General features: G+C 68.2%; 51 protein-coding genes and 1 other RNA gene (1 of these 52 only partly in view). 27 read left to right on the plus strand and 25 right to left on the minus strand.

The features are described 5' to 3' along the window. Positions 1-419 precede the first annotated feature (419 nt). Positions 420-1,043 (minus strand): ribonuclease T2 family protein, encoded by a 624-nt coding sequence (locus AVJ23_RS17840; protein WP_058863583.1) that lies wholly within the window; start codon positions 1,041-1,043, stop codon positions 420-422. 154 nt (positions 1,044-1,197) lie between these two features. Between AVJ23_RS17840 and AVJ23_RS17845 the strand changes: the two genes are divergently transcribed. From AVJ23_RS17845 to AVJ23_RS17855, 3 genes are all read left to right on the plus strand, one after another. Then, complete coding sequence (locus AVJ23_RS17845) at positions 1,198-1,968, plus strand: DUF1013 domain-containing protein (protein WP_058863584.1); 771 nt, start codon at positions 1,198-1,200, stop codon at positions 1,966-1,968. 90 nt (positions 1,969-2,058) lie between these two features. After that, positions 2,059-2,601, plus strand: a complete 543-nt coding sequence (locus tag AVJ23_RS17850) for a methanogen output domain 1-containing protein (protein ID WP_240484713.1) — start codon at positions 2,059-2,061, stop codon at positions 2,599-2,601. A gap of 2 nt (positions 2,602-2,603) precedes the next feature. After that, complete coding sequence (locus AVJ23_RS17855; protein WP_058863586.1) at positions 2,604-3,695, plus strand: sensor histidine kinase; 1,092 nt, start codon at positions 2,604-2,606, stop codon at positions 3,693-3,695. Between the two features lie 5 nt (positions 3,696-3,700). Here the strand turns inward: AVJ23_RS17855 and recR are convergent, their stop codons facing one another. Both recR and AVJ23_RS17865 read right to left on the minus strand, forming a co-directional pair. Further along, positions 3,701-4,297 carry a recombination mediator RecR gene (recR, locus tag AVJ23_RS17860; protein WP_058863587.1) on the minus strand — a complete coding sequence of 199 codons (597 nt, stop codon included), beginning with the start codon at positions 4,295-4,297 and terminating at the stop codon, positions 3,701-3,703. Positions 4,298-4,349: 52 nt separating this feature from the next. After that, positions 4,350-4,694: a YbaB/EbfC family nucleoid-associated protein gene (locus AVJ23_RS17865; protein ID WP_058863588.1), complete on the minus strand. Its 345-nt coding sequence runs from the start codon at positions 4,692-4,694 to the stop codon at positions 4,350-4,352. A gap of 172 nt (positions 4,695-4,866) precedes the next feature. On the opposite strand from AVJ23_RS17865, the gene AVJ23_RS17870 reads away from it, so the two are divergent. Further along, positions 4,867-5,709: an urea carboxylase-associated family protein gene (locus tag AVJ23_RS17870; RefSeq protein ID WP_058863589.1), complete on the plus strand. Its 843-nt coding sequence runs from the start codon at positions 4,867-4,869 to the stop codon at positions 5,707-5,709. Positions 5,710-5,725: 16 nt separating this feature from the next. Here AVJ23_RS17870 and deoD read toward each other — a convergent pair whose 3' ends face one another. The 3 genes from deoD to AVJ23_RS17885 all read right to left on the minus strand — a co-directional run bounded on the left by deoD (position 5,726) and on the right by AVJ23_RS17885 (position 8,950). After that, positions 5,726-6,436, minus strand: coding sequence for a purine-nucleoside phosphorylase (gene deoD / locus AVJ23_RS17875; protein ID WP_058863590.1), 711 nt, complete (start codon positions 6,434-6,436; stop codon positions 5,726-5,728). A 1-nt stretch (position 6,437) separates the two neighbouring features. Beyond that, entirely contained in the window at positions 6,438-6,746 is a 309-nt protein-coding gene (locus AVJ23_RS17880; protein WP_058863591.1) for an H-NS histone family protein, read from the minus strand. Positions 6,747-6,916: 170 nt separating this feature from the next. Then, positions 6,917-8,950, minus strand: a complete 2,034-nt coding sequence (locus tag AVJ23_RS17885) for a protein meaA (RefSeq protein ID WP_084794741.1) — start codon at positions 8,948-8,950, stop codon at positions 6,917-6,919. A 252-nt stretch (positions 8,951-9,202) separates the two neighbouring features. Here AVJ23_RS17885 and AVJ23_RS17890 point away from each other — a divergent pair, with 252 nt between their 5' ends. From AVJ23_RS17890 to AVJ23_RS17905, 4 genes are all read left to right on the plus strand, one after another. After that, positions 9,203-10,546 carry a 1-acyl-sn-glycerol-3-phosphate acyltransferase gene (locus AVJ23_RS17890; protein ID WP_058863592.1) on the plus strand — a complete coding sequence of 448 codons (1,344 nt, stop codon included), beginning with the start codon at positions 9,203-9,205 and terminating at the stop codon, positions 10,544-10,546. Between the two features lie 261 nt (positions 10,547-10,807). Continuing rightward, positions 10,808-12,094, plus strand: a complete 1,287-nt coding sequence (gene ccrA, locus AVJ23_RS17895; protein WP_058863593.1) for a crotonyl-CoA carboxylase/reductase — start codon at positions 10,808-10,810, stop codon at positions 12,092-12,094. Positions 12,095-12,477: 383 nt separating this feature from the next. Next, positions 12,478-13,197: a helix-turn-helix transcriptional regulator gene (locus AVJ23_RS17900; RefSeq protein WP_058863671.1), complete on the plus strand. Its 720-nt coding sequence runs from the start codon at positions 12,478-12,480 to the stop codon at positions 13,195-13,197. A gap of 104 nt (positions 13,198-13,301) precedes the next feature. After that, complete coding sequence (locus AVJ23_RS17905; protein WP_058863594.1) at positions 13,302-13,940, plus strand: acyl-homoserine-lactone synthase; 639 nt, start codon at positions 13,302-13,304, stop codon at positions 13,938-13,940. A gap of 63 nt (positions 13,941-14,003) precedes the next feature. Here the strand turns inward: AVJ23_RS17905 and AVJ23_RS17910 are convergent, their stop codons facing one another. After that, positions 14,004-15,791: a DNA polymerase III subunit gamma/tau gene (locus AVJ23_RS17910; RefSeq protein ID WP_058863595.1), complete on the minus strand. Its 1,788-nt coding sequence runs from the start codon at positions 15,789-15,791 to the stop codon at positions 14,004-14,006. Positions 15,792-16,020: 229 nt separating this feature from the next. On the opposite strand from AVJ23_RS17910, the gene AVJ23_RS17915 reads away from it, so the two are divergent. Both AVJ23_RS17915 and AVJ23_RS17920 read left to right on the plus strand, forming a co-directional pair. Continuing rightward, positions 16,021-17,550: an ankyrin repeat domain-containing protein gene (locus AVJ23_RS17915; protein WP_058863596.1), complete on the plus strand. Its 1,530-nt coding sequence runs from the start codon at positions 16,021-16,023 to the stop codon at positions 17,548-17,550. A 245-nt stretch (positions 17,551-17,795) separates the two neighbouring features. After that, on the plus strand, positions 17,796-18,344 hold the full coding sequence (locus AVJ23_RS17920) for a phosphatase domain-containing protein (RefSeq protein WP_058863597.1): 549 nt from the start codon (positions 17,796-17,798) through the stop codon (positions 18,342-18,344). Positions 18,345-18,368: 24 nt separating this feature from the next. Here the strand turns inward: AVJ23_RS17920 and ffs are convergent. Next, an RNA gene (ffs, locus tag AVJ23_RS22340) (signal recognition particle sRNA small type) lies at positions 18,369-18,468 on the minus strand. 112 nt (positions 18,469-18,580) lie between these two features. On the opposite strand from ffs, the gene AVJ23_RS17925 reads away from it, so the two are divergent. Then, entirely contained in the window at positions 18,581-19,684 is a 1,104-nt protein-coding gene (locus tag AVJ23_RS17925; RefSeq protein ID WP_058863598.1) for a THUMP domain-containing class I SAM-dependent RNA methyltransferase, read from the plus strand. 206 nt (positions 19,685-19,890) lie between these two features. On the opposite strand, the gene AVJ23_RS17930 is transcribed toward AVJ23_RS17925, so the two are convergent. Together AVJ23_RS17930 and AVJ23_RS17935 are read right to left on the minus strand one after the other, a co-directional pair. After that, the gene (locus AVJ23_RS17930; RefSeq protein WP_058863599.1) at positions 19,891-20,232 is read right to left on the minus strand and encodes a hypothetical protein; all 342 of its coding nucleotides are present in this window, start codon (positions 20,230-20,232) and stop codon (positions 19,891-19,893) included. A gap of 85 nt (positions 20,233-20,317) precedes the next feature. Then, entirely contained in the window at positions 20,318-22,297 is a 1,980-nt protein-coding gene (locus AVJ23_RS17935) for a bifunctional 2',3'-cyclic-nucleotide 2'-phosphodiesterase/3'-nucleotidase (protein WP_058863600.1), read from the minus strand. Between the two features lie 138 nt (positions 22,298-22,435). Here AVJ23_RS17935 and nudC point away from each other — a divergent pair, with 138 nt between their 5' ends. From nudC to AVJ23_RS17955, 4 genes are all read left to right on the plus strand, one after another. After that, positions 22,436-23,404 (plus strand): NAD(+) diphosphatase, encoded by a 969-nt coding sequence (gene nudC / locus AVJ23_RS17940; RefSeq protein ID WP_058863601.1) that lies wholly within the window; start codon positions 22,436-22,438, stop codon positions 23,402-23,404. Positions 23,405-23,498: 94 nt separating this feature from the next. Then, positions 23,499-23,966, plus strand: coding sequence for an SRPBCC family protein (locus AVJ23_RS17945; protein ID WP_058863602.1), 468 nt, complete (start codon positions 23,499-23,501; stop codon positions 23,964-23,966). 80 nt (positions 23,967-24,046) lie between these two features. Continuing rightward, positions 24,047-24,841, plus strand: coding sequence for a DUF4198 domain-containing protein (locus AVJ23_RS17950; RefSeq protein ID WP_058863603.1), 795 nt, complete (start codon positions 24,047-24,049; stop codon positions 24,839-24,841). After that, positions 24,838-26,244: an FAD-binding oxidoreductase gene (locus AVJ23_RS17955; protein ID WP_058863604.1), complete on the plus strand. Its 1,407-nt coding sequence runs from the start codon at positions 24,838-24,840 to the stop codon at positions 26,242-26,244. Before AVJ23_RS17950 ends, AVJ23_RS17955 begins: the two co-directional genes overlap by 4 nt. Positions 26,245-26,385: 141 nt before the next feature. On the opposite strand, the gene AVJ23_RS17960 is transcribed toward AVJ23_RS17955, so the two are convergent. The 9 genes from AVJ23_RS17960 to AVJ23_RS18000 form a co-directional block, all read right to left on the minus strand. Beyond that, positions 26,386-26,589, minus strand: coding sequence for a hypothetical protein (locus AVJ23_RS17960; RefSeq protein WP_058863605.1), 204 nt, complete (start codon positions 26,587-26,589; stop codon positions 26,386-26,388). Positions 26,590-26,619: 30 nt separating this feature from the next. Beyond that, positions 26,620-27,090, minus strand: coding sequence for a MarR family winged helix-turn-helix transcriptional regulator (locus AVJ23_RS17965; RefSeq protein WP_058863606.1), 471 nt, complete (start codon positions 27,088-27,090; stop codon positions 26,620-26,622). 180 nt (positions 27,091-27,270) lie between these two features. Further along, entirely contained in the window at positions 27,271-28,080 is an 810-nt protein-coding gene (locus AVJ23_RS23190; RefSeq protein WP_276203221.1) for an OmpA family protein, read from the minus strand. Between the two features lie 13 nt (positions 28,081-28,093). Further along, positions 28,094-30,514, minus strand: coding sequence for a DUF4384 domain-containing protein (locus tag AVJ23_RS17975; protein ID WP_058863608.1), 2,421 nt, complete (start codon positions 30,512-30,514; stop codon positions 28,094-28,096). A 31-nt stretch (positions 30,515-30,545) separates the two neighbouring features. Beyond that, positions 30,546-32,768 (minus strand): SH3 domain-containing protein, encoded by a 2,223-nt coding sequence (locus tag AVJ23_RS17980; RefSeq protein WP_058863609.1) that lies wholly within the window; start codon positions 32,766-32,768, stop codon positions 30,546-30,548. Between the two features lie 155 nt (positions 32,769-32,923). Further along, the gene (locus tag AVJ23_RS17985) at positions 32,924-33,652 is read right to left on the minus strand and encodes an amino acid ABC transporter ATP-binding protein (protein ID WP_058863610.1); all 729 of its coding nucleotides are present in this window, start codon (positions 33,650-33,652) and stop codon (positions 32,924-32,926) included. Continuing rightward, a complete protein-coding gene (locus tag AVJ23_RS17990) occupies positions 33,652-34,464 on the minus strand; it encodes an amino acid ABC transporter permease (RefSeq protein WP_058863611.1) in 813 nt (270 codons plus the stop codon). Before AVJ23_RS17990 ends, AVJ23_RS17985 begins: the two co-directional genes overlap by 1 nt. A 69-nt stretch (positions 34,465-34,533) precedes the next feature. After that, positions 34,534-35,352 (minus strand): ABC transporter substrate-binding protein, encoded by an 819-nt coding sequence (locus tag AVJ23_RS17995; RefSeq protein ID WP_058863612.1) that lies wholly within the window; start codon positions 35,350-35,352, stop codon positions 34,534-34,536. An 81-nt stretch (positions 35,353-35,433) separates the two neighbouring features. Beyond that, the gene (locus AVJ23_RS18000; protein ID WP_058863613.1) at positions 35,434-36,348 is read right to left on the minus strand and encodes a LysR family transcriptional regulator; all 915 of its coding nucleotides are present in this window, start codon (positions 36,346-36,348) and stop codon (positions 35,434-35,436) included. A 105-nt stretch (positions 36,349-36,453) separates the two neighbouring features. Here AVJ23_RS18000 and araD point away from each other — a divergent pair, with 105 nt between their 5' ends. From araD to AVJ23_RS18020, 4 genes are read left to right on the plus strand one after another with little or no spacing between them, the layout of a single operon-like run. After that, complete coding sequence (gene araD / locus AVJ23_RS18005) at positions 36,454-38,196, plus strand: L-arabinonate dehydratase (protein WP_058863614.1); 1,743 nt, start codon at positions 36,454-36,456, stop codon at positions 38,194-38,196. Beyond that, positions 38,196-39,110, plus strand: coding sequence for a Gfo/Idh/MocA family protein (locus AVJ23_RS18010; protein ID WP_058863615.1), 915 nt, complete (start codon positions 38,196-38,198; stop codon positions 39,108-39,110). Before araD ends, AVJ23_RS18010 begins: the two co-directional genes overlap by 1 nt. Positions 39,111-39,120: 10 nt before the next feature. Then, complete coding sequence (locus AVJ23_RS18015; RefSeq protein ID WP_058863616.1) at positions 39,121-40,038, plus strand: dihydrodipicolinate synthase family protein; 918 nt, start codon at positions 39,121-39,123, stop codon at positions 40,036-40,038. Positions 40,039-40,053: 15 nt separating this feature from the next. Continuing rightward, a complete protein-coding gene (locus AVJ23_RS18020; RefSeq protein ID WP_058863617.1) occupies positions 40,054-41,568 on the plus strand; it encodes an aldehyde dehydrogenase (NADP(+)) in 1,515 nt (504 codons plus the stop codon). A 106-nt stretch (positions 41,569-41,674) separates the two neighbouring features. Here the strand turns inward: AVJ23_RS18020 and AVJ23_RS18025 are convergent, their stop codons facing one another. The 6 genes from AVJ23_RS18025 to AVJ23_RS18050 all read right to left on the minus strand — a co-directional run bounded on the left by AVJ23_RS18025 (position 41,675) and on the right by AVJ23_RS18050 (position 47,635). Next, positions 41,675-42,637: an aldo/keto reductase gene (locus tag AVJ23_RS18025; RefSeq protein ID WP_058863618.1), complete on the minus strand. Its 963-nt coding sequence runs from the start codon at positions 42,635-42,637 to the stop codon at positions 41,675-41,677. Between the two features lie 12 nt (positions 42,638-42,649). Next, the gene (locus AVJ23_RS18030; protein ID WP_058863619.1) at positions 42,650-43,486 is read right to left on the minus strand and encodes an amidohydrolase family protein; all 837 of its coding nucleotides are present in this window, start codon (positions 43,484-43,486) and stop codon (positions 42,650-42,652) included. 97 nt (positions 43,487-43,583) lie between these two features. Next, positions 43,584-44,576 carry a sugar-binding protein gene (locus tag AVJ23_RS18035; protein ID WP_058863620.1) on the minus strand — a complete coding sequence of 331 codons (993 nt, stop codon included), beginning with the start codon at positions 44,574-44,576 and terminating at the stop codon, positions 43,584-43,586. Between the two features lie 48 nt (positions 44,577-44,624). Continuing rightward, the gene (locus AVJ23_RS18040) at positions 44,625-45,698 is read right to left on the minus strand and encodes an ABC transporter permease (RefSeq protein WP_084794731.1); all 1,074 of its coding nucleotides are present in this window, start codon (positions 45,696-45,698) and stop codon (positions 44,625-44,627) included. Continuing rightward, complete coding sequence (locus AVJ23_RS18045; protein WP_058863621.1) at positions 45,695-46,435, minus strand: ATP-binding cassette domain-containing protein; 741 nt, start codon at positions 46,433-46,435, stop codon at positions 45,695-45,697. Before AVJ23_RS18045 ends, AVJ23_RS18040 begins: the two co-directional genes overlap by 4 nt. Before the next feature lie 171 nt (positions 46,436-46,606). Further along, on the minus strand, positions 46,607-47,635 hold the full coding sequence (locus tag AVJ23_RS18050) for a LacI family DNA-binding transcriptional regulator (RefSeq protein WP_058863622.1): 1,029 nt from the start codon (positions 47,633-47,635) through the stop codon (positions 46,607-46,609). Positions 47,636-47,849: 214 nt separating this feature from the next. Here AVJ23_RS18050 and AVJ23_RS18055 point away from each other — a divergent pair, with 214 nt between their 5' ends. From AVJ23_RS18055 to AVJ23_RS18090, 8 genes are all read left to right on the plus strand, one after another. Continuing rightward, positions 47,850-49,082 (plus strand): ABC transporter substrate-binding protein, encoded by a 1,233-nt coding sequence (locus tag AVJ23_RS18055; RefSeq protein WP_058863623.1) that lies wholly within the window; start codon positions 47,850-47,852, stop codon positions 49,080-49,082. 81 nt (positions 49,083-49,163) lie between these two features. After that, positions 49,164-50,054 (plus strand): carbohydrate ABC transporter permease, encoded by an 891-nt coding sequence (locus AVJ23_RS18060; RefSeq protein WP_058863624.1) that lies wholly within the window; start codon positions 49,164-49,166, stop codon positions 50,052-50,054. A gap of 40 nt (positions 50,055-50,094) precedes the next feature. Next, a complete protein-coding gene (locus AVJ23_RS18065; RefSeq protein ID WP_240484718.1) occupies positions 50,095-50,988 on the plus strand; it encodes a carbohydrate ABC transporter permease in 894 nt (297 codons plus the stop codon). A gap of 101 nt (positions 50,989-51,089) precedes the next feature. Next, positions 51,090-52,175 carry an ABC transporter ATP-binding protein gene (locus AVJ23_RS18070; RefSeq protein ID WP_058863626.1) on the plus strand — a complete coding sequence of 362 codons (1,086 nt, stop codon included), beginning with the start codon at positions 51,090-51,092 and terminating at the stop codon, positions 52,173-52,175. Between the two features lie 24 nt (positions 52,176-52,199). Further along, the gene (locus tag AVJ23_RS18075) at positions 52,200-52,937 is read left to right on the plus strand and encodes a sugar phosphate isomerase/epimerase family protein (protein ID WP_058863627.1); all 738 of its coding nucleotides are present in this window, start codon (positions 52,200-52,202) and stop codon (positions 52,935-52,937) included. 2 nt (positions 52,938-52,939) lie between these two features. After that, positions 52,940-54,070, plus strand: a complete 1,131-nt coding sequence (locus AVJ23_RS18080) for a Gfo/Idh/MocA family protein (RefSeq protein ID WP_058863628.1) — start codon at positions 52,940-52,942, stop codon at positions 54,068-54,070. A 13-nt stretch (positions 54,071-54,083) separates the two neighbouring features. Next, entirely contained in the window at positions 54,084-55,127 is a 1,044-nt protein-coding gene (gene mgrA, locus AVJ23_RS18085) for an L-glyceraldehyde 3-phosphate reductase (RefSeq protein ID WP_058863629.1), read from the plus strand. Between the two features lie 79 nt (positions 55,128-55,206). After that, positions 55,207-56,115, plus strand: the 5' portion of a protein-coding gene (locus AVJ23_RS18090) for a glycoside hydrolase family 43 protein (protein WP_058863630.1). It continues 714 nt past the right edge of the window; the window shows 909 of its 1,623 coding nt (coding positions 1-909); the start codon lies at positions 55,207-55,209; its stop codon lies beyond the right edge, outside the window.

Below are 56,115 nucleotides of genomic sequence, written 5' to 3' on the forward strand. Positions count from 1 at the left end.
CTCCTCCGGCTTGTGTCTCTTCTGTCCCATTCGTTCGTCCTCCATCTGGCTCGAAAGCCTACCTCAGGAAGGACCACTTTTCTGGGGGCAGACCATCCACCCGCGCCCGAAAGCATCGTGCCAATGGACCAGAGGCCGACGATGCACCACCACTCAAAGCGGACCACCCGATGGGGGCAGACCAGCGCGTGTGCCCTCGGTCGCAGGAGTTAGGCGACACCACAGCCGTAGTACCAACCGTAGTACAGGCGGCACCTGTTGACCCGGTCTCACGGCCTCTGCTATCCAACAATTGCTGGATGCAGGGCTGCCGTGGGTGCCTGTAACGGGAGCACAACCGCCACCTGCCGCAGTGTGGGGGCACCTCTTCCCGCAAATCTCATCCCCGCGCGAGACCATGGAAGAAGTCCCAGCCCCTCCTACCGCACAGGCGTGAACAGGGCGTCGTCGAGGGTACAGTCGCGGATGACGTCGGCGCCGCAGGGGACGGGGGCGAGGTCGCGCGAGAGGCAGATTCGGGCTTCCTGGATCATGCCGTCGCGGCAGGTGATGGTCAGCATGTCGGCCTCGAGATCGGGGTTCTCCTTCAGGAAGGCCTCTTCGATCACGCTTGCGGGCAGGGTGACGGGCTTGTCCAGCCGGCGCAGCAGGGCCGGGCGCGTCACGGCGTCATAGGCCTCGCGCGAGAGGTCGAAATAGGCCCGCGCCGAAAGCCCCGAGCAGGTGCCGTGCTTCTTCCACTGGTGCCAGGCCAGCCCGCCCGAGCCCATGATGTCGGCCATCGCCCCGGTCATCCCGCGCGAGGGCGGGCGCTCCACCGTCGGGCAATAGGCGGGCCAACCGCGATGGTATTGCGGCCAGAGCCCGTGCAGCACCCAGCCGGCATCGGTCTCGCATTGCTCGGACTGGCGCGCATCGCCCTCCCGCGCGCACCAGTTGGGCGACCAGCTGAGCGCCATCACGTAGTAGTCGAACTCGCCCGCGGGCTCGCCCTCGGCCGCCGCAAGGCCGGCACTCAGCATCAGAACTGCCAGGAATCGCATTTTCTCTTCCCCTTCGCACGCCGCGCCACTATATACCGCCCGAGTTTCCCGACAACGGTGACCCGCTCCGCCCCCGGAGCCGCCCGAGGCGAAAGCCCCCGGGCCGCGCAGATCCCGTAGCCGTCGGACCCGAAAACGACCAAGGAGAAGTACCATGGCCAAGCTGCTGCACCCCAAGGCGACCGCCGTCTGGCTGGTCGACAACACCACGCTGAGCTTCCAGCAGATCGCCGATTTCACCGGCTTTCACGAGCTGGAGATCCAGGGCATCGCCGATGGCGACGTGGCGGCCGGGGTCAAGGGCTTCGATCCGGTGGCCAACAACCAGCTGGAGCAGGTCGAGATCGACCGGGCCGAGAAGAACGGCAGCTACCGCATGAAGCTCAAGCACAACCCCGCTGCGCGCGACGAGGACAAGCGCCGGGGCCCGCGCTACACGCCGCTCTCCAAGCGGCAGGACCGCCCGAACGCCATCCTGTGGCTGGTCAAGTTCCACCCCGAGCTGGCCGACAGCCAGATCTCCAAGCTGGTGGGCACCACCAAGCCGACCATCCAGTCGATCCGCGAGCGCACCCACTGGAACATCCAGAACATGCAGCCGATCGACCCGGTGGCGCTGGGGCTGTGCAAGCAGACCGAGCTGGACGCCGCAGTGGCCAAGGCCGCCAAGGCGATGGAAGCGGTGATGACCGATGACGAGCGGCGCAAGCTGGTCTCGACCGAGCAGAGCCTCGAGATGCAGTCCGAAGAGCCGCGCCTGCCCTCGGCGATCGAGGGGCTCGAGACCTTCAGCCTGTCCGACCCGCGCGGCGAGGATGACGAAGAGGACAAGAAGTCCGACGACGATTACCTGGACGCCGAGAGCTTCTTCAACCTGCCGGGCGACAAGGGCGATGACGACGAGGATGACGACACGCGCGGCTGAACGCAGCATGCCGGTCCCGCGGGACTGGCATCGTCGCGCGATTTGGGGCAATGTTTCGGCATGTCACGATTGAGCGGTGAACCAGGGCCTGTGGAGCATCCCTCCGAGGCGGATCTCGACCTCGACGCGGACCTGTTCATGCGCAAGATGCTGCGCGACCTGACGGGGCTGCTGCAGGATGTCGTCGGCCTTGACGAGGCCGAGGGCTACATCAACTCGGTGGGCACCTCGGTCGGGCGCTGGATCGAGGACAAGTACCGCGCCGAGATGGGGGGGCAGGATCTCGACCCCACTCGCATCGCCGAGGTCTTCGTCGATCTCAAGCGCCGCATCGGCGGGGATTTCTACGTGATCTCGGTCACGGATGACTGCATCACGCTGGGCAACCGGGCCTGTCCCTTCGGCGACATGGCGCAGGGGCGCGACGCGCTCTGCATGATGACCTCGAATGTCTTCGGCCGGATCGCGGCGGATCACACCGGCTATGCCCGTGTCGAGCTGCACGAGACCATCGCGCGCGGTGACGCGGGCTGCCGCATCGCGATCCACCTGTCGCCCGACGGGGCCGGCCCGTCGGATGGCGCGCGCGAGTATTTCCGGCTCGATCCCGACCTGCGGGAGAACGGGGGCTGAGCATGCAGGCGGCAGAGCAGTCCCGGCTTTTCGAATCGGTTTTCGCCCATGCGCCGACGCCGACCTGCCTTGCGCGGGTCGACGGGGCGTTGATCCGGCTGAACACGGCGGCACGCCGCCAGCTGGGCATCGAGGCCGGGCAGGATGCTGGGCTGGGCCTGTCGGATCTCTTCCAGCGCAGCGAGGGCCGGGTCTGGTCCGACCTGCCAAATGCCGCCGGCACCGCCGGCTGGGTCCGCTCCAGCGCCGTGCTGGCGCGCGGCGACCTTGCCGGGCTGCGCCAAACCCTTCGGCTGCGCAGCCTGCGCGACCATCCCGCCGCCGCGCCGGTCCTGATGATCTGCATCGATCCCGATGGCGCCGCGCCCTTCCGCGAACACACCCGCCTGATCGCCAGCCTCAACCGCGAGCTGACCCGCGCGCGGGCGTTGCAGGCGCAGCTGGAACAGGCGGTCGAGCGCGAGCAATACCTGCATGGCGAGCTGATCCACCGGGTCAAGAACAACCTCGCGGTGCTGTCCTCGCTGGTCCGCGCCCGCATCGGCGAGGCGCAGCATGACGAGACGCGCGAGGCGCTGCGCACCATCGCGCTGCGCACCCGCTCCATCGCGCTGGTGCATGACCTGCTGGACCAGAGCAACGCGGTCGAGGTGATCGACGCCAGCGACCTGATCCAGGAGCTTTGCCGCCTGCTCTCCGGCGCGCTGGTGCCCGAGAACGTGACGCTGAACTGCGAGGTCGAGGCGCTGCGGCTGCACAATGCCGATGCCACGGCGCTCTGCATCCTGATCAACGAGCTGGTCACCAACGCGCTGAAATACGCCTTCACCGGCAAGGCCGAGGGGCGCATCGACCTGGTCTTCCGCCAGAACGGCGTCGACCGGATGGAGCTGCGGGTGCGCGATGATGGCCGCGGCATGGCCGAGCAGCCGCAGCCCGCCACGGACAGCGCCGGTGGCGGCGGGCAGGGCACGCGGATCCTGCATGCGTTGGCCGAGCAGCTGCGCGGCGAGCTGACACAGGACAGCGGTGCCGGAACCGAGTGGACACTGGTCTTCGACCCGCGCCCCGCGCTCGAGACCGCCGCCGAGTAGGCGCGCTACAGCCGCTTGCGCGCGTTCAGCGCCGCGGTGATCGTGCCGTCGTCAAGATAGTCCAGCTCGCCCCCGATGGGCACGCCCTGCGCCAGCGAGGACAGGGCCACCCGGTCCTCCAGCTGGTCGGCGATGTAATGCGCCGTGGTCTGGCCATCGACCGTGGCGTTCAGCGCAAGGATCACCTCGCTCACGCCCTCGGCCTCGATCCGCGACAGCAGCTGCGGGATGCGCAGCTCGTCCGGGCCGACCCCGTCCAGTGCCGACAGGGTGCCGCCCAGCACGTGGTAGCGGCCGCGGAAGACGCCCGAGCGCTCCATCGCCCAGAGATCGGCCACGTCCTCGACCACGCAGAGCAGCCCGTTGCCGCGCGCCTCGCTCTGGCAGATCTCGCAGATATCCGAGGTGCCGACATTGCCGCAGTTCAGGCAGGGCCGCGCGCTGTCGGCCACCGCCTGCATCGCGGCCGCCAGCGGCACCAGCAGCGCGGCGCGCTTGCGGATCAGGTACAGCACCGCCCGCCGGGCCGAGCGCGGCCCGAGCCCCGGCAGGCGCGCCATCAGCTCGATCAGCGCCTCGATCGGGTCGTTGCGCCGGCTCACGGGCGGCGGCCGCCGCCCGGGCGCGGAAGGGATCCCCGGTGCACCACCTGGCTCAGAAGGGCAGCTTCATGTCGGCGGGCAGGCCCATTTCCTCGGTCAGCTTGCGCATCTCCTGCTCGGCCCGCTCGCTGGCGCGCGACTGCGCATCCTTGATCGCGGCGAGGATCAGGTCCTCGACCACTTCCTTCTCGTTGGGATCGAAGATCGACGGGTCGATGTCCAGCGCCTTCAGCTCGCCCTTTGCGGTGGCGGTGGCCTTGACCAGCCCGGCCCCGGATTCGCCCACCACCGTGATCGATTTCAGGTCGTCCTGAAGCTGGGTCATCTTGCCCTGCATTTCCTGCGCCTGCTTCATCATCTTGGCCATGTCGCCAAGCCCGCCTAGACCCTTGAGCATTCCCGTCTCTCCTGTGTGCTGGGGCCGCGCGTGTCCCGCCCGGACCATTCGCCCGGTTATCGCAAGCCCGTGGCCGCGCCACAAGAGGGGCAGGGGCCGGGCGGCGCTGCGTCGCGGCCTCTGGACAGTCGGCCCGGGCGCGGGTTCACTCGCCCCCGAAAGGAGCCCGCCCATGACCCAGCCGCCCGATGCCGAGGCCCGCCGCGCCGTTGCGCCGGTGATCTGCTACCCGACCGACACGCTGCCGCGCCCGGACCTTTCGCGCTATGCCGCGGCGCTGGAGGGGGCGCAGGTGACCGACACGGTCACCGCCCCGCCGCGCGAGGCCTGCCATTTCCGCGTCGGCGCCGCGCAGTTCTTCCGCATCACCAGCGTCGAGGGCCCGCAGGTGGGCGACCTGAACCTCTGGAATGCCGAGGACCTGTCCGAGCGCTTCTATTCCGGCAAGACCCGCGCGCTGCACGGCACCCATGTGAGCACGGGCGACCGGCTCTGGTCGTGTTTCCCGTTCCTGCGGCCCATGGCGACCATCGTGGCCGACAGCCTCGACTGGTACGGCATCGACGCTTTCGGCGGGTCGGTGCATGACGTGATCGGCACGCGCTGCGATCCCTATACGGGCATGCTGCTGTCGGGGCAGCCCTATCACCATTGCTGCCATTCCAACCTGACCCGCGCGCTGGCCGATGCGCTGGACGTGCCGCTGGCCGAGGCCGAGCGCCATGTGCATGACGTGCTGAACGTCTTCATGTGCACGGGCTTCACCCGCGACACCGGCCAGTATTTCATGAAGGCCAGCCCGGTGCGCCCCGGCGACCAGCTGACCTTCTTCGCCGAGATCGACCTGCTGGGCGCGCTCAGCGCCTGCCCGGGGGGCGACTGCTCGGCCGAGCATACCTCGGACGCGGCCGCCTGTTTCCCGCTGCGGGTCGAGATCCTGACCCCGCCGCCGGGCGCGCTGGAGGGCTGGCAGCCCCCCGCCCGCAACGGCTATGACCGCAGCCACGGCCGCTAGGGCCGCGGTGCGTGGATCAGGCGTCGGGAAAGGCCGCGTGCAGCGCGATCTCGACCATGTCGCCAAAGCTCTGCTCGCGCTCCTGCGCGGGCAGCGCCTCATGCGTCAGCAGGTGGTCCGAGACAGTCAGCACCGCCAGCGCCCGCACCCCGTGACGCGCCGCCAGCGTGTAGAGCTCGGCCGCCTCCATCTCGACGCCCAGGATCCCGTGCCGGACCATCTGGTCATTGAGGTCGGGCCGCTCGTCGTAGAACACGTCCGAGGAGTAGATCCCGCCGGCATGGAACGGCACGCCCTTGGCCTCGGCCGCCGCCACCGCCGCGCGCAGCAGGCCGAAATCGGCACAGGGCGCGAAGTTCAGCTCGCGGAAGATCCCGCGCGAGGGCGTCGAGAGCGTGGTGGCCGTCATCGCGAGGATCAGGTCGCGCATCGCCACGCGCTCCTGCATCGCCCCGCAGGAGCCGATGCGGATCAGTGTCCTGGCGCCGAAATCGCGGATCAGCTCGTTGGCATAGATCGACAGGCTCGGCATCCCCATGCCCGAGCCGTGGATCGTCACCCGCTGGCCGCGCCAGGTTCCGGTATAGCCCAGCATGCCGCGCACCCGGTTCACGCAGGTGGCGTCGTCCAGAAAGGTCTGTGCCGCCCATTCCGCGCGCAGCGGATCGCCGGGCATCAGCACGGTTTCGGAAATCTGTCCGGGCTCTGCCCCGATATGGATCGACATTTCAGATCGCGAGATCTTCGACCGACTTGCCGGAATTCAGCGCGTCGATCACCCATTGCGGCTTGCGCCCGCGGCCGGTCCAGGTCTGCGTGGGATCGGCCGGGTTGGCATAGCGCGGCACGCCTTTCGAGGCTTTGCCGTCCCCGGTCACGATTTCATCCAGCGAGAAGCCGAATTCCTTCGCGGCCTTTTCGGCGGCCAGTTTCGCCTCGGCCTTGCGGCGGGCATCCACCGTCTTGAGCGCCTTTTCGGCATCGGTGATCAATTGCTTGAGCTCATCGCGCGAGAGCTCTTCGAGTTTCAAGTCCATGAGTGTGTCCTTCCAGGTGACAGGTCAACCTGTATCCAATTCACGACTTTTATCACGATGAACAAGCATCATTCTGTGTCAATCGCGCAAAATGGTCAATTCCCGCGAAAAACCGCCCGCCAATCTGGCGAGCGGTTGCATATTGTTTCAATTAGAGGGGTGAATCGACGCTATTCAGCGGCAACCGATTTCGGATCGGCCAGTGTCACGATATCGTGCATGATGGCATTCAATTCGAAATCCTTGGGCGTATAGACCCGGTCCACGCCCATCGCCTTCAGCCGTGCGGCGTCCTCGTCGGGGATGATTCCGCCCACGATCACCGGCACCTCGCCCAGCCCCGCCTCGCGCAGGCGGCGCATCACCTCCTCGACCAGCGGGATATGGCTGCCCGACAGGATCGACAGGCCCAGCACATGGGCGCCGTTCTCGGCCGCCGCCACGATCTGCTCGGGCGTCAGGCGGATGCCTTCATAGTCGATCTCCATGCCGCAATCGCGCGCGCGAAAGGCGATCTGCTCGGCGCCGTTGGAATGCCCGTCCAGCCCCGGCTTGCCCACGAGGAAGCGCAGCCGCCGGCCCAGCCGGTCGCTGACCGCGTCCACGGCGGCGCGCAATTCGTCCAGCCCCTCTGTCTTGTTCGAGCGCGCGGCCGAAACGCCGGTGGGCGCGCGGTACTCGCCATGCACGGCGCGCATCTCGCCGGCCCATTCGCCGGTGGTGACCCCGGCCTTCGCACAGGCGATCGAGGCGGGCATCACGTTGCGCCCCTCGCACGCGGCGGCGCGCAGGACCGCCAGCGCCGCCTTGACCGCCCCGGCATCGCGCGCGGCGCGCCACGCCTCCAGCCGCGCGACCTGGTCCGCCTCGACGCCCGGATCGACGGTCATGATGCCGCCATCCTCGCCCACAAGCGGCGAGGGCTCGCCCTCGGTCCAGCGATTGACGCCCACGACCACGGTCTCGCCCCGCTCGACCTTGTTCAGCCGGTCGGCATTGCTGTCCACCAGCCGGCCCTTCATGTAGGCGATCGCGCCGATCGCGCCCCCCATGCTCTCGATATTGGCCAGCTCGGCGCGTGCGCCGTCCTTCAGCGTCTCCACCTTGGCATCCACCGCCGGGTTGCCTTCGAACAAATCGTCGAATTCCAGCAGGTCGGTCTCGTAGGCCAGGATCTGCTGCATCCGCATCGACCATTGCTGGTCCCAGGGCCGGGGCAGGCCGAGGGCCTCGTTCCAGGCCGGCAATTGCACGGCGCGCGCGCGGGCCTTTTTCGAAAGCGTCACCGCCAGCATTTCAATCAGGATCCGGTAGACATTGTTTTCCGGCTGCTGCTCGGTCAATCCGAGGCTGTTCACCTGAACACCATAGCGGAAACGGCGATATTTCGGATTTTCCACCCCGTAGCGGCTTTGCAGGATCTCATCCCAGAGATCCACGAATGCGCGCATCTTGCACATCTCGGTCACGAAGCGAATGCCGGCATTCACGAAGAAGGAAATGCGCCCTGCCAAAGCCGGAAAATCCTCTTCGGCCACGCGCGGGCGCAATTCGTCCAGAACCGCGATGGCGGTGGTCAGGGCAAAGGCCAGCTCCTGCTCCGGCGTCGCCCCGGCCTCTTGCAGATGATAGGAACACACGTTCATCGGGTTCCATTTGGGCACGTTCCGGTAACAATATTCCGCAACGTCACCGATCATTTTCAACGAGGGTTCCGGCGGGCAGATATAGGTACCGCGGCTGAGATATTCCTTGATCAGGTCGTTCTGCACCGTGCCCTGCAGCTTGGCGACGTCCGCCCCCTGTTCCTCGGCCACCGCGATATAAAGCGCCAGCAACCAGGGCGCCGTCGCGTTGATCGTCATCGAGGTGTTCATCTGCTCCAGCGGGATCTGGTCGAACAGCGTGCGCATGTCGCCCAGGTGGCAGACGGGCACGCCGACCTTGCCCACCTCGCCGCGGCTGAGCACGTGGTCGCTGTCATAGCCCGTCTGCGTGGGCAGGTCGAAGGCCACGCTCAGCCCGGTCTGCCCCTTGGCCAGGTTCGAACGATAGAGCGCGTTGGACCGGGCGGCGGTCGAGTGGCCCGCATAGGTCCGGATCAGCCAGGGCCGGTCGGGCTGGCGCGGGGCGTCGCCGGTGGCGCGGTCGGGGCCGGGCGCGGCGGCGGCTCTGTCACTGTCGCGTGTCGGGGTCTGGCTCATCTGGCTCTCCATGCGGGCTCTTGCGGGCGGCAATCATATTTCGTTTCTAGCGGACTATACGAAACAAAATGTCTCTGTCAATTCGCCGCGATGCAGCGGGCGCAGGTGCAGCATAGCCCGCCCCGCTCCGCAGGGGGAGGGCCCTGCGCCCCCGCCGCGGGCCGCTTGCCGCGAAACGGCCCGTTTCGGCGAAACCACCGCCCGAAACGTCCGATCTGTACAAAATTCCGGCAGGCTGGTTTGGTCGCGCCCATGACTGCCCCGGTGACGCTCCCGCTCTGGCTCTTCGTGCTGATCCTGCTCTTCGCGGCCAGCGCCTTTGCCACGCATTTCCTGTTCCCCTCGGTGCGCTGGTTCTTCCGCCGCCGGCTGGAAAAGGCGGTGGCCCGGCTCAACACGCGGCTCGAGCGGCCGATCGAGCCCTTCAAGCTGCTGCGCCGCTACGACCTGATCCAGCGGCTCTGCTACCATCCCGACGTGACCCGCGCGATCCTCGACCATGCCGCGGAACACGGCCTGCGCGAGGACGTGGCCTTCGAACGCGCGCGCCGCTATGCCCGTGAAATCGTTCCGGCGTTTTCCGCCTTTGCCTATTTCGGCTGGGGCGTGCGCGCCGCAAGGATGCTCTCCAACGCGCTCTACCGCGTGCGCCTCGGCCATCATGACCCGCAGGAGCTCTCGGGCATCGACCATGACGCCACGCTGATCTTCGTGATGAACCACCGCTCCAACATGGATTACGTTCTGGTCACCCATCTCGCGGCCGAACGCTCGGCCCTGTCCTACGCGGTGGGCGAATGGGCGCAGGTTTGGCCGCTGTCGCGGCTGATCCGGGCGATGGGCGCCTATTTCATCCGCCGGCGCTCCCGCGACGGGCTTTATCGCGCGATTCTGCGGCGTTACGTCGAGATGGCCACCGCCGGCGGCAGCACCCAGGCGATCTTCCCCGAGGGCGGGCTCAGCCTCGACGGTGCGCTGCAGCCGCCGAAGATGGGGCTGCTCAGCTACATCACCGACGCGCTGCCGCAGGTCGAGCGCGAGGTCGTCTTCGTCCCCGTGGCGCTGAACTACGACCGCGTGCTCGAGGACCGGGTGCTGATCGGCGCGGCAGAGGCCGGCACCCGCCGCTTCGACGCGCGCATCAGCCATGTCTTCGCCGCCACGCTGCGCCAGCTCTGGCTGCGCGTCACCGGGCGCTACCACCGCTTCGGCTATGCCGCGGTCAGCTTCGGCAAGCCCCTGTCGCTCAAGCATTTCCCGGCGCTCGCCCGGGATCCCGAGGCGCTGGCCGACGCCTTGATGGACCGCATCGCCGCCTGCGTGCCGGTGCTGCCGGTGCCGTTGGTGGCGCATCTGCTGCTCGACGGGCCCAAGTCCCGCGCCGAGCTCGAACGCGGCGTCTCGGCGCTGCTCGACCGGCTCGGGCACTGCCATGTCCACCTGCCGCGCAACAATCGCGATTACGCGGTCGAGGTCGGCCTGCGCAGCCTGACCGAACGCGCCATCGCGGTGAAGGAGGGCGACACCTTTGCCATCGCGCCGGAAAACCGCACCCTGGCCCGGTTCTACGCGAATTCCATCGCCCACTTGCTCTGACCCCCTTTCATCTTTCCCCAAATACTCAATTCCCCGGCCGCCACGGGCGCGCCGTTGGGGCAGGGGCGCGGCCGTGCCAGTGGCCGGGGCTTCGCTGCAGGCGCGCGGGCTTTTCTGCATTCGCTCGGTCATAAAATTACAAAATACCATCACGGGGAGTTGCAATGTTGCGCGTTTCTCCGTATCTCGGGTGAAACCCCCGCGAGATTCTGCACTGCAGAGCGGATCAAACTGAACCCTCGGACCTGACAGGAGGCCGCCATGGCATTGGACACGCATGCTGGAATCGCCCAGTACGACGCGCCGGAGAAAGACCTCTACGAGATCGGCGAGATGCCGCCGCTCGGCTACGTACCCAAGAAGATGTATGCTTGGGCGATCCGCCGCGAGCGCCATGGCGACCCCGACCAGTCCTTCCAGACCGAGGTGGTCGACACCTGGGAGATCGACAGCCACGAGGTGCTGGTGCTCGTGATGGCCGCGGGCGTGAACTACAACGGCGTCTGGGCGGGCAAGGGCGTGCCGATCAGCCCGTTCGACGTGCACGGGCAAGATTTCCACATCGCGGGCTCGGACGCCTCGGGCATCGTCTGGAAGGTGGGCGAGAAGGTCACCCGCTGGAAGGTGGGCGACGAGGTCGTCATCCACTGCAACCAGGACGATGGCGATGACGAGCACTGCAATGGCGGCGACCCGATGTTCTCGCCCAGCCAGCGCATCTGGGGCTACGAGACCGGCGACGGCTCCTTCGCCCAGTTCACCAAGGTGCAGGCGCAGCAGCTGATGCCGCGACCCAAGCACCTGACCTGGGAGGAAAGCGCCTGCTACACGCTGACGCTGGCCACCGCCTACCGCATGCTCTTCGGGCACGAGCCGCATGACCTCAAGCCGGGTCAGAACGTGCTGGTCTGGGGCGCCTCGGGCGGGCTGGGCTCCTACGCCATCCAGCTGGCCAACACGGCGGGTGCCAACGCGATCGGCGTGATCTCGGACGAAAGCAAGCGGCAATTCGTGCTCGACCAGGGCGCCAAGGGCGTCATCAACCGCAAGGAGTTCAACTGCTGGGGCCAGCTGCCCACGGTGAACAGCCTTGAGTACAACGAGTGGCTGAAAGAGGCGCGCCGCTTCGGCAAGGCGATCTGGGCCATCACCGGCAAGGGCGTCAATGTCGACATGGTCTTCGAACACCCGGGCGAGGCGACCTTCCCGGTCTCGACCCTCGTGGTCAAGAAGGGCGGCATGGTGGTGATCTGCGCCGGCACCAGCGGGTTCAACTGCACCTTCGACGTGCGCTACATGTGGATGCACCAGAAGCGCTTGCAGGGCAGCCATTTCGCCCATCTCAAGCAGGCTTCGGCGGCCAACAAGCTGATGATCGAGCGGCGCCTCGATCCCTGCATGTCCGAGGTCTTTGCCTGGAACGAGATCCCGGACGCGCACATGAAGATGATGCGCAACGAGCACAAGCCCGGCAACATGGCCGTGCTGGTCCAGTCGCCCCGCACCGGGCTGCGCACGCTGGAAGACGCGCTGGACGCGCGCAAGTAAACAATGCCGCCGCCCATGGCGGGCGGCGCGACCTCCTCCCGACGCCCGCGAATCGCCCCATGGCGTGCCGCGGGCGTTTCGCGTTCCGGCCTTGGGACGCGGGTTCAAGGGCTTGGGGGCCCGTGCCCTCGCCATTTCCGGGGAGGAGGATTCCGGGAATATTAACCCCGCCCCCCGCATGCTAGCCTTGTGTTAATGAAGCTTTAACCAATTGCGAGAGAGGCTTGCCATGGGACATGACTGGATACTGGACGTTCTGGCCGACCTGAAAACCTTCGCGCGTGCCAATGGTTTGCCCGCCCTGGCCTCGCAGCTGGAGGATGCCTCTTTCGTGGCGCAGGCCGAGATGACGTCCCTGGCAGAGGGGAACGGCATTGGGGTTCTTGGGGAACGCACCGCATCTGGACGGACTTCTCGAACGGCTGGAATGCGCTGAGGGGCTGGAGGATCTGCAAATCGCCATCGAGGATCTGCGCGACAGCTATGGCGTGGATCACATGGTCTATCACTGGGTGTCCAGCAGCGGCGAGCAATATGGCTGCGGCACCTACCCGCTGGACTGGATCAACCGCTATGTCGAGAAGGGGTACCTGCGTATCGACCCGGTGGTCTCGGGTTGCTACCAGCGCTTCCACCCGGTCGACTGGAAGCGGCTGGACTGGTCGTCCAAGGCGGCGCGCGCCTTCCTGCAGGACGCGATCGGGCACGGGGTCGGCAACCAGGGCTTCTCGATCCCGATCCGCGGCCCGAACGGGCAGTTCGCGCTGTTCACGCTCAGCACCACCTGCAGCGATGCCGAATGGGAGGAGTTCACCGAGACCAACCGCCGCGACCTGATCCTGCTGGCGCATTACTTCAACCAGAAGGCGCTTGAGTTCGAGCCGGGCCGCGCCCCTGATCCGGCGCAGCCGCTCTCCCCGCGCGAGATCGAGGCGATGACCCTGCTGGCGATCGGCTACAACCGGGCACAGGCGGCCGACACGCTGTCGATCTCGGAACACACGCTCAGGGTCTATGTCGAAAGCGCCCGGTTCAAGCTGGGCGCGCTCAACACGACCCATGCGGTGGCCCGCGCGCTGAGCCGGGGGCTGATCGTCGTCTGACCGGTCGCGGTGAATGCCGCGTGAGCGGGGCGCACGGGCGCGAGCAAAGCCGTTAACCATGGCACCGGAGAGTTTTCCCATCAGCTCTGGCTACGGGGAAGACCATGATCCGCTACATCTACGGCAATGACCTGCACAAGTTTCCGCAACTCGCCCGCTCCATGTTCCGCGACCGTGCCGACCAGTTCAGGACGCGGCTCGGCTGGGCGGTCGAGGTCGACGTGAACGGCTACGAACGGGACGCCTATGACGGCGAGAACCCGCTCTACGTGATCTGGGAAGAAGAGGATGGCCGCCATGGCGGCTCCATGCGGCTCTTGCCGACCACCGGGCGCACCATGGTGAACGAGCATTTCAGCCACCTGACCGACGGGGTCGAGATCCGCAGCCCGCTGATCTGGGAATGCACCCGGTTCTGCCTGTCGCGCGGCGCGCGGCCGGGCGTTGCCGCGGCGCTGATGCTGGCGGGCGGCGAGGTCATGCAGCATTTCGGCGTGGCGCATTACGTGGGCGTGTTCGACGCGCGCATGGTGCGGATCTACCGCCGGATCGGCGCCTGTCCCGAGGTTCTGGGCTCGGACGGGACGGGGCGCGCGCAAGTCAGCGTGGGTCTGTGGGAGTTCTCGGCCGAGGCGCAGTCCCGCGTCGCGCGCGCCGCCGGGATCACGCCCGAGATGTCGCGCCGCTGGTTCGAACGCGCCTTCGGCGCAGTCCCGCGGCCGGGAGCCACGCAGGCGGCCTGAGACACGCCCCCAAAGGAAGACCTGACGCGCGCCCGCCCGGCGCGCGTTTTGCTTTGACCGGCGCTATTCCTCGAACGGGTCCCACTCGTCCTCGACCTCGGGCAGGGCGTCGGCCTGCACATCCTGCGCGATCTCCTCGGCGCTGCGCACCGTGGCGATCTTGGCGCCCGGGAAGGCCTGCAGCGCGGCGCGCACCAGCGGGTGCTCGGCCGCCTCGGCCTCGCGGGCCAGCCGGTCGGCATCGCGGCGTTCCTGCACGGTGGGGGCGGTGGCGTCGTTGACCACGATCACCGCCCAGCGATTGCCCGTCCAGCGTTGCAATGCGGCGCCCAGCCGCTGCGCGAGATCGGGTTCGGCATCGTGGGCGGGCGTGAACTCGATGCGGCCCGGTCGGTAGGCGCCCAGCCGCAGCCCGCCTTCCACCTCGACCAGCAACTTGACGTCGCGATTGGCGCGGATCAGCTCCAGCACATGCTCGAAGGTCGGGTAGCGCGCCAGGGCCTGGTCGGCCGCCGTGGCCGGCATGGCGCCGCCCTCGGGCCCGCCATGGCCGCCGCGCGCCCAGGTGCCGCTGGATGCGCTGCCGGTGGCGCCTTGCGCGCCCGGCTGGCCGCGGGGCGGGGCCTCGGCGCGCGGACCTGCCCCGCCGGAACCCTGCGGCGCATGCGCATCGCCCTGCGCGGGCGGCGGCGGGCTGTCCTGAAGCTTGCGCACCAGGTCCTCGGGCGAGGGCAGCTCGGCCACATGGGTCAGCCGGATGATCGCCATCTCGGCCGCCATGATGGCCGACGGCGCGCCAGCCACCTCCTCGATCGCCTTGAGCAGCATCTGCCAGGCCCGGCCCAGCGGCCGCATGCCCAGCCCGTCGGCAAAGGCCAGCCCGCGCGCGCGCTCATCGGGCGAGATGGTCGGGTCGTCCGCCGATTCGGGTGTGATCTTGACGACCGAGATCCAGTGCGTCAGCTCGGCCAGGTCGCGCAGCACCGCCAGCGGATCGGCCCCGTCGGCATATTGCGCCGACAGCTCGGCCAGCGCGCCGGCGGCGTCGCCACGCATGATCCGCTCGAACAGGTCCATCACCCGGCCGCGATCGGCCAGCCCCAGCATGGCGCGCACCTGCTCGGCCCCGGTCTCGCCCGCGCCATGGCTGATCGCCTGGTCGAGCAGCGAGGTCGCGTCGCGGGCCGAGCCCTCGGCGGCGCGGCAGATCAGTGCCAGCGCCTCGTCGGTGATCTCGGCCCCCTCGGCGGTGGCGATGCGGCGCAACATCGTGATCATCACCTCGGGCTCGATCCGGCGCAGGTCGAAGCGCTGGCAGCGCGACAGCACCGTGACCGGCACCTTGCGGATCTCGGTCGTGGCGAAGATGAACTTCACATGCGCCGGCGGCTCTTCCAGCGTCTTGAGCAGCGCGTTGAAGGCCGAGGTGGACAGCATGTGCACCTCGTCGATGATGTAGATCTTGTAGCGCGCGCTGGCCGCCCGGTAATGCACACTGTCGATGATCTCGCGGATGTCGCCGACGCCGGTGCGGCTGGCCGCGTCCATCTCCATCACGTCGACATGGCGGCCTTCCATGATCGCCACGCAATGCTCGCAGACGCCGCAGGGATCGGTGGTCGGCCCGCCCGTGCCGTCCGGTCCGATGCAGTTCATCCCCTTGGCGATGATCCGCGCCGTGGTCGTCTTGCCGGTGCCGCGGATGCCGGTCATGATGAAGGCCTGCGCGATCCGGTCGGCCTTGAACGCGTTGCGCAAGGTGCGCACCATCGCGTCCTGCCCGACGAGATCGGCAAAGGTTTCGGGGCGGTACTTGCGGGCGAGCACCTGGTAGGCGGGGGCGTCTGTCATGGGATCCTGCTGCGGCTTTTGCGACAAGCTAAGCGAGGCGCCGCCCCGCGTCCACCATCCAGCCGGCGCTTGCCTTTCGCGCGCGGCTGCGGCACCCTGCGGGCAGGCCCGTCGCCGGGGGCCGCCTGATCCGCGGAAAGCACGCGCACCGGCCTGACGACCGACGCCATTCTTCGGTTTTCTCTGGCCCGATACAGCGGATCGCGGGCGATGACGGAGGAACCCGATCATGCCGGACCTGTCCCTCGATACCCTGCGCCGTGACGCCAAGCGCCTGCACCGGGCCCATGCGGCCGGCGAGCTGCAGGCGCGCCAGCGCGTCCTGCAACACCCGCCCCGCCCGGACGGGCAGGCGCTGAAACATGCCGATTTCCTGCACGTGATCGCGCAGGAGAACGGCTTTGCCAGCTGGCCACAGCTGAAGCTGGCGGCCGAGACCATGGGCCTGTCCCGCGCCACCGCCCTGCAACGGTTGAAGATCGCGCTGGCCCATGGCCGCATCCCGGTGGTCGAGGCGCTGCTGTCCGAATGGCCCGACCTGGCCGAGGGGCATTTCGGGCTGGCCTGTGCGCTCTACCAGCAGGCGGAGGTCGAGGCCGCACTGGTGCGCGATCCCGCGCTGGCCACGACGCCCGCCGGGCCGCGCCGTCCGATCCTGCACCTTGCCTTTTCGCGCTGGATCCATGCCCGCCCTGAACTCGAGCCCGACATGCTGGCCGTGGCCGAGGCGCTGCTGGCGCACGGCGCGGACGTGAATGACAGCATGCCGGTGGCGCCGGACAATGACCACCCGCTCTCGGCGCTCTACGGCGCGATCGGCCATGCCGACAACATGGTGCTGGCGCAATGGCTGCTGGATCGCGGCGCGGATCCGAATGATGGCGAGTCGCTCTACCACGCGACCGAGCTGGGCCATCTGCGCGGGCTGCGGATGCTGCTGACCGCGGGTGCCGATCCGCGCGGCACGAATGCGCTGCTGCGGGCCATGGATTTCCACGACCACGCGGCAGTGGCACTGCTGCTGGAGCATGGCGCGCGGCCCGACGATTTCAACGATGCCGAGCTGGCCGGCGAGCCGCCCTGGGTCGTGCCGGCGCTGCACCAGGCGGCGCGGCGCGGGTCGGATGCGCGCATGGTCGCGATGCTGCTTGAGGCCGGCGCCGATCCTGGGTGCGTCTACCAGGGGGCCAGCGCCTATGGCTTTGCCCGCGTGCATGGCGCGCGCCCGGTGGTCGAGGCGATCGAGGCGCGGGGCGCGGCCGTGCCGCTCGGCCCCGAAGAGACCCTGCTGGCGCGCGCCGCCGAGGGGCTGGACAGCCCGGGCCGCTATATCGACCCCGCGAAACTGCCCGAGGCCTATCGGCACATCCTGCGCGAGATCCTGCACCTGCCCGGCAAGCTCGACCACCTGCGGCGGCTGGTGGATCTCGGCCTGCCGACCGACCAGCCCGACGAGATGGGCCTGACCCCGGTGCAGGTCGCCGGGTGGGAGGGGCTGCCAGAAATTATGGGCTTCTTCCTGCGGATGCGCCCGGATCTGGGCCATGTGAACGGCTATGGCGGCACCTTGTTCACCACGATCCTGCACGGGGCCGAGAATGCGCCCGACCGGGACCGGCGCGACCACCTGGGCTGTCTGCGCATGGCGCTGGAGCATGGCGTCGCGCTGCCCCGGCGCGAGATCGGCTATGTGGGGCGCGACGAGATCCGGTTCTTCCTCGAGGACTGGGCCGAGCGCCATCCCGGGCAGGTGGTCTGACGCGCCTTGGCGTCATGCGATCCGGACCGGGTGCCACGCTCTTGCCTTTGCGGGGGATTCTGCTGGGCGTCCGGCCCGCGCTGTGTCACATTTCCGGACATGGAGGAGGATCGCGACCCCATCTGCGGGCCCGACAGGCTGTGCCGCGCCATCGGCCTTGGCCGCCATCTGCCCTATATGACCGGGGCAGGGGGGTGCCGTGCGTCCATGACGGCCACCCCCGCGGAAGCGAAGGGGAGGCCGGCATGAGGGCGACACCGTCACAGGACGACACGGCGCAGAACGTGGTCTTTAACGCGCTGCCGGTGGGCGGCGGCATCCTCGGCCTGTCCGCGCTGCCGGGGCGCGGCGGCGATTACCGCGGCGACATGGAGCATCTGGCCAGCTGGACCCCCGCGCTGGTGATCTCGCTGGTAACCGAGGTCGAGCTGCTCGAGGCCGGGGCCGGGGATCTCGGCCAGCGGATCCAGGACAAGGGCACGCGCTGGGCCCATCTGCCGATCCGCGATGCCGGCGCGCCGGACGCTGCCTTCCAGGAGGCCTGGCCCGAGGTCAGCACCCGCGCGCGGCGGGCGCTTCTGGGTGGCGGCCGCGTGCTGATCCATTGCCGTGGCGGCTGCGGGCGCTCGGGCATGGTCAGCCTGCGGCTGATGATCGAAGCGGGCGAGGCGCCGGACGAGGCGCTGGAGCGCCTGCGCGGCGTGCGCGCCTGCGCCATCGAGACCGATGCCCAGATGCGCTGGGCCATGGCGGCCGAACGCCAGCCCGCGGTCTTCGTGCGCCATTCGCGATAGGCACCCGTCACCAGCGATTTGGGGAATGGTGAGAGATTGTAGCGACCCAGGCGGGGCTCGTTGCGGCTGCTTCCTTCCGGACCTGACCGGGTTGGCGAGGCGCCTGCCCGCACAACCTCTCACCCGTCTAGATAGGGGGTTCGGCGCGCGGATGCAATGGGGGGCGGGGCGCGCAGCGGCCGGTCGCGATGCAAAACCGCTCGCAGCGCGCGGCATTTCCGCCTAGACCCGGCGTCATGGATGACAGCTTCGAGATTTTCCTGGCCGGCGTGCCGGGGCTGGAGGACGCGCTGCGCGACGAGGCGCGGGATGCGGGGTTCGAGGGCGCGCGCGCCGTGCCGGGCGGGGTGGAGATTCGCGGCACCTGGGAGACGGTCTGGCGCGCCAACCTCGTGATACGCGGGGCCGGGCGCGTGCTGGCCCGGATCGGATCCTTCCGCGCCTTCCACCTGGCGCAACTGGACAAGCGGGCGCGCAAGTTTCCCTGGGCCGGGATCCTGCGCCCGGACGTGCCCCTGCGGGTCGATGTGGTCTGCCGCAACTCCAAGATCTACCACGACCGCGCCGCGAAACAGCGCATCGAGCGCGCGATCACCGAGACGCTGGGCGCGCCGCTCTCGGCCGCGGCGGCGCTGCGCGTGGCGGTGCGGATCGAAGATGACCTCGTGACGCTGTCGCTCGACACATCGGGCGCCCCGCTGCACCGGCGCGGCATCAAGGAGGCGGTGGGCAAGGCGCCCCTGCGCGAGACGCTGGCCGCGCTGTTCCTGCGCCAATGCGGCTATGACGGGACCGAGCCGGTGCTGGACCCGATGTGCGGCTCGGGGACCTTCGTGCTCGAGGCGGCCGAGATCGCAACGCGCCGCGCGCCGGGTCGGCTGCGTGCCTTTGCCTTCGAGGAACTGGCCGGTTTCGACGCGGCCCGCTGGGAGGAGATGAAGGCGGCGCTGCGCCCGCGCGAGACGGCGCTGGTCTTCCACGGCGCCGACCGCGATGACGGGGCGATCCGCGCCTCGCGCGCCAATGCGGCGCGGGCCGGTGTCGACGATGTCTGCCGCTTCGACCGCGCGCCGATCAGTGCCTTGCAACGGCCCGAGGGGCCGCCCGGGCTGGTCATGGTCAACCCGCCCTACGGTGCGCGGATCGGGGACCGCAAGCTGCTCTTCTCGCTTTATGGCACGCTGGGCCAGGTTCTGCGCGAGCGGTTCGGCGGCTGGCGGCTGGGCCTCGTCACCTCGGATGGCGGGCTGGCCAAGGCCACGGGGCTGCCGCTGAGCGCCGGGCCGCCGGTTGCCTTCGGCGGGCTGAAGGTCAAGCTCTACCGGTCGGAGATCCTGTAGCGCAGCCGCGATCGCCCGGTGCATCTGCCCGGTGCCGGATTTCCCCCTCCCTACCGCCCTTCACCCTGCGGCGAGTCGCTGAACATCTGGTGAATATCTGCAAGGCATGCCGGGAGGGAGTCGGGAGGCGCGGGGCGCGGGCGGGTCACACCTGAACCCCGAGGCGGGCGCCCCCGGCAGATGGCGGGGTGCGTCCTGACAAGACATCACTCGTCCGCTTGCAGCCCGCCGGGGCAGAGGAAGCGGGTGTAGAGCCCGTAGCAGGTCGCCGTCAGGCCGAACCCGTCCAGATCGACGCGCGCGTAGAGGAGGCGGTCCTCGTAGCTCAGCGTGATGCCGCTGCGCAGCACCGAGTAGCAGGTCTGCGGGTCCAGCCGGCAGGCCAGCAGCAGCGCGGCGTCCAGCGCCTGCGCCTCCTGCAGGCGTTCATTGGCCACGGCCTGCGTGACCTGCCGCTGCAGCTCGGCCTCGGCGGCCTCGACCGAGGGCTTGGTCACCAGCGCGCCCAGCCCGGCCATGACGATCATCCCGGCAAGGAATTTCCACATGAACCCATCTCCTTTGCCGCCCTATAGAGACGAAAACGGGCGGCTGTCGAGCCGCCCGTTGCCACATTCCGCGGAGCCGCTTCTGTCAGAGCTTGATGCGGAAGGCCGCGAAGCCGTCGGCGCCGTCGCCGGCATCCTCGATCTCGACGCCCTTCACGTCATCGGCGAAGTCGCGCGCCTTGGGGCCGGTCTCGAACAGCACCGTGGTGTCCGGCAGCGGCGCGAAGGACCAGTTGGCATCGGCGGACGGGTTGATCGTGCCCTGTTCGACGATGTAGCGCACGATCACGTCGCGATTGGTGTCCGGCGCCTCGAAGACGATCGTGTCGCCCATGGCGCCGGGGAAGCTGCCGCCGCCCGAGGCGCGATAGTTGTTCGTGGCGATGATGAATTCCTGCTCCGGCTGCACCGGCGCGCCCTCGAATTGCAGGTTCACGATGCGGTTTGCCTCGGGGTTCTCGAGCTCGCCCTTGGGGCCGAATTTCGACGGCTGGCTGAGGTCGATCTGGTAGGTCACCCCGTCGATCACGTCGAAATTGTAGGACGGGAAGGACGGGTTGAGCAGCGGCGCATCCTCGGCGCCGGGCGTGACCTGGTTGAACATGCCGGCCGAGCGCTCCAGCCAGTCCTTGACCTGCGCGCCGGTCACCCGCACCGCGCGCACCGTGTTGGGGTAGAGGTAAAGATCGGCCACGTTCTTGATCGCCACCGCGCCGGGCGCCACGTCGGTGTAGTAATCCGGGCCGCCGCGGCCGCCGGCCTTGAACGGGGCCGCCGCGGAGAGGATCGGCAGGCCGGCATGTTCGGTGCCCTGCAGCATCTGGTCGATATACCATTTCTGCGCGTTCGAGACGATCTGGACCGAGGGGTCGTCGGCCACCAGCGCGAAGTAGGAATGCAGCGGCGCGGCGGTCTCGCCCACGGCGCGGCGCACATAGGCCAGCGTCTCCTCGTGGTCCTGCGCCACGGCCTCCAGCACCTCGGCATCATCCTCGACCAGCGCGGTGATCGAGCGGTCCTCGCCGCGCTCGTAGATCGGGCGGGCCTCGGTGGTGGTCGAGACGACGCGCCAGCTGTTGCCGTCGCGCTCCAGCAGCAGGTCGATCACGCCCAGATGCGAGCCCCAGAACCCGCCCATGACGGCCGGCTTGCCATGGATCGTGCCGGCCTCGGCATCGACGGCGGCGTAATCGGCATAGGTGGGCGAGGGGAAGACGAGATGGCTGTGCCCGGTGGTCAGCGCGTCGATCCCCTCGACCGCCGCCAGCGGCACCGAGGCGTTCTCCATCCCGTCCACGGGATCGGCCGAGCCGATGCCGGAATGCGACAGGGCGATGATGATCTCGGCGCCTTCCTCGCGCATCTGCGGCACGTAGGCCTGCGCCGTGGCGACGATGTCGCGCGCGGTCACGTTGCCCTCCAGATGCTTGCGGTCCCAGTTCATCACCTGCGGCGGGGTGAAGCCGATCACGCCGATGCGGATCGGGTGGGTGTTGCCGGCGCCGTCGGTCAGCTCGCGGTCGAGGATCGTGTAGGGCTGGAACAGTGTCTCGTCCTCGCGCGGGGTGGCGCCCTCGGACTTGGCGATATTGGCCAGCACCACCGGGAAATCGGCGCCCGCCATGGATTTCATCAGGAAGTCGATGCCGTAGTTGAACTCGTGGTTGCCGATCGTGGCGACATCGAAGCCCACCGTGTTCATCGCGGTCACGATCGGGTGCATGTCACCCTCTTTCATGCCGCGCTCGTAGGCGATGTAGTCGCCCATCGGGTTGCCCTGCAGGAAGTCGCCATTGTCCACGGTCAGCGTGTTCGTCGCCTCGGCGCGGATGCCGTCGATGATGGTCGACACGCGGCTGAGCCCCACCGTGTCCACCGGCCGGTCGGCATAGTAGTCATAGGGGTAGACATGCACATGGATGTCCGTGGTCTCGAGGATGCGCAGATGCGCCTGGTTCGCTTGCGCCCGGGCCGAATAGGGATGCAGGGCGATCAGCGCGGCGCCGGCGGTGCTGCTGGCCAGGAACTGGCGGCGGGACAGGATCGGTTTTCTGGAAAGGGACATCGGAGGACCTGTTCTGTTCTGAGATACCCCAGCCTAGCACGCAAACCTCGACGCGCATGTGACAAAAAACCGGGCCGCGATAGCGGTTTGCATTGCGCCGGTCCTGCGGGCATGCTCCGCCGCGAAACGGGGGTGGACATGCGGCACGCAGAGCAGGTGACATTCGGTGGCTCGGGGCTGGACCGGGCGGCCGAGATCCGGGGCGACATTCCGGCGCTGAGCGCTGCGATGGAGGATCCCGGCACGCGGGTCGTGCTGCTGTGGCGCGGCAAGCCGCTGGTGGCGGGCGACGAGGCACTGTCGCTGGTGCGGCTGCCGCTGGAGCATCCCGTGCTGGCCGAGACCCGCGCCGCGCCGATCCTGCTGGGGCGCGAGGACGGCTACGCGGTCTTTGCCCATGACGTCTCGGGCTACGAGCCGCCGGATCTCGACGCGGCCGAGCTGGGCCGGTTCGTCGACCCGACCGAGCAGACCCACCCGGCGCTGGCCGAGGGGCAGCGCTTTGCCGAGCTGCGCCGCATCATGACCCGGCTGGACGCGCGCGATGCCGAGCTGGCCGCGACCGCCAAGGCGATCCTCGGCTGGCACGGCTCGCACGGGTTCTGCGCGCGCTGCGGCGCGGCCTCCGAGATCTTCATGGCCGGCTGGCAGCGAATTTGCCCGTCCTGCGGCGCGCATCATTTCCCGCGCACCGACCCGGTGGTCATCATGCTGATCACGCGGGGCAACCGCACGCTGATGGGCCGTTCGCCCGGCTGGCCCGAGGGGATGTATTCCTGCCTCGCCGGTTTCGTCGAACCGGGTGAGACGATCGAGGCGGCGGTGCGGCGCGAGGTCTTCGAGGAGGCCGGCATTCGCGTGGGCCCGGTGCGCTACCTGGCCAGCCAGCCCTGGGCCTTCCCGTCCTCGCTGATGATCGGCTGCCATGGCGAGGCGCTGGAGGAGCGGATCACGATCGACCCGGCCGAGCTGGAGGACGCGATCTGGGTGACCCGCGAAGAGGTGGCGGCGGCCTATGCCGGCGAGACCTCGGGCCTGATGCCGGCCCGCAAGGGCGCCATCGCGCAGTTCCTGCTGCGCAACTGGCTGGCCGATCGATTGGATTGAGCACAGGCTTCGGCTACAGTTTTGCCACAAGGCCGGTATACAGGGCAGGCAGGCCAGGTCGCGGCCACATCCAACACAAGAGCAGGCAGAGCCAATGCAATTGACGGCACGGGAAGACATCGAGGCGCCGCTGGATCGCGTCTTTGCGGAACTGACGAATTTCGAGAATATCGAGCGACAGGCCTTGCGGCGCGGCGTTGACGTGCAGCGCACCACCGCCACGCAGGGCATCGAGGAAGGCATGAAGTGGCATGTCGCGTTCGGCTTTCGCGGCAAGCAGCGCAGCGCCGACATCACCCTGACCGAATACTCGCCGCCCGAGCGCGTGATCTTCGACAGCGTCTCCGGCGGGCTCGAGGTGCACCTGGTGGTGGACACTGTGGCGCTCAGCCGGACCCGCACGCGGATCAGCATGACGACCGAGCTGGCGCCCAAGACCCTGTCGGCGCGCCTGCTGGTGCAGTCGCTCAAGCTGGCCAAGGGCGGCATCGACAAGCGGTTCCGCGCACGCATGGGCAAGCTTGCCGGCGAGCTGGAAGAGCGGCTGAAGCGCACCGCCTGAGCCATGGCGGCCACGGGTGGTTGCGGGTCCCGGCGGCAGGGCTACACTGTCGACGGTATGTCCCGTCAAGGAGCCCGTCCATGCGTTGCCTGATCGCCGTTCTCGCCCTGCTGGCCGCGCCGGCCGCCGCCCACGAGTTCTGGATCGACCCGCACGATTTCCGCATCGATCCCGGCGACGCCGCCGTGGCCGATATCCGCGTCGGCGAAAAGCTGGAGGGCGTGGCCTATCGCTACGTGCCGCGCAATTTCCGCCGCTTCGACATCGTGACGGGCGCAGAGACGCGGCCCGTCGAAGGGCGCGCGGGCGACCGGCCCGCGCTGGACATGGCGCTCGAGACGCCCGGCCTGTCGGTGGTGGTCCATGTCTCGCGCGACCATGACCTGACCTACACCGAGTGGCAGAAATTCGTCGATTTCTGCGCCCACAAGGATTTCGACTGGGCCGTCGAACGGCACCTGGACCGCGGGTTGGGCAAGGAGGTGGTGCGCGAGCGCTATTCCCGCCATGCCAAGAGCCTGATCGCCGTGGGCGAGGGGGCCGGCGCCGACCGGCAGGTCGGGCTGGTGGCCGAGATCGTGGCCCGCGCCAACCCCTACACCGATGCGCTGGATGGCCGCTTCCCGGTCACCGTCTACCATGAGGGCGCGCCGCGCCCCGATGCGCAGGTCGAGGTGTTCGAGCGTGCACCTGACGGGTCGGTCACCGTGTCGCTCTACCGCACCGATGCCGAGGGCCATGCCGAGATCGCGGTGACGCCGGGCCACATGTACCTGGTCGATCACGTGGTCATGCGCGAATTGCCCGTCACCTCGCCTGACGACCCGGCCTGGGAAAGCCTCTGGGCCTCGCTGACCTTCGAGGTGCCAGGGTGAGCCTGCTCGACGACCTGCGCGGCGCGATTGGCGCGGGACATGTCCTGACCGGCGAGGATTGCGCGGCCTGGTCGCGCGACTGGACCGGGCAGTACAGCTGGACGCCGCTTTGCGTCGCGCGCCCGGCAGACACGGGCGAGGTCTCGGCCGTGCTGCGGCTGGCCCACGCGGCGCGCTGCCCGGTGGTGCCGGTCTCGGGGATGACCGGACTGACTGGAGGCGCCTCGGCCGAGGGGGCGGTGATGCTCTCGCTCGACCGGATGACGGCGATCCGTGAGATCCGCGCCCCGGCGCGGCTGGCCGTGGTCGAGGCAGGCGTGGTGCTGGAGCAGCTGCACGCGGCGGCGGCCGAGCAGGGTCTTGCCTTCCCGATGACCTTCGGCGCCAAGGGCTCGGCCCGGATCGGCGGCATGCTGGCCACAAATGCCGGCGGCTCGAACGTCCTGCGCCACGGCAATACGCGCGACCTCGTGCTGGGGGTCGAGGCGGTGCTGGCCGACGGCCGCGTGGTGGACCTGATGTCCGAGTTGCACAAGAACAATGCCGGCTACGACCTGCGGCATCTGCTGATCGGCTCCGAGGGTACGCTGGGCGTGATCACGGCCGCGGTACTGAAACTGGTGCCACGGCCCCGGGCCCATGCCACGGCGATGGTGGCGACCGCGACCCTGACGGAGGCGCTGGCGCTGCTGAACCGGTTGCAGGACATGACCGGCGGCGCGGTCGAGGCCTTCGAGTACATGCCGGGCGCCTATATGCGCCGCTACGCCACGCTGCATCCCGAGGTCCAGCTGCCGCTGGGGCAGGATCACGCCGTCAACCTGCTGGTCGAGCTGGGCGCCACCGCGCCGCGCGATGCCACGCCGGATGAGACGGGGGCGGTGCCGATCGTGAGCTATCTCGAAGAGGTGCTGGCCGACCTGCTGGAAGAGGGTGCCGTGCAGGACGCGGTCGTGGCGCAGACGGATGCACAGCGGCGCGCCTTCTGGGCGCTGCGTGAATCCGCGGCCGAGGTGACCCTGTCGCGCAAGCCGGTGCTCCTGAACGACGTGGCCGTGCCTGTCGACCGGGTGGGCGCGTTTCTCGAACGGGCCGAGGCGGCGATCCGCGCGGTGGATCCCGGGGCCGAGAGCACGGCAGTGTCGCATCTGGGCGATGGCAATATCCATTTCGGGGTCTGGCCCTCCGAGGCGGGGATCGCCCGCAAGGAGGCGCTGACCGAGGCGGTCGAGGACGTGGTGAGCGAGATGCGCGGCTCCTTCTCGGCCGAGCACGGGATCGGCCTGTCCAAGCTCGGCAGCATGGCCCGGCGCAAGGATCCCGTGGCGCTCGAGATGATGCGCGCGGTGAAATCCGCCCTCGACCCGCGCGACATCCTCAACCCGGGCAAGCTGGTGCCGTGAGCGCGGGGGAAGGCCCTTCGAAGGGCCTTCGGGAACGCGATTGCAATCGCGTTTTCAAAGCGGCTTCAAAGCCGCTTTTTCCAAGCCGCTTCGAAGCGGCTTGCGCCCGACCCGCCGCGAGGCGCCCGGACCGACCGGGTCTCAGTCCTCGTCATCCTCCGGCGGGTCGAAGGCGATGAAGAACTGGTGACAGCAATAAAGCCCGATCGCCCCGAAGATCATCGCCCAGAACAGGTTGCCGTGCAGCACTTCCAGCAGCGCCCAGCCGATGCACAGCGCCACCACCGCCACGCGGCGCCAGAGCGGCTTGAAGATCGCCAGTTGCACGTTGAACGCGGAATTCATGCCGGCCCCTTCTGCCCGTCGCCGCCTTGCTCAGATCGTGGGATCGTCCGCCGCCGCCTCGAGCTTGTCCAGTGCGGCCAGGAAGACCTCCAGCTCTTCCGCGGTCAGGCGGTCGCGCAACTTTTCCTGCCGCGTGCTCATCCGCGGCATCATCCGGTCATAGACCTCGCGCCCCTGCGCGGTCAGGCGCAGGTGGTGGGCGCGGCTGTCATCGGTATCGCGGTGCGAGGCGACCAGCCGGGCGCCCACCAGCGTCTTGACGTTGCGGCTGATCAGCCCCTTGTCCATCGCCGCGAGCCGCGACAGATGCGCGGCGGTGGTGCGCTCGGCGCTGCCGATCAGCGCGATCAGGCGCCACTGGGTCAGCGTGATGCCGACATTCTCGCGCAGGATGCGCGAGGTCTGGGCGTTCAGCTTGGCCTGCACGCGGGCCATCTTGTAGGTGAGGAAATGGGACAGCGGGGCCGTGCGCAGCGCCTCCAGCGTCGAATCGTTAATCATGTTGTGCCATTCATCTATGGGCAAAGGCCCCCATTGGGGGCACATGTATCTCTACGCCTGCCAGTTGTCGTGTCAACGGGGGGATGCGCCGCGCCGCCCCGTGGCGCGCAGGACCCATGTGGCAAAAGGACCGCGCCTGCGGGGCGCGGTCCTTTGTGTCAGCCTATGAAGGCGGCCGGTTCAGTAGAGGCAGAGTTGCTGGGCCGTCTGCAGGATGGGCCCGGGATGGTCGGGCAGGCGCATGAAGGTCACGCGCCGGTTCTCGGCCGCACGCGGGTTGACCGTGTTCTTCAGCACCTGCTCGCCGAAGCCCACCGGGTAGAGCTGCACGTTGACATGGCTGCCCTGCAGAAAGCTGGCCACGGTCTGCGCCCGGCGTTGCGACAGGTTGCAGTTATAGGCGTCCGAGCCCACGGAATCGGTGTGCCCGATCACCGCGTAGGAGGTGCCAGCAAGGGCCGGGTCGCTCAGCGCCGCCACCAGCGTGTTGATGTTCTGCAACTGGTCGCCGCGCACCCGGTCGCTGTCATAGTCGAACTCGATCGTCAGCGAGATCGAGGGCAGTGCCACCCGCTTGGGCGGCGGCTGGTAGCCCGGCTGCTGGGCCGTGTGGTCCTGCGTCGGGACACGTGCGGTGGCCGTCTTCTCGGGCGGCGGGGCGGTGTAGTCCGGCGCCACGGCCGGCGGCGCCTTGGTCACCTGCACCGTGCCCGCGTTCGGGTCGAAGACCAGCGTCTCGTATTCCGGCGCCATGTCGATCACGGCGCTTTCGAACTGGATGTCGCCGCCGCCGCTGTTCGACAGGTCGTTGCAATTGGCGGCGGTGGCGTTCAGCAGGCAGCGCGCGATCGGGTTGCGCGGCTGCGGCTGCTGCTGCACGAGCGGGAAGGGAGTGTCGTCCTCCCCGGGGATGAACATCTCTCCGGTCTGTGCCTGGCCTGCCATGGGCAGGCCGAGGCAGAGAGCGAAGCCGAGCATCAGGGGTCGCATCGCTCTCATCTCCTCAGTGCTCCGAGACCGGGACCGAGATCTGCGCCTTGATCACGTCGGGGTTGTGATCGCTCAGGGCGCGGTAGTCCACGTCCGGCGCCGAGGCCTTCTTGTGGTCCGGCCCCTCGTCGTCGAGGCTCAGGATCAGGGTCTCGTTCACCACGGTCGAGTACTGGTCACGGCTGATCGGCTTGTGGCCGGCCGCGCAGGAGACCTTGGTCGTGTCCCGCGTCGCGGCGCTGATCGCCTTGTCACCGCCGTTGCAGATGGCCAGGATCGTCTCCAGCCCCGGTTCGGAGGTGCGCAGCGCGCCCCGCGGCGGGAAGACATACTGCTCGCCGCCCTTGATCACGATGTCCTCGAGACCGGGGAAGGGGTAGAGCACGCAGCTGTCATGGTCGTCGTCGATCGAGATCAGCGTCAACCGGCAGTCGTGGCGCGGCTCGATGATGATCTTCAGCTCTTCGCCGACCTTGTAGGTGGGCTGGTCGGTATAGACGGTCAGGTGGCTCTGCGCCGGCACCGAGTGCTGCACCGGGTCATAGGCGGGCGCGTCCTTCTTGCTGGCGACCACGTCGTCATAGCTGGTGTCGACATGCGGCTTCTTGGCCGGCGGCGCGGTATGGCCGGCGGGCTTGGGCTCGGGCGCGTAGTCGGTGCCGTCCACCACCTTCTTGACCGAGGCGGGCAGGTGGGCGACCGGCTTGAACTCGGTCTTCAGCGGCGCATAGTCGGTCAGCCGTTCCAGCAAGACAGGGTAGGCCGCGTTCCACTCGTCCCGCGCGATGGGCGAGACATGCAGGCGGTTGAGCAGCCCGGCCATGTCGGTGCCGGCAAAGCCCATGCGGCTGGTCAGGTCCTCCTCGGTCAGGCCCAGCTCGTTGGCGGCCTGCGCGAAATCGAGGAAGTAGTCCACGTGGTAGACGAACAGCCCGCGCACGGGCTCCAGCCCGGCGGCCTTGGTGTCGGGGTCGATGCCCGACAGGGTCAGCGTCTCGAGGAAGGCGTCCATGTCCTCCTGGAAGACTTCGTTCACCGCGTCCTGTCCCGGGTAGATCGCGTCGATGGTCTGGCGCGCATGGGCCGGCAGGGCGAGGTTGTTCAGCGCCACTTCGCGGACGGTGTCGTCGTTGAAGCGGATGCCCTTGGAGTGGCACGAGATGCACGAGATGCCGTTGACCACCTCGCCGGTGCCGTCGGGATAGTCGGTGTCGCGCACGATCTGGGTCGGGCCGACATCCAGCCGCTCGCCATCGGCGGTGTTGAGGTAATAGGCGTGGAAGCCGTTGGGCAGGGTGAAGATCGACTCGCCCCCGTCATGTTCGAAGGCCAGCTCGGGGCCATAGACGAAATCCGGGCCCAGCGGGTACTCGAAGAAGCTCTGACGCCCCTTCGAGCCGGCGAAGTCGTAGGAGGTCCAGAAGAAGCCGGTGCCCATCGGATGCCGTTCGATCAGGCGGTTATGCGTCGACACGCCCGAATCCTGGAAGCCGGCGCGGATCACCTGCTCGTTCAGGATGTTCTTCTTCATGTCGATGCCGAGCATGTTCTCCAGCCCGGCCACCGTCTCGGGCAGGCCCAGCATGTCGTAGTAGAGCGGCGAGACCGAGGCCGTGGCCGTGAACCAGTCGGCCCGGATCACCGGCACCTTGGTGTCGGTCAGGTGCTGGATCTGGCTCAGGTAGGGGTCGGTCTTGCTTTGCATCGCATAGGGGTAACGGGCCTCCAGCAGGTGCCAGGTCTCCTTTTCCCAATGCAGGTCGGGCAGGAAGATGCGGAACAGCGTGCCATGCTCGTCGATCTTCTCGAAGGTGTAGATCTCGGGGTTCCAGCTCAGCGCGTTCAGCAGCTTGACCGTGGCGGCGAGGTAGGCCTGGTAGTTCTCCTCGCTGACATCGCCGTCATTCCACATCGGCCGCATCGACAGGTAGCGGATACGGTCGCGGCGCTGCGTGGGCTGCGCCTGGATGTCGGCATGCACCATCTCGTACATCTTCTCGAGCGTGATGAACTCGCGCGGCTCGGGCGCGGTCTCGCCCAGGGCGACGATCCATTCCTCGAGCTTGGCGAGATCCTCGGCACTGGGCGCGCAATCGGGCGTCCAGCAATCGTCGGGCATGGGGGGCGAGCCGCCGGTGATCACCTGGTAGAGCTTGGATTTCGAGGGCTCGCCCGAGGCGACCAGCTTGGGGTCCTGCGACAGGCGGCGGATGTCCAGCACGTGGCCGAACCCGTCCTTGGCCTTGGTCAGACCGTCCTCCAGCGCACCGTCCTGGTGGCAGCCGGCGCAATACTTGCCCAGCACCTCGTAGGCGGCGGCCTCGGCCTCGGTCGCGTCGTCCGGCAGCGGCATCGCGTCGCTGGCCAGGGCCGGGGCGGCGGCCATCCCGGCCACTGCGACCACCACGGCCTTGATCACATCACTTGCTTGCATAACGCGGGTCTCCTTGAAAATGCGGTTCGGTTCAGTTGCACCGGATGGAAAGATACTTTTTCGAAGCCCACCCCGTCACGCCGCCGGTTCCGCGATACGGGGTCTGACACTGGCCCGAGAGACACTGGACACGGGCCCAATTGCCTTTCTGTGCGAGCACCTGGACCTGATCGCCGAGATACAGCTCCGAGATCACCCGCGCACGCGTGCTATTGTCGGAGCGAACGTTCAGGAAGCCTAGTCCGGAATTCCTGCTGTGGGTGCTGTAGGGTTGCAGGTTGACGACACGGGCCCGGCACTGGGTGACGCGCGGCTTGGTGCGCGTCAGCAGCGGCGTGTAGACCCAGCCGGTCCGCCCGTCGGGCATGCGGATGTTCGACCACTTGTCCTGCTGGGCAAAGACCGTGACCTGGGTGCCGGGGCGCAGCTCGGTGAAGTCGTGATAGCTGGTCGAGGGGCCGGTGCGCACGTTCAGCCCGCCCGAGTTGTTGTTGTCCACGTACATCACCCGGTTCACCGGGCTGGGCGAGGGGGCGGGCGCGCCGCCGTTCCACAGCACCTCGGCCACGAAGCGCCGGCCCGTCGAGCAGTAACTGTCGCCGGGGATGGCATTGCGCGATTTCAGCTGCGCCAGCCGCGCATCGGCGCCGCTGCGCGAGACGGTTTCCAGCACGATGCCGTAATAGCCGTTATCCGACTGGAACATGCGCACGCCGCTGCGTCCGCGCAGCCATTGCGAGATGAAGCCCGTGGCCTCGGCGATCGAGGTGCGCGAGGCCGCCACGATGTAGCAGCGGTTCGAGCCCAGCGTGTAGTTGCCCTTGACCACCCGCACGCCGCCATTGCCCGGCGAAGGGGCGGGGGCCGGCGGGTTCTGCAGGTAGGCGATCCGGTCGATCACCGCCTGCGCGATGCACGAGCCGTTCGCGCCGCAGGAATTGCGGGTCTTCAGCCAGCTGCCCTGCTCGGAGGCGCTGACATGCGACTGGGCGTTGTAGGTGCTCTCCATCTGCGCATCCAGCCCGGCCAGGTATTGGCTGTTGCAGATCGTGCGCTCGGTCGTGTTCAGGTTGGACGACCGGCACCACGGCCGCAGGTAGGTCTGTTCGATCTTGGGCGGCGTGGGGTCGATGGTCTGGCCCGGGTCGATCGGCGTGCTGTCGATGGGCGGCGGCGCGGTGGCCGCGTCCTCTTCGGTGCAGTTCGCGGCAAGATAGCCCTTGGCCACGATGGACAGCGGGTGCGTGTCGCACTGCTCGATATAGACGTCATAGGCAAAGCACTGGTCGTAGGCCTTGGCCTCCTGGTAGAGCGCGTTGCACAGCGCGTCGGCGGTCTGGTCGACCGGCGGCGCCTCGGGCGTGCCGGTGTCGACCGTCGGCGTGCCATCGGAAGGGTCCACCGGGGCGGGATCCACCGGCGCGGGCTGCTCCGGCGCGGGCGTGGTCAGCGCCGCCTTAAGTACCTCGGACTGCGACAGGATTTCGGCCATGGGGATGGCGAAATTCACCGCGTCGCGCTTGGAGCCGGCATGGTGCAGCCCCACCACCATCTGCAGAGAGGCGTCGATCACCGGCGAGCCGGAATTGCCCGGCAGCGTGTCGCAGGTGTGCAGCAGGCGGCGGTCGGACAGGGCGGGGCGGTTGGCGCGGCATTGCTCGCGGCTGATGCGCTGCGCCTCGCCCATCGGGTGGCCGATCACCCAGTAGGGATCGCCGTCTGCCGGCATCTTGGCGGCCAGCTGCAGCGCGCCGAACTGGCGCGACGGGTTGCCGATCACCTTGAGCACCGAGTAGTCGAGATCCTCCGAGGTCTCGACCGGGTGGGCGATGACGGTGTATTTCTCGGTGCCTTCCTCGACGCCGGGCTGAGTGTAGCCGGCCACGAACATCACGCTGTCGATCCGCGTCGCCTTGGCGCGGGGGTTCTTCAGGATGCCCGGCACGCAGTGGTGATTGGTCAGGATGTGGTTCTCGTCCACGATGAAGGCGGTGCAGGGAAACACGCCCTTGTCGGTCAGCACGTCCAGCCGGCCCACAGACAGGCCCATCTTGGCGAACACGCTCTCGGACGAGTAGTTCACGATGTGTTCGTTGTTGTAATCGTCGATCGTCACTTCCAGCTCGTCCCAGCTTGCGCCGGCGGACTGGGTGGTGCTGAGCACGACGCTGCCATAGCTTTGCGCGTCGAACCCGATCAGATCCTGCGCGGCCGCCGGTCCGGGCTGGCCGAGCAGGGCTATGAATATTGCCAATGCCGCGAGGGGTCGCACTGTGGATTCCTCCAAAAGGTCTTTTTCCGCAAGATATTTTCATGATCCGCCACGCCACCCGTTCGAGTCAACGCGGGAAAACCGGACCCGTGCATATGACGCGGGCCGGGGGACGATCCTTGGCGGGGGGCGGGACTTTACAGGACGCGCGACAGGAAGGCCCGCGTGCGGGGCTCTTGCGGGGTCTCGAAGATCCGCGCGGGCGGGCCGGATTCGAGGATCCGGCCGCGGTCGAGGAAACAGACCGTGTCGGCCAGCTCGCGCGCGAAGCCCATCTCGTGGGTGGCCAGCACCATGGTCATGCCCTCGGCGCGCAGCTGGCGCAGCACGTCCAGCACCTCGCCCACCAGCTCGGGGTCGAGCGCCGAGGTGATCTCGTCGAAGAGCATGATCTCCGGCGCCATGGCCAGGGCGCGGATGATCGCCACGCGCTGCTGCTGCCCGCCCGAGAGCTGGTCGGGATAATGCTCCATCCGGTCGGCCAGCCCGAAACGCGCAAAAAGCGCGGCCACCCGGTCGGACAGCGCCGCGCCGGACTGGCCGCGCACGCGGCGCGGGGCCAGCTCCACATTGGCGCGCGCGGTCATGTGCGGGAACAGGTTGTAGCTCTGGAACACCATGCCGATCCGGGTGCGCACCGGCTGCGGATCGCGCCCGGGCTCGGAGATGTCGGTCCCGTCCAGCAGGATTGCCCCGTCATCGATGGGCTCCAGCAGGTTCATGCAGCGCAAGAGCGTCGACTTCCCCGAGCCCGAGGCCCCGATCAGGCAGACCATCTGCCCGGCCGAGACGGTCAGGTCAATGCCGTCCAGCACCACGTTGTCGCCGAAAGCCTTGCGCACCCCTGTCAGCTGCAGCATCGCCATCACGACCGCGCCCGTTTCTGGCGGCTCATCAGGTGGTCGGCATAGCGCGTCGCCGGGATGGTGATGGCCAGGAAGATCAGCGCCGCGCCGACATAGGGCGTGAAATTGGCCAGCAGCGACTTGTAGACGCCGGCCTGCCGGAAGATCTCGACCGGGCCGATGAAGGACAGCAGCGCCACGTCCTTCTGCAGCGCGATGAACAGGTTCATGTTGGCCGGCACCACGCGGCGCACCGCCTGCGGCAGGATGACGAAGCGCATCGTGTCGCGCGGAGACAGGCCCAGCGACTGCGCGGCGGCGCGCTGGCTGTCATGGATCGACTCGATGCCCGAGCGGATCACCTCGGCCACATAGGCCGAGTAGACGAGGATCAGCGCCAGCGAGCCCCAGAGATAGGGCGAGTTCCACGGCCGCGGCAGGCCCAGCCCGGGGATGCCGAAACCGATCAGGTAGATCACGAGGATCACCGGCAGCCCGCGGAAGATGTCGATGAAGGCGGTGGCGGCCAGCTTGACCGGCGTCAGCGCCGGGGCACGCAGATCGCGCGCGATGGCCAGCAGCAGCCCCGCCGCCGCGATCAGCGGCGCGCACCAGGCGAAGATCGCGATATCCATCAGGAAGGCGTTCAGCAGCCCGGGAAAGGTGCGCGCGAAGACCTCGCCGTTGAAGAAGGAGCGCTGCACCGCCTCCCATCCCGGGGCCAGCGGCACCAGCACCACGATGGCCAGCACCACCAGGCCGGTGGAGCCGGCCGCGACGAGGTTGGCACGGCGGCGTTGGCGGGCCTCGAAGATCTCGCGGCGTGTGGGCATGGGCGCTCCGGACAGGGGCAGGGGCCGGACCCTTGCGGGCCCGGGCCGTGGTTGCGACAGGTGGCGGGGTTACTCGATGACCGGCACGCCGGTGGCGTCCTGCAGCCAAGTGGCCTCGATCTCGGCCAGCCGCCCGCTGTCCTTCAGCGCGCCCAGAGCGGCGTCGACGCATTCCTTCAGCGGGTTGCCCTTTTCCATCAGCAGGCCGAACTGGTCGGGGTTCTCGCTGCGCTCGGGCGGGAACTGGCCCAGCAGAACGCCGTCATTCAGCACCACCGCCGAGAGGTACAGCGCGGTGGGCAGGTCGAAGAGCGCGGCGTCGATCTGGCCCGCCTGCATCGCGGCGGTCACGTCGACATTGTCGCCGTAGAGCAGCGGCTGGCGCTCGGGCGCGATCAGGTCGGTCAGCATGGGCACGGCGGTGGTGTTGGCATCCGCCCCCCAGACCAGCCCCTTGAGCGAGGCGACGGTCGGCTCGGCCCCGGCCTCGACCACCGCGCCGGTGGTCAGTACCGCCATGGCCGAGGTGTAGTAGGGCACCGAGAAATCCACCACCTGCGCCCGCTCGGGCGTGATCGAGAATTGCTGCAGGTTGACGTCGAAATCCTTGGCCCCGGGCTGGATCGACTGGTCGAAGCTGGTGCGCGTCCAGCTGACCTGATCGGCGGCGAAGCCCATCTCCTCGGCCAGGGCATAGGCGACGGCGGCCTCGAACCCCTCGCCGCTTTCGGGCGCATCGTTCAGCACCCAAGGGTAGTAGGCCGGGTTGCCGGTGGCGATGGTCAGCACGCCCTCCTCGATCGTCTTGCCGGCGGCACAGTCGGTCTGGGCGACGGCGGGCAGGGCAAGCACAAGGGCCAGCGTCGAGGTCGTCAGAAGGCGTGTCATGTCGGGGCTCCCTGTGAGGTCGGTTCGCGCGCAGCTTTGCGCCGCGCGGCGGACTTGTCAATTTGGCCGCTGCATGCGGGCTCAGAGCCGGGTCAGCACCGCCTCCAGCATGCGCTCCACCGCGCTGGTGCGCTGCCGGATCGGGCTTTCGATCACGAAATAGGGCGAGACGGTGATCCGCGTGTCCAGCTGCAGCTGCACGAGCCTTGCGCCGATCCCCGGCCCGGTCAGCAGCGAGGCGGTCTCCTGGGTCTGGGGCGAGACCGCGTCGCTGCCCGACATCAGCGCCAGCGCAACCAGCAGCGACGAGGTGTCGGTGACGCGCCGCGGCACGGGCAGGCTGCGCGCGATGCAGGCATCCTCGACCGCGCGCCGGATCGGCGAGCCGGGATCCTGGATCACCCATTCCGCGCCGGTCAGCTCGGACAGCCCCACCGGGCGCCCGGCCAGCGGATGGCCGTCGCGCGCCAGCAACGCCACGGTCTCGACCCGGGCGGGGTGGCTGCGGAAGCTGCGCGCATCCCCCTCCGAGGGCAGGCGCGCGATGATGAAGTCATAGCGCCCCTCTTCCAGCCCCCGGATCAGCTTGTGCGACGGTGCCACCCCGATCGAGACCGACAGGGTGAGGGCCTTGGCGCGCACCGCGCGCAGCGCCGGCACCAGCACGCCCACCGCCGGCCCCGAGACCGAGCCCACCCGCACGCTGCCGGCCTCGCCGTCGCGCAGCTGGCGCAGCTCGGTCGTCAGGCTGTCGAATTCCGACAGGATGCCGCGCGCGTGTTTCAGAAAGGCCTCGCCCGCCTCGGTCGGGATCATGCCGCGCGGGTGGCGCTGGAACAGCGCCATGCCGGTCTGGCCCTCGATCTCGGACAGGATGCGCGAGGCGGCCGGCTGGGTGATCGCCATGGCCTCGGCCGCCATCTGCAGCCTTTGCGTCTCGGCGATCTTCAGCAGCAGCCCCAGATGCGAGGGTTTCACGCGATGTGCCAGGGACATGGGCCCGCCTTATCAAGAATGGTATGACATCTGCCCGGATCGGCATTTGAAGGGTATATCGCGCAGCGATAGGGTCGCGCCAGAGCCAAAATCGGGGGACGGGACGTGACATTCAAGCCGGCAGACTGGCCGCGCCGCCTGCGCAGCCAGGAATGGTATGGCGGCACCAGCCGCGACGTGATCTACCATCGCGGCTGGCTGAAGAACCAGGGCTATCCCGACGACCTGTTCGACGGCCGCCCGATCATCGGCGTGCTGAACACCTGGTCCGACCTGACGCCCTGCAACGGCCACCTGCGCGAGTTGGTCGAGAAGGTGAAGGCGGGCATCTGGGAGGCCGGCGGCTTCCCGGTCGAGGTGCCGGTCTTCAGCGCCTCCGAGAACACGTTCCGCCCCACGGCGATGATGTTCCGCAACCTCGCCGCCCTGTCGATCGAGGAGCAGATCCGCGGCCAGCCGGTGGATGGCTGCGTGCTGCTGGTGGGCTGCGACAAGACCACGCCCTCGCTGCTGATGGCGGCGGCCTCGTGCGACCTGCCCTCGATCGTGGTGACCGGCGGGCCGATGCTGAACGGATATTTCCAGGGCGAGCGCGTCGGCTCGGGCACGCATCTGTGGCGCTTCTCCGAGGCGGTGAAGGCCGGCGAGATGACGCAGGAGGAGTTCCTGGAGGCTGAGCAGAGCATGTCGCGCTCGACCGGGACCTGCAACACGATGGGCACGGCCTCGACCATGGCCAGCATGGCCGAGGCGTTGGGCATGGCGCTGTCGGGCAATGCCGCGATCCCGGCGGTGGATTCGCGGCGCCGGGTGATGGCGCAGCTGTCGGGGCGGCGCATCGTGCAGATGGTCAAGGACGACCTCAAGCCCTCCGACGTGATGACCCGCCCCGCCTTCGAGAACGCGATCCGCACCAATGGCGCCATCGGCGGGTCGACCAACGCGGTGGTCCATCTGCTGGCCATCGCCGGCCGGGTGGGGCTGGACCTGACGCTGGATGACTGGGACCGCTGCGGGCGCGACGTGGCGACCATCGTCAACCTGCTGCCTTCAGGCGAATACCTGATGGAGGAGTTCTTCTATGCCGGCGGCCTGCCCGTGGTGCTGCGCCAGCTGGGCGAGGACGGGCTGCTGCACCGCGATGCGCTGACCGTCTCGGGCGGCACGATCTGGGACGAGGTGCGCGAGGCGCGCAACTGGAACTCCGACGTGATCCGCCCGGTTGCGCAGGCGCTGACCCCGCAGGGCGGCATCGCCGTGCTCAAGGGCAACCTTGCACCCAAGGGGGCGGTGCTGAAACCCTCGGCCGCCAGCCCGCACCTGATGCAGCATCGCGGCCGCGCGGTGGTGTTCGAGGATATCGACGACTACAAGGCCCGCATCGGCGACGAGGCGCTGGAGATCGACGAGACCTGCGTCATGGTGCTGAAGAATTGCGGGCCCAAGGGCTATCCCGGCATGGCCGAGGTCGGCAACATGGGCCTGCCGCCCAAGATCCTGCGCAAGGGCATCACCGACATGGTGCGCATCTCGGATGCGCGCATGTCCGGCACCGCCTATGGCACGGTGATCCTGCATACCTCGCCCGAGGCAGCAGCCGGCGGGCCGCTGGCCGTGGTGCGGACGGGCGATATGATCGAGATCGACGTCGCGGCCCGCCGCCTGCATCTCGATATCTCCGAGCAGGAGTTGCAAACCCGGCTGTCGGCATGGCAGCCGGTCCATGAAACGCCCCCGTCCGGCTATGCCTGGCTGCACCAGGCCCATGTGGAGGGCGCCGATACCGGCGCCGACCTGGACTTCCTCAAGGGCTGCCGGGGGGCACCGGTCGGAAAGGATTCGCATTGATGAAGATCGCCCTTGTAGGCGTGGGCAAGATCGCCCTCGACCAGCACGTGCCGTCGATTGCCGACAGCCCGGACTGGGACCTCGCCGCAACCGTCTCGCGCCACGGCACCGTCGAGGGTGTCGAGGCCTTCACCGACATGGATGCCATGCTGGAAGCACGGCCCGACATCCGGGTCGTCTCGCTCTGCCTGCCGCCGGTGCCGCGTTTCGACTATGCGCGCAAGGCGATTGCCGCGGGTCGGCACGTGATGCTGGAAAAACCGCCCGGCGCCACCCTGGCCGAGTGCCATGCTCTCGAGGCCATGGCCCGCGCCGCCGGCGTGTCGCTCTTTGCCACATGGCACTCGCGCGAGGCCGACATGGTCGATCCGGCGCGTGGCTGGCTGGCCGACAAGCGGGTGACGCGTGCGCATATCAACTGGCAGGAGGACGTGCGCAAGTGGCATCCCGGGCAGGACTGGTGTTTCGAGCCCGGAGGAATGGGCGTGTTCGATCCCGGCATCAACGCGCTGTCGATCCTGACCAAGATCCTGCCGGCGCCGGTGCATCTGCGCGCCGCCACGCTGCATTTCCCGGAAAACCGGCAGACGCCGATCACCGTCGACCTGACCTTCAGCGACGGGGTCACCGGGCATTTCAACTGGGACCATGACGGCCCCGAGCACTGGGATATCGAGGTCGAGACCGAGGCCGGCACGCTGGCGCTGCATGATGGCGGCGCGCGCATGACGCTGGACGGGCAGGCCCACGGCGCGCCCGGCGATGCGCTGCGCGGCGAATATCCAAGGCTTTACAAGGCAATGGCCGCGCTGGTCGAACGCGGGGGGATCGACATGGATCTCGCCCCGCTGACCCATGTGGCCGATGCCTTCATGCTGGGCGAGCGCCGCAGCGCCGCCGCTTTCGATTGGTGAGGAGACGAGAATGGACAAGGTACTGACGGGCATCCTGCCCGTGGCGCCGACCCCGTTCCACGCGGATGGCCGCGTGGACGAAGAGGGCACGCGCCGTGTGATGGATTGCATGATCGACCAGGGCGTGGACGCGATCTGCATCCTGGCCAACTATTCCGAGCAGTTCCTGCTCTCGGATGCCGAGCGCGACCTGGTGATGCGCCTGTCGCTGGAGCAGGTGGCCGGCCGCGTGCCGGTGATCGTCACGATCAGCCATTTCGCCACCGAGGTCGTCACCGCGCGGGCCAAGGCGGCGCAGGCGATGGGCGCGTCCATGGTGATGATGATGCCGCCCTATCACGGGGTCGGGCTGGTGCCAGGCCCCGAGGGGATCTTCGAGCAGTTCCGCGCCGTCTCGGACGCCATCTCGATCCCGATCATGGTGCAGGACGCGCCGCTGTCGGGCGTGTCGCTGCCGGTGCCTCTGCTGGTGCGCATGGCGCGCGAGATCGAGAATGTCAGCTATTTCAAGATCGAGACGCCCTTTGCCGCCGACAAGCTGGCCAGGCTGATCGACGAGGGGGGCGACGCGATCGTCGGGCCCTTCGACGGCGAGGAGGCGGTGACCCTGCTGGCCGATCTGGATGCCGGCTGTACCGGCACGATGACCAGCGCCTTGCAGCCCGAGAAGATCCGGCCCATCGTGACCGAGTACCTGGCCGGCAACCCGGATGCCGCGCTGGAGCAGTGGAAGCTCTGCCTGCCGCTGATCAACCATGAAAATCGCCAATGCGGCCTGCGCGCCGCAAAGACCGTGATGATGGCCGGCGGGGTGATCGGCTCGGACCATGTGCGCCACCCGCTGGCGCCGATGACCGAGCGCACCCGCGACCGGCTGTTGCAACTGGCGGGCGAGCTTGATCTCGTCGCGCTGAAATGGGGCAAATAAGGAGATGATCCGCAGATGACCTTTCAACCGCACGGAAAGCACCTGGTGGCCAGCGAGTGGGTCGAGGGGGATGCCAAGTTCCGCTCGGAGCCCGTCGAGGGCACGGCGCATGAATTCTCGGTCGGCACGCCGGATCTGGTGGACCGCGCCTGCAAGGCGGCCGAAGAGGCGTTCTGGAGCTATGGCTATTCCTCGCGCGAGGACCGGGCCAAGTTCCTGAACACCATCGCCGACGAGATCGAGGCCCGCGGCGACGCGATCACCGAGATCGGCTGCCAGGAAACCGGTCTGCCCGAGGCGCGCCTGCAGGGCGAGCGGGGCCGCACCACCGGCCAGCTGCGCCTCTTCGCGGACCACATCCTCAAGGGCGACTATCTCGACCGGCGCCATGACGAAGCGCTGCCCGACCGCCAGCCGCTGCCGCGCCCGGACCTGAAGATGGTCCAGCGCCCGATCGGCCCGGTCGCGGTGTTCGGCGCCTCGAACTTCCCGCTGGCCTTCTCGACCGCGGGCGGCGACACCGCCAGCGCGCTGGCGGCCGGCTGCCCGGTGGTGGTCAAGGGCCACTCGGCCCATCCCGGCACCGCCGAGGTCGTGGCCGAGGCGATCCATGCCGCCATCGCGGCCTGCGGCATGCCCAAGGGCGTGTTCAGCCTGATCCAGGGCGGCAAGCGCGACGTGGGCCAGGCGCTGGTGCAGCATCCGCTGATCCGTGCCGTGGGCTTTACGGGCAGCCTCGGCGGGGGTCGCGCGCTGTTCGACCTGTGCGCGCAGCGCCCCGAGCCGATCCCCTTCTTCGGCGAGCTGGGCTCGGTCAACCCGATGTTCCTGCTGCCCGAGGCCGTGCGCGCCCGCGGCGCGCAGATCGGCGAGGGCTGGGCCGGGTCGCTGACCATGGGCGCGGGCCAGTTCTGCACCAATCCCGGCATCGCCGTGGTCGAAAAGGGCGCCGAGGGCGATGCCTTCGTGCAGGCCGCGGCCGAGGCACTGAAGGGCGTGCAGACGCAATGCATGCTGACCGACGGCATCGCCTCGGCCTACCGGGACGGCAAGTCGCGCTTTGACGGGCGCAACGCGGTCAAGCCGGTGCTGGTCACCGAAAGCGACGGGCGCTACGCCAATCCCAACCTCTACGAGACGGATGCGGCCGACTACCTGCAGGACCACGCGTTGGGCGAAGAGGTGTTCGGCCCGCTGGGCCTGGTGGTGCGCGTCTCGGGACCTGACGAGATGGAGACGCTGGCGCGCGGCTTCGAGGGTCAGCTGACCGCCACGCTGCACATGGATGACGGCGACACCGCGCTGGCGCGGCGGCTGATGCCGGTGCTGGAGCGCAAGGCCGGCCGGCTGCTGGTCAATGGCTTCCCCACCGGCGTGGAAGTGGCCGACAGCATGGTGCATGGCGGGCCATTCCCGGCCTCGACCAATTTCGGCGCCACCTCGGTCGGCACGCTGGCGATCCGCCGCTTCCTGCGGCCGGTCTGCTACCAGAACGTCCCCGACGCGCTGCTGCCGGGCGACCTGGCCTGACCCTGTCCCGGGGCGGGGGCCTGCGGGCCCCCGTCCATGCCCGCCCCGCAGCGGGGCGGGGTGCTTTCCTTCCCTGACATGCGCAGAGAACGCCCTGCCGCCCGGCTCAGCCGGGCTTGTAGACGCGGTTCGCCTCGGGGTCCTCGGTCGAGTAGGGCAGGCTTTCCAGCGCGTCCCAGACCTCGGCCGGGATCTTCGTGGCCGCCCAGTCCAGCGTTTGTGTGACCCGTTCGGGCTTGGAGACACCCACGATGGTCGAGGTGATGCGCGGGTCGCGCAGCGAGAAGGCCAGCGCCACCGCGCCCGGAGCCACCCCGTATTGCGCGCAGGCGGCCTCGATACGGCGCACCGGCTCCAATGCTTCGTCGCTGGCCTCCTGGTAGGTGACGCGCGGCATCTCGGCCGAGCCCTTTGCCAGAACGCCGCCGGCATAGGGCGCGGCGTTCAGCACCGCGATCCCGTTGTCATGGGCATAGTCGAACATGTTCGAGGCGGCCCGGTTCAGCAGGGTGAAGCGGTTGTGGCTGATCAGCGCGTCGAAGGGACGCTCGCGCAGGATCGGCTCCATGATGTCGAGCTTGCCCATGGCCAGCCCCACCGCCTGCGCGATGCCCTCGTCCTTCAGCTTGAACAGCTCATCCAGCGCGCCGCCTGTCCCGGTGATCTCTTGCAGGTCGCGGGCGTGCTCGGGATCGTGCAGGTGCAGCAGCGGGATGCGGTCCAGCCCCAGCGCGGTCAGGCTCTCCTCGACCGACTGGCGCACGCGGGCCGCGTCGAAGCGCCCGGTCTCCATGTCGCGGTCCAGCTTGGTGGACAGAACGAACCCGTCCGGCAGCCCGCCACGCTCGCGGATCACCGCGCCGATGCGTTCCTCGGAGCGGCCGAAGCCGTAATTGCGCGAGGTGTCGAGCATGTTGACCGGCCCGTCGAAGATCGCGCGTACCGTGGCGCGGGCGCGCTCCTCGTCGACCGAGTATCCGTAGGTGTCGGGCATGTCGCCCAGCCCGGAGGCGCCGAAGCACAGCTCGGTCACCTCGAGGTCGGTATTGCCCAGGGCATAGCGTTGCATGTCTGTCTCCTGTCAGAGCCGGTAGAAACGGGCGGCGGTGCCGCCGAAGATCTGCGCCTGGTCGGTCGCGTCCAGATGCGCGGTCAGGCGGCACGCCTGCGCGTACCAATCGGCATATTCGGCGCGCAGCCGCAGCACCGGCCAGTCCGAGCCCCACATGACGCGCGCCGCGCCGAAGGCGGCGAGGATGTGATCGGTATAGGGGCGCAGCGCGTCGTCTTCCAGCGGGGTATCGGCCTCGGTCAGCAGGCCGGACAGCTTGATCGTGGCATGGCTGTCGCGGGCCAGCGCCGAGATCCCGGCGGTCCAGTCGTCGAAGGCGGCGGGCGCAGGGTCGCGGATCTGCGGCTTGAGCCCGTGATCCAGCACCACGCGGAGGTCGGGGTGGCGGTCGAGCAGCCTGCGGAAATAGGGGATGTGGCGCGGGAAGCCCAGCGCGTCAAAACTCAGGTCCATTTCGACCAGCGCGCGATAGGCCCATTGCACCTCGTCGCGCAGCATCCAGCCATCGTCGGGAAGGTCCTGGATCATCGGCCGCACGCCAAGGAACTTGGGGTGCCGGGCGAGGCGCTCCAGCTCGGCCCGGCTGTCGGGGCGCTCGAAATCGATCCAGCCCACCACGCCGGCCACGTGCGGCGTGGCATCGGCGAGGCCCAGCATGTACTCGGTCTCGGCCACGCTGGGCGCGGCCTGCACCAGCACCGTGCGGGTCACGCCGGTCGCGGCCAGACCGGGGGCCAGCTCGGCGGGACCGTAGGGGCGGGTCAGCACGGGATCGTCGGGCGGCATCCAGCCGTAATCGCCGCGGGCGGGCTGCCAGAAATGGTGATGGGCGTCGATCCGGTCCATGCGCGGGGCTCCCTGGCGGCGCGGGCCGCCCTGTGGTCGGTGGTCTGAAAGCGAACGGCGGCGCTGTCGCGCCGCCGTCCCCGTCCCGTCGTCAGGATCAGTTGACGCAGGTGTCGATGTTGTCGTTGTTGCAGACGTCGAGCCCGGTATAGATCGGATCCTCGACCTCGTTGCCCTCGGCGATGTCCTTGAGGATGTACATCGCCTTGTAGCCCATCTCGAACGGGCGCTGGCCGACAAGACCGTTGCCCAGACCGTCCTTGGTCTGTGCGATCTGCATGGGCAGCGTGTCGGCCACCACGATGGTCAGATCGCCATTGGCCATCTCTTCCTGGTAGGGCTCCACCGCGTTGCGGTAGGCATTGTCGAACCATTGCGTGAAGGCGCCGGTCGACAGGAAGGCGGTCAGGTCGGGATTGGCGGCAAGGATATCGGTCATGCCCTGCACCGCGACATTGCCGTCATCGTTGGTGATCAGCGGGCAGCCCGAGATCTCGGTCCAGCCGCCCTGTCCGGTCAGCGGCTCGCCCGGCGGGTCGCCCAGCTCCATGCCGGCCAGCTGCTCGCGCGCGCCCAGCAGGCGCTCGTTGTGGTTGGCCGCCGCCGCGCCGCCGGTCTGCAGGCAGATCGTGCCGCCATCGGGGTGACGCGCCTGCACCAGCTCGGCCAGGTGACGCCCGATGTCATAGTTGAACGTGCCCACATAGGTGGTGCGCAGCTCGGCATCCTCGGGCAGCAGGTCGCTGTCCCAGGTCATCACGGGGATGCCGGCCTCGGCCGCGTCCTCCAGCGCCTTGGCCATGGCCGGCGCGTTCGAGGGCGCCACCGCGATGCCGTCGACACCCTTGGTAATGAGGTCCTGCACGATCTGGATCTGCTCCAGCTCGGTATGCTCGCCCGGGCCGATATATTCGCAGGTCACGTCCTCCAGCTCTTCCTGCGCCTTGTAACAGCCGTCGCGCGCAAGATCGAAGAACGGGTTGTTCATCGCCTTGGGCACCAGTGCGAAGGTGTAGCCGCCATGCGCCTCGGCAAAGGCCGCCGGCGCGGTCAGTGCAACCAGTGCGGTTGCTGTCAGTAGCTTCTTCATGGGTCTCCTCCCTGATGGTCATGAAGCGTTGCGGGGCGGGGGTGGTTGTTATTTTCCCCCTCGGTTGCGGATCTGTTCCAGAAGCACCGCAAGGATGAGGAACAGACCGACAAAGAATTGCTGCCAGAGCGCCGGGATCCCGGCCAGCAGCAGCGAATTGCGGATCAGCTCGACCAGCGCGGCGCCGATCGGGGCCCCCAGCGCGTAGACCACGCCGCCCATCAGGTTGGCGCCGCCGATCACCGTGGCGGCGATCACGTTGAGCTCGTATGTGACGCCCATGCCGTTGGTGGCCGAGCCGGTATAGCCGATGAACATGAAGGCGGCGACGCCGGTGCACATCGAGCAGACCACGTAGACCGAGACGATCATCCGCTCGACCGGGATGCCCGACAGCTTGGCCGCCTGCGCATTGCCGCCGATGGCGATCACCCAGCGCCCCCAGGATGTGAATTTCCACACCCACCAGAAGATCGCCGTCAGGATGCCAAGCACCCAGACCACGTTGGGCACGCCCAGCACGCTCTCGCCGCCGATCCACTCGAACAGGTCCTGCTGGGGGCCGAACTCGTAGATCATCTTGTTGTCCGACAAAACCATGGCGATGGAGCGCGCCATGGCCAGCATGCCCAGCGTCACCACGAAGGGCGCGAGCCTGAGATAGGCGATCAGCACGCCGTTGATCAGCCCCACCACCGCGGCGGTGGCCATGCAGACCAGAAAGCCCGGCAGCACGCCCCATCCCGCCTGCAGGGTCAGGCCCAGCGTGATCGCGCAGAGCCCCAGCAGGGAGCCCACGGAAAGGTCGATCCCGGCGGTGCAGATCACCGCCGACATGCCAAGTGCCATGATCCCGAAGAAGGCCATGTTGCGGGTGATGTTGAACATGTTGCGCTCGGTCATGAAGGCGTCCGAGACAAAGCTCATGACAAGACCGATGGCGATGATGGCGACGAAGACCCAGAAGGGCTGGGTGCGCAGGATGGTGCCGAAGCCCGAGACCTCCTGCCGCGAGGTGATCTCGTCGTCGATGGCCGCGTGGTCGACGCTCTCCTCGACCTTGTCCATCGGGCCACGGCCCGGGTGGCGGCGCAGGTCCTGGTCGGTGGGTTCGTCCGTCATGCTGCTTCGATCGCCCCGATGATGAGGCCCGTCACTTCTTCCGGGCTGGTGTCGGTTATCTTCTTGTCGGCCACCTTGGTGCCGCGGCGCAGCACGGCGACCCGGTCGCAGACCTCGAACACGTCGGGCATCCGGTGCGACACGAGGATCACGGCGTGGCCGGTCTCCTTCAGGCGCTTGATCAGGGCCAGCACCTCGGCCACCTGCCGGACCGAGATCGCGGCGGTGGGCTCGTCCATCAGCACCAGCTTGGGGTCCGACAGCTGCGTGCGGGCGATGGCCACGGCCTGGCGCTGGCCGCCCGACATCTGCTTGACCAGGTCGCGCGGGCGGGTTTCCGATTTCAGCCCGGCAAAGAGCTTGCCCGCATTGGCATACATCGCCGCGTAGTCGAGCATCGAGAAGGGGCCCACCTTCTTCTTCAGCTCGCGGCCGAGATAGACATTGGCCCCGGCGGTCAGGTTGTCGCAGAGCGCGAGGTCCTGGTAAACGATTTCAATGCCGGCTTCGCGGGCATCCAGCGGCTTGTTGAACTCGACCCGTTGACCGTCGATGCGGATCTCGCCGCTTGTGGGCATGAAATTGCCCGCGATGATCTTCATCAGCGTGGATTTGCCGGCCCCGTTGTCGCCCATCAGGCCGACCGCCTCGCCGGGCGCGATGGACAGGTCCACCCCGCTCAGCGCGTGGATCGCGCCAAAGCTTTTCGTGATGCTCTCGAGTTCGAGCAACGACATGCATGTCCTCCCATGATCCCGCGCCCGTGGCCCCTTGGCCCGGTCACGTTCGGCGCGCTCTCGTTCGGTGGAGCGACGTGGGGGAAACTGTAAGCCGCGAATCCGTTAGCGGTCAAACCTTGATTGATCGCGCATTCTTGGCGGCGCGATCCAGACGCGATGCGGGCCTGCTCAGCCGGGCAGGGGGCCGGTGCTGGCGCGCAGGATCAGCTCGACCCCGATGGTCTCGACCGGCTCGTCGGGCACGGCCAGCGGCTGCTCCAGCCGGGCCAGCAGCATCGAGGCGGCCCGCGTGCCCAGCTTGTGCCGATCCTGCCGGATCGTGGTCAGCGCGGGGATGTAGTAGTGCGACATCTCGATATCGTCGAAGCCGATCACCGACATGTCGCCCGGCACCGACAGCCCCGCCGCCACGAGGGTCGAGATCAGCCCGAAGGCCACCATGTCCGAGGCGCAGAACACCGCGCTGGGCCGGTCTTCCATGGCAAGGATCCGCTGCGCCGCCTCCTGACCCGAGCGCATCGAGAAATCGCCCCGGATGATCCATTCGTCGCGCGCGGGCAGGCCCAGCCGCGCGCGCTCCTCCTGCATGCCTTCGCGCCGCATCCGGGTCAGCACGTTGCCCTTGGGCCCGGTCACATGGGCGATCCTCTGGTGGCCCAGCTCGGCCAGGTGGCCGATCGCCAGCCGCGCGCCGCCCTCGTTGTCGCTGCGGATCGAGGGGAAGGGCGCGCCATGCACCCATTCGCAGGCAAAGACGATGCGGTCCGACAGGTTGCGCGCGGTGAACTGGGCCAGCTCGGAAGCGGGCAGGCCGCCATCGAGCGAGATGATCCCGTCGACCCGGGCATCGAGGATGAAATCGGCGAGGCTGCCCTCGGCCGGGTCGCGCACCGAGGTGTCGGTGATCAGCACCGCATAATCGCTGCCTTCCAGCGCCTGGCTGATCCCGGCCAGGATGCGCGAGAAGAACGGGTTGGACAGGTCGGGCACCAGCACGAGGATCGCGCCCGCGCGCTGCTTGCGCAGGTTGCGCGCGGCCTGGTTCACGCGATAGCCCGTTTCGCGAATCGCGTCGAACACGGCGGTGCGCGTCGCCTCGGCCAGCAGGTCGGGATTGGACAGGGCCCGGCTGACCGTGGCGGTCGACACGCCGGCGGCGCGCGCAACGTCCTGAATCCGGACGGATTTCTGAACCATCTGTATGCCCTTTCCTGAATGCGTCTCTTAGCGTGTCGTCCCCGCTTGACAAGAGCGCTTGTGACATAACAGTGTATATGTAATCGTTTGCAAGTCACTTTGACGCGGAATGTAAACGATTGCACGAGGGATCTCGCCATCAGGCAGACCCGGTGATCCTGCCGCGAGGCAGACAGGGAAAGGGCCGGGCAAACCGGCCCGTCAGGGAGGAAAGATGACACATATGCGCAACCTGCTGGCCGCATCCACGGCCCTGTGTGCCGGCGCGGTCCATGCGGCCGATCTGGAAGTGACCCATTGGTGGACCTCGGGCGGCGAGGCGGCGGCGGTGGCCGAGCTGGCCCGCGCGCTGGACGCCAACCCCGACCACAGCTGGGTGGACGGGGCCATTGCCGGCGGCGGCGGCACGGCGCGCCCGATCGTGGTCAGCCGGATCATCGGCGGCGACCCGATGGGCGCGTTCCAGTTCAACCATGGCCGCCAGGCCGAGGAACTGATTGAGGCCGGTCTGCTGCGCGACATGACCCATGTGGCCGAGGCCGAAGGCTGGGCCGATATCGTCAACCCGCCCTCGCTGCTGGAGGCCTGCACGGTGGACGGCCGCATCTACTGCGCGCCGGTCAATATCCATTCCTGGCAATGGCTGTGGCTGTCCAACGCGGCCTTCGAGGCGGCGGGCGTGGATGTGCCGACCAACTGGGACGAATACACCGCCGCGGCCGACGCGCTGCGCGCCGCCGACATCCAGCCGCTGGCGCTGGGCGCGCAGCCCTGGCAGAGCTCGGGGCTGTTCAACGTGCTCATGGCCACGCTGGCCGGGCCCGAGGTGCTGACGCAGATCTATGGCGAGGGCGATTCCGAGCTGGCGGCGGGCGAGGAGATGGCCCGCGTCTTCCAAGCGGCCGCGGCGGCGCGCGACATGGCGCGCGGCTCGAACGTGCAGGACTGGAACCAGGCCACCAACCTTGTGATCACCGATGCCGCCGGGGGCCAGATCATGGGCGACTGGGCGCAGGGCGAGTTCGCCGTGGCCGGCGAAACCGCGGGCGCGGATTATACCTGCCTGCCGGGACTGGGCGTGCGCGACGTGATCTCGACCGGGGGCGACGCCTTCTACTTCCCCGAGACCGGAGATGCCGAGATCGAGGCCGCGCAGGACGCGCTGGCGGCGATCCTGCTGGCGCCGGACACGCAGGTGGCCTTCAACCTCAAGAAGGGCTCGCTGCCGATCCGCGGCGATGTCGACCTCGCCGCGGCCAATGACTGCATGAAGAAGGGGTTGGAGATCCTCGCCGCCGGCAGCACCATGCCGGACGTGAACATGCTTAACACCGAGGACACGAACAACCAGCTCAACGACCTGTTCGTGCAGTTCTTCCAGGATGACGGGATCACGCCCGAGGCGGCGCAGGAGACCTTCGTCTCGATCGTTCGCCGCAAGGACTGACCCGGCCGCCCCGTCCCGGCCTGCGCGCACCTGCGGCGGGCCGGGACGGGGCCCCACATTTCCCGGCAGGAGGCCGCGAGCATGGCGCACGCCCGCCCCAATCCGCTGTTCCGCAACCTGATGGCCAAGCTGGCCGCGATCCCGATGATACTGACCGCCATGGTGGTCTTCGTCGGCGGCACGGCCTGGACGGTGACCTATTCCTTCACCAACTCCAAGCTTCTGCCGCGCGAAAAATTCGTCGGCCTGCAGCAATACGAGCGGCTGTGGGAGACCGAGCGCTGGATGGTCTCGATCGAGAACCTGATGATCTACGGCATCTGCTCGATGGTGCTCAGCCTGCTGATCGGCTTCGTGCTGGCGGCGCTGATGGACCAGAAGATCCGCTTCGAGAACACCTTCCGCACCATCATCCTCTACCCGTTCGCGCTCAGCTTCATCGTCACGGGGCTGGTCTGGCAGTGGATCCTGAACCCCGAGTTCGGCATCCAGGGCATCGTGCGCGGCATGGGCTGGGTCGGCTTCACCTTCGATCCGCTCTACAACGCGCAGATCGTGATCTTCGGCATCCTGATCGCCGGGCTCTGGCAGGGCACGGGGCTGGTCATGGTGCTGATGCTGGCGGGGCTGCGCGGCATCGACCAGGAGATCTGGAAGGCCGCCCGGGTCGACGGCATCCCGATGTGGAAGACCTATCTCTTCATCGTCATCCCGATGATGCGCCCGGTCTTCATCACCACGCTGGTGATCATCGCCAGCGGCATCGTCAAGCTCTACGACCTTGTCGTGGCGCAAACCTCGGGCGGGCCGGGCATCGCGTCCGAGGTGCCCGCGAAATACGTCTACGACTACATGTTCTCGGGGCAGAACTTGGGCCAGGGCTTTGCCGCCTCGACCATGATGCTGCTGGCCGTGCTGATCGTCGTCATCCCCTGGGCCTATCTCGAATTCGGAGGCAAGAAGCGTGTCTGAGCCGGCATCCCTGTCCGCAACCGCCGCCGGCGCCGACGCGGTGGCGCCCGCCCTGTCGGGCCCGCGCGGGCCGCGGCCCCGCAAGCGGCTGAGCCGCGCCAACATCATCGTCTACGGCACGCTGATCGTGGTCAGCCTGTACTACCTGCTGCCGCTCTACGTGATGGTGGTGACCTCGCTGAAGGGCATGCCCGAGATCCGCCTTGGCAACATCTTTGCGCCGCCCATGGAGATCACCTTCGAGCCCTGGGTCAAGGCCTGGTCCGAGGCCTGCACCGGGCTGAACTGCGACGGGCTGAGCCGGGGGTTCTGGAACTCGGTGCGGATCACCGTGCCCTCGGTCGTGCTGTCCATCGCCATCGCCAGCGTGAACGGCTACGCGCTGGCCAACTGGCGCTTCAAGGGGGCGGATGTCTTCTTCACCATCCTGATCTTCGGCGCCTTCATTCCCTACCAGGTGATGCTCTACCCGATCGTGATCCTGCTGCGCGAGATGGGGCTCTACGGCACGCTGGGCGGGCTGGTGATCGTGCATTCGATCTTCGGCATGCCGATCCTGACGCTGCTGTTCCGCAACTACTTCACCTCGCTGCCCGAGGAGCTGTTCAAGGCCGCCCGCGTTGACGGGGCCGGGTTCTGGGGGATCTATTTCCGGATCATGCTGCCCATGTCGCTGCCGATCTTCGTGGTGGCGATGATCCTGCAGGTGACCGGCATCTGGAACGACTTCCTGTTCGGCGTGGTCTATACCAAGCCCGACATCTACCCGATGACCGTGCAGCTGAACAACATCGTCAACTCGGTGCAGGGGGTGAAGGAGTACAATGTCAACATGGCGGCGACCCTTCTGACCGGGCTGGTGCCGCTGGTCATCTACTTCGTGTCCGGCAAGCTGTTCGTGCGCGGCATCGCCGCCGGGGCGGTGAAGGGATGAGCCGTGCCGCGCCGATGCCCGCCCGAGCGACGCGGGGGCCAGCCCCCGCACCCCCGGAGTATTTCGTGAAAGATGAAAGCCAGCGCCAAAGAGGCCCCGACATGCACATCACAGATCCCAGCATCTCGATCCGCAACCTCAAGCTGAGCTTCGGGGCGGTGGAGGTGCTCAAGGACCTCGATCTCGACGTGGCGCAGGGCGAGTTCGTCGTGCTGCTGGGCTCGTCCGGCTGCGGCAAGTCCACGCTCCTGAACTGCATCGCTGGGCTTTTGGATGTGAGCGACGGGCAGATCTTCATCGGCGGGCGCAACGTGACCTGGGAGGAGCCCAGCCGGCGCGGCATCGGCATGGTGTTCCAGAGCTACGCGCTCTACCCGCAGATGACGGTGGAGGCAAACCTGTCCTTCGGGTTGAAGAATGCCGGGCTGCCGCGCGACGAGATCGCGCGCAAGGTGGCCGAGGCGGCGCGCATCCTGCAGATCGAGCCGCTGCTCAAACGCAAGCCGGCGGCGCTGTCGGGCGGGCAGCGCCAGCGGGTGGCGATCGGGCGGGCACTGGTGCGCGACGTGGACGTGTTCCTGTTCGACGAGCCGCTCTCCAACCTCGATGCCAAGCTGCGCGCCGGGCTGCGGGTCGAGATCAAGCAGCTGCACCAGACCCTGTCCAACACGATGATCTACGTCACCCATGACCAAGTCGAGGCGATGACGCTGGCCGACCGGATCGCCATCATGAAGGGCGGGCAGGTGCTGCAATTCGACACCCCGCACGAGATCTATGCCCGGCCGAGCTGTCTTTACGTGGCCGAGTTCATCGGCTCGCCCTCGATGAATTTCATCGACGGGGCGGTGGCCGAGGGGATCTTTGCCGCGCCGGTGGGGGATATCGCGCTGGAAGGCTATGACTTTGCCGGCCCGCCGGGCACCGGGCCGGCGCGGCTGGGCATCCGGCCCGAGCATATCGCCAGCGGCCCGGAGGCCGAGGCCATGCCGGTGCGGCTGGAGACGGTCGTGGAACTGGTCGAGCCCTTGGGCTCGGACACGTTGGTGCGCGTCGGCGTGCAGGGGCAGAGCCTGTGGGTCCGCATGGACGGGCAGGCCGTGGTGCAGCCGGGCCAGGCGCTGCAGGTGGGTTTTGCCCCGGCGCGCGCGCATCTTTTCGACAAGGCAACCGAGGCGCGGCTCTAGGCGCGTCGCAGAAGGACCGACATCATGGACATTTCTTATCAGCTGTATTCCGCGCGCGACGCGGGCCCCTGGGACGCGACGCTGCGCAAACTGGCCGGGCTGGGCTACACACAGGTCGAGGGGTTCGGCGGCGTCTATGGCGACCCGGCGGGCTTCCGTGCCCTGATGGACGAGGCCGGTCTGGCCATGCCCTCGGGGCATTTCTTCCCCGTGGGCCAGTTCGAGGACGCGCTGGAGACCACGCTGGCCACCGCCCGCACGCTGGGCATGCAGCGCATCTTCTGCCCGGCACCCGAGGATGCGCTGCGCAACGCGCCGCAGGACGTGGCCGCCTGGACGGACCTGGCCGCGCGGCTGGAGGCGGCCGGCCACAAGGTGCGCGACGCGGGCTTTGCCTTCGGCTGGCACAACCACCACTGGGAGTTCATGGGCGAGGGGATGGAGATCCTGCTGCAGGAGGCGCCCTCGCTCGACTGGGAGATGGACGTGGCCTGGGTGGTGCGCGGCGGCGCCGACCCGCTGGACTGGATCGCGCGCTACGGCGACCGGATCACCACCGCCCATGTCAAGGACATCGCCCCCGAGGGCGATTGCGCAGACGAGGATGGCTGGGCCGATGTGGGCCAGGGCGTGCTGCCCTGGACCGAATACATGACCGCACTGCGCAAGGCGGGTGTCGATCTCTTCGTGGCCGAGCATGACAAGCCCTCGGACGCGGTACGCTTTGCCACCCGCTCCATCGCCGCCATCCGGGAGTACTGAACATGGCGCAAATGGGGATCGGCGTGATCGGCTGCGGCAACATCTCGGCCGCCTACATGAAGCTTGCCCCGCTGTTTTCGGGGATCGAGATGCGCGCCTGCGCTGATCTCGACAGCGCGGCGGCCGAGGCGCGCGCCGCCGAATTCGGCCTGCGGGCCGAGACGGTCGAGGAGCTGCTGGCCGCGCCCGATATCGACATCGTGGTCAACCTGACCGTGCCGGCGTCGCATTTCGCGGTCTCGAAGGCCATCCTCGAGGCGGGCAAGCACGCCTATTCCGAGAAACCCTTCGTGCTGACGCTGGACGAGGGCGAGGCGCTGCGCGCCTTGGCCGAGAAGAAGGGGCTGCGCGTGGGTTCGGCGCCGGACACCTTCCTTGGTGGTGCGCACCAGCTGGCCCGCGCCGCGCTGGACGAGGGCCGGGCGGGCCGCATCACCGGCGGCACCTGCCACGTGCTGTCCTTCGGCATGGAACATTGGCACCCGAACCCCGATTTCTTCTTCCAGCCGGGGGGCGGGCCGATCCTCGATCTCGGGCCCTATTACATCACCAATCTCGTGCAGCTTTTGGGTCCGGTGCGCTCGGTGGCCGCGATGACCGGGCGGGGGCGCGCCACGCGCACCATCGCCAACGGGCCGCGCAATGGCGAGGAGATACCGGTCGAGACGCCGACCACGGCGCATGCGCTGCTGGAATTCGCCCAGGGCGCCATCGTCACGCTGGGCGCCAGCTGGGACGTCAAGGCGCACCGCCACGCCAACATGGAGCTCTACGGGCTCGACGCCTCGCTCTACGTGCCCGATCCGAACTTCTTCGGCGGCGACGTGGAGCTGGCCGATCCCGAGGGCCGGGTCGCGCTGGAGGAGCGCGGCCACCCGTTCGGCGTGGCCAATCTCGAGGACGGGCGCGGCATCCCGCGGGCCAATTACCGCTGCGCCGGGCTGGCCGAGATGGCGCAGGCCATCGCCGCGGGGCGGCCGCACAGATGCAGCCTTGAACTTGCCACCCATGTGGTCGAGGTCATGACGACGATCCTGGCGGCGGGCGAGGCCCGGGCCTGGATCGAGATGACAACCACCTGCGACCGGCCCGCCGCTCTCGATCCCGAACAGGCGCGGGCCCTGCTGGCATAAGGAGACGCCCGTCATGGTCTGGACCGCATCCGAGACCCGTTACGACCGAATGAGCTATCGCCGCTGCGGGCGGTCGGGGCTGAAGCTCCCGGCCGTCTCGCTGGGGCTGTGGCACAATTTCGGCGACGACACCCCGCATCAGACCAAGCGCGAGATCTGCCGCACCGCCTTCGATCACGGCATCACGCATTTCGACCTCGCCAACAATTACGGGCCCGAGCCGGGTTCGGCCGAGCGCGCCTTCGGCGAGCTGTTGCGCACCGATTTCGCGCCCTATCGCGACGAGATGATCATCTCGTCCAAGGCGGGCTATGGCATGTGGCCGGGGCCCTATGGCGAATGGGGGTCGCGCAAGTACCTGATCGCCTCCTGCGACCAGTCGCTCAGGCGGATGGGGCTCGACTATGTCGACATCTTCTACTCGCACCGCTTCGACCCCGACACCCCGCTCGAAGAGACGATGATGGCGCTCGACCACATCGTGCGCTCGGGCCGGGCGCTCTATGTCGGCATCTCCTCCTACAACGCGCAGCGCACCCGCGAGGCGGCCGAGATCCTGCGCCAGCTCGGCACGCCCTGCCTGATCCACCAGCCCTCCTATTCCATGCTCAACCGCTGGGTCGAGGAGGACGGGCTCCTGGACGCGCTGGACGATCTGGGCATCGGCTCCATCGCCTTCTCGCCGCTGGCGCAGGGCATGCTGACCACGAAATATCTCGGCGGTGTGCCCGAGGGCAGCCGCCTGACACAGGGCAAGTCGCTGCGCGAGAGCTTTGTCACCGACGAGGTGCTGGAGCGCATCCGCGCGCTCAACGCCATCGCCGAGCGGCGCGGCCAGACGCTGGCGCAGATGGCCATCGCCTGGGTGTTGCGCCGGGGCCGGGTCACGACCGCGCTGATCGGCGCGTCGAAACCCGCGCAGGTGGCCGATTGCGCCGGCGTGGTGGACAATCTCGACTTCACCGATGACGAGCTGGCCGAGATCGACAGCCACGCGAAGGACGCCAATATCAATCTCTGGGCCGCCTCGGCCGAGCGCGACGGGCCGTCCCGGTGACGCCCCGGCCCCTTTCATCTTTCCCCAAATACTCCCGCCGGAGGCGTCGGCGGGGGGCATGGGCGCAAGGGGGCCTGTCATGATCCGCAACCCGATCCTGCCCGGGTTCAACCCCGACCCGTCGATCTGCCGGGTCGGGCAGAGCTTCTACATCGCCACCTCGACCTTCGAATGGTATCCCGGCGTGCAGATCCACCGCTCCACCGATCTCGCCAACTGGGCGCTCTGCGCCCGCCCGCTCGACCGCGCCGCACTGCTGGACATGCGCGGCAATCCCGACAGCGGCGGGATCTGGGCGCCCTGCCTCAGCTTTGCCGACGGCCAGTTCTGGCTGGTCTATACCGACGTCAAGCGCAACACCGGCAATTTCAAGGACGCGCATAACTACATCACCCGCGCCCCGTCGATCGAGGGGCCGTGGTCCGACCCGGTCTACGTGAATTCCTCAGGCTTCGACCCGTCGCTCTTCCACGACACGGACGGGCGCAAGTGGTTTCTCAACATGCAGTGGAACCATCGCGGCGGCTCGGTCGGCGGGCACCCGGTCCACCCGGCCTTCGACGGCATCCTCTGCCAGGAATGGCATCCCGAGCACGGGCTGACCGGGCCGGTCACCAATATCTTCCCCGGCAGCGCGCACGGGCTGACCGAGGCGCCGCATCTCTTCCGGCGCGACGGCTGGTACTACCTGACCGTGGCCGAGGGCGGCACCGGCTATGGCCATGCGGTCACCATGGCGCGGTCGCGCGAGCTCCTCGGCCCCTATGAACTGCACCCCGACACGCATCTTTTCACCGCCAGGGACGCGCCCGGCAGCGCGCTGCAGCGCGTGGGCCATGGCCAGATCGTCGAGACCGAAGAGGGCGAGACATGGCACACCTTCCTGTGTTCGCGGCCCATCGATGCCGACGGCACGCGCAGCCATCTGTCGGGGCGCGGGCGGGGTTTCTCGCCGCTCGGCCGCGAGACGGGGATCGAGCGCTGCGTC

Source organism: Pseudoponticoccus marisrubri, assembly GCF_001482405.1.
Taxonomy (GTDB): domain Bacteria; phylum Pseudomonadota; class Alphaproteobacteria; order Rhodobacterales; family Rhodobacteraceae; genus Pseudoponticoccus; species Pseudoponticoccus marisrubri.

Excerpts from the sequence above, each read along its gene's own strand:
- mgrA (WP_058863629.1), top strand. The coding sequence starts at position 54,084 with ATGGTCTGGACCGCATCCGAGACCCGTTACGACCGAATGAGCTATCGC.
- AVJ23_RS17920 (WP_058863597.1), top strand. The coding sequence starts at position 17,796 with ATGAGGGCGACACCGTCACAGGACGACACGGCGCAGAACGTGGTCTTT.
- AVJ23_RS17890 (WP_058863592.1), top strand. The coding sequence starts at position 9,203 with ATGACTGCCCCGGTGACGCTCCCGCTCTGGCTCTTCGTGCTGATCCTG.
- AVJ23_RS18060 (WP_058863624.1), top strand. The coding sequence starts at position 49,164 with ATGGCGCACGCCCGCCCCAATCCGCTGTTCCGCAACCTGATGGCCAAG.
- AVJ23_RS17870 (WP_058863589.1), top strand. The coding sequence starts at position 4,867 with ATGACCCAGCCGCCCGATGCCGAGGCCCGCCGCGCCGTTGCGCCGGTG.
- AVJ23_RS18020 (WP_058863617.1), top strand. The coding sequence starts at position 40,054 with ATGACCTTTCAACCGCACGGAAAGCACCTGGTGGCCAGCGAGTGGGTC.
- AVJ23_RS18030 (WP_058863619.1), bottom strand. The coding sequence starts at position 43,486 with ATGGACCGGATCGACGCCCATCACCATTTCTGGCAGCCCGCCCGCGGC.
- AVJ23_RS18015 (WP_058863616.1), top strand. The coding sequence starts at position 39,121 with ATGGACAAGGTACTGACGGGCATCCTGCCCGTGGCGCCGACCCCGTTC.
- AVJ23_RS17880 (WP_058863591.1), bottom strand. The coding sequence starts at position 6,746 with ATGGACTTGAAACTCGAAGAGCTCTCGCGCGATGAGCTCAAGCAATTG.
- AVJ23_RS17965 (WP_058863606.1), bottom strand. The coding sequence starts at position 27,090 with ATGATTAACGATTCGACGCTGGAGGCGCTGCGCACGGCCCCGCTGTCC.
- AVJ23_RS18050 (WP_058863622.1), bottom strand. The coding sequence starts at position 47,635 with ATGGTTCAGAAATCCGTCCGGATTCAGGACGTTGCGCGCGCCGCCGGC.
- AVJ23_RS17865 (WP_058863588.1), bottom strand. The coding sequence starts at position 4,694 with ATGCTCAAGGGTCTAGGCGGGCTTGGCGACATGGCCAAGATGATGAAG.
- AVJ23_RS17975 (WP_058863608.1), bottom strand. The coding sequence starts at position 30,514 with ATGCAAGCAAGTGATGTGATCAAGGCCGTGGTGGTCGCAGTGGCCGGG.
- AVJ23_RS18000 (WP_058863613.1), bottom strand. The coding sequence starts at position 36,348 with ATGTCCCTGGCACATCGCGTGAAACCCTCGCATCTGGGGCTGCTGCTG.
- AVJ23_RS17885 (WP_084794741.1), bottom strand. The coding sequence starts at position 8,950 with ATGAGCCAGACCCCGACACGCGACAGTGACAGAGCCGCCGCCGCGCCC.
- AVJ23_RS18080 (WP_058863628.1), top strand. The coding sequence starts at position 52,940 with ATGGCGCAAATGGGGATCGGCGTGATCGGCTGCGGCAACATCTCGGCC.
- AVJ23_RS18075 (WP_058863627.1), top strand. The coding sequence starts at position 52,200 with ATGGACATTTCTTATCAGCTGTATTCCGCGCGCGACGCGGGCCCCTGG.
- AVJ23_RS18070 (WP_058863626.1), top strand. The coding sequence starts at position 51,090 with ATGCACATCACAGATCCCAGCATCTCGATCCGCAACCTCAAGCTGAGC.
- ccrA (WP_058863593.1), top strand. The coding sequence starts at position 10,808 with ATGGCATTGGACACGCATGCTGGAATCGCCCAGTACGACGCGCCGGAG.
- AVJ23_RS17950 (WP_058863603.1), top strand. The coding sequence starts at position 24,047 with ATGCGTTGCCTGATCGCCGTTCTCGCCCTGCTGGCCGCGCCGGCCGCC.
- AVJ23_RS18040 (WP_084794731.1), bottom strand. The coding sequence starts at position 45,698 with ATGACGGACGAACCCACCGACCAGGACCTGCGCCGCCACCCGGGCCGT.
- AVJ23_RS18035 (WP_058863620.1), bottom strand. The coding sequence starts at position 44,576 with ATGAAGAAGCTACTGACAGCAACCGCACTGGTTGCACTGACCGCGCCG.
- AVJ23_RS17855 (WP_058863586.1), top strand. The coding sequence starts at position 2,604 with ATGCAGGCGGCAGAGCAGTCCCGGCTTTTCGAATCGGTTTTCGCCCAT.
- AVJ23_RS17960 (WP_058863605.1), bottom strand. The coding sequence starts at position 26,589 with ATGAATTCCGCGTTCAACGTGCAACTGGCGATCTTCAAGCCGCTCTGG.
- AVJ23_RS17930 (WP_058863599.1), bottom strand. The coding sequence starts at position 20,232 with ATGTGGAAATTCCTTGCCGGGATGATCGTCATGGCCGGGCTGGGCGCG.
- nudC (WP_058863601.1), top strand. The coding sequence starts at position 22,436 with ATGCGGCACGCAGAGCAGGTGACATTCGGTGGCTCGGGGCTGGACCGG.
- AVJ23_RS18045 (WP_058863621.1), bottom strand. The coding sequence starts at position 46,435 with ATGTCGTTGCTCGAACTCGAGAGCATCACGAAAAGCTTTGGCGCGATC.
- AVJ23_RS17840 (WP_058863583.1), bottom strand. The coding sequence starts at position 1,043 with ATGCGATTCCTGGCAGTTCTGATGCTGAGTGCCGGCCTTGCGGCGGCC.
- AVJ23_RS17905 (WP_058863594.1), top strand. The coding sequence starts at position 13,302 with ATGATCCGCTACATCTACGGCAATGACCTGCACAAGTTTCCGCAACTC.
- AVJ23_RS17935 (WP_058863600.1), bottom strand. The coding sequence starts at position 22,297 with ATGTCCCTTTCCAGAAAACCGATCCTGTCCCGCCGCCAGTTCCTGGCC.
- AVJ23_RS17990 (WP_058863611.1), bottom strand. The coding sequence starts at position 34,464 with ATGCCCACACGCCGCGAGATCTTCGAGGCCCGCCAACGCCGCCGTGCC.
- AVJ23_RS23190 (WP_276203221.1), bottom strand. The coding sequence starts at position 28,080 with ATGCGACCCCTGATGCTCGGCTTCGCTCTCTGCCTCGGCCTGCCCATG.
- AVJ23_RS17945 (WP_058863602.1), top strand. The coding sequence starts at position 23,499 with ATGCAATTGACGGCACGGGAAGACATCGAGGCGCCGCTGGATCGCGTC.
- AVJ23_RS17985 (WP_058863610.1), bottom strand. The coding sequence starts at position 33,652 with ATGGCGATGCTGCAGCTGACAGGGGTGCGCAAGGCTTTCGGCGACAAC.
- AVJ23_RS17915 (WP_058863596.1), top strand. The coding sequence starts at position 16,021 with ATGCCGGACCTGTCCCTCGATACCCTGCGCCGTGACGCCAAGCGCCTG.
- AVJ23_RS17925 (WP_058863598.1), top strand. The coding sequence starts at position 18,581 with ATGGATGACAGCTTCGAGATTTTCCTGGCCGGCGTGCCGGGGCTGGAG.
- AVJ23_RS17995 (WP_058863612.1), bottom strand. The coding sequence starts at position 35,352 with ATGACACGCCTTCTGACGACCTCGACGCTGGCCCTTGTGCTTGCCCTG.
- AVJ23_RS18025 (WP_058863618.1), bottom strand. The coding sequence starts at position 42,637 with ATGCAACGCTATGCCCTGGGCAATACCGACCTCGAGGTGACCGAGCTG.
- AVJ23_RS17910 (WP_058863595.1), bottom strand. The coding sequence starts at position 15,791 with ATGACAGACGCCCCCGCCTACCAGGTGCTCGCCCGCAAGTACCGCCCC.
- AVJ23_RS18010 (WP_058863615.1), top strand. The coding sequence starts at position 38,196 with ATGAAGATCGCCCTTGTAGGCGTGGGCAAGATCGCCCTCGACCAGCAC.
- deoD (WP_058863590.1), bottom strand. The coding sequence starts at position 6,436 with ATGTCGATCCATATCGGGGCAGAGCCCGGACAGATTTCCGAAACCGTG.
- AVJ23_RS17845 (WP_058863584.1), top strand. The coding sequence starts at position 1,198 with ATGGCCAAGCTGCTGCACCCCAAGGCGACCGCCGTCTGGCTGGTCGAC.
- AVJ23_RS18055 (WP_058863623.1), top strand. The coding sequence starts at position 47,850 with ATGACACATATGCGCAACCTGCTGGCCGCATCCACGGCCCTGTGTGCC.